The following is a 56,027-nucleotide window of genomic DNA, read 5'->3' on the forward strand; positions in this document are numbered from 1 at the left end:
GTGGAGGTGTGGAGGTGTGGAGGTGTGGAGGTGTGGAGGTGTGGAGGTGTGGAGGTGTGGAGGTGTGGAGGTGTGGAGGTGTGGAGGTGTGGAGGTGTGGAGGTAACAGATCATCATTCAGTTGCCAGCTGTCAACTCGGCGAAGCCTCATTGCAAATGGCGCGCGGTGTGGTGCCAAGGATGCCAAACCAGCATGCCTTGGGCCAGTCGGGCCGCGCGTTGCGATGGGAAGTTCGACCGTCGCGGCGGCCGACCAGGGCAAGCCGACACGGGTCGGGATGGCTGCGCGATTGCGTCCAATTCCGGCATCCCTGGCAAACCGGTAAGGAGTCAGCGATGCAGTGAAGCACTGCCGTCAGCAGTGGGCGGTGAGTCGGGAGCGATCCTTTTGGCCGTCAGGCAAAAAGGCGCCGGGGAAGATGCGGAATCCCGCTCTTCCCGGTAGGAAAAGCGGGATTCCGCTTTTTCGTCGAGGCATTCCGTGTTATGCGGAAATCCGCTTGTTTTGAAGAAAAGAGCGTTTTCCCGCATGAAATCCTCCGTCGCAGAAGATCTGGGCGCGCAGTTGCGCCGCACCCGCAAGGGCCGCGACCTGACCCAGCCGGCACTGGCGGCGCGGCTGGGGCGGGATCGGGCGCGCATTTCGGAACTGGAACGCGACCTCATCCAGGGGCGGCTGGGGCGCGACCGGCTGGCGCTGCTCCTGGAGATCTGCGACGCGCTGGGCCTTGCCCCCGTGCTGGTGCCGGCCGAACGGCTGGCGGCGGTGCAGGCGCTGCTGGTGCCCACAGGCTCGGGAGAGGGCGCGACAAGCCCCGGCGGCACCGCCTTCGACGATGTCTTCGTCGACCTTGCCGACGGAGAGGCGTGATGGCGCGCGCGGCGGTGCTCGGGGTGCATCTCCTCGATGCCGCGGGCATGCCCCGGCGGGTCGGCATCCTGTCGCGCGACGGGGAGGGAGCGACGGCCTTCCTCGTCGACGAGGCCTATCTGCGCGATCCGGCGCGGCCGGTGCTGAGCCTCGGCTGGCAGGTGCCGGGCGACGAGGTGGCGACGCGCGGCCGGCTTGCCGCCCGCGGCGACAAGATCGGCCTCAACGGCCACCTGCCGCCCTGGTTCGCCGGGCTCCTGCCGGAGGGCGCGCTGCGCGATCTCGTGCTCGCCGAGATGGGGCCGGGCCGGCACGACCAGTTCGACCTCCTGATGCGGCTTGGCGGCGACCTGCCGGGCGCCGTGCTGGTGACGCCCGAGACGGCACCGCCCGAGACCGCCGGCCCCCTCCACCTCGAACGGCTCGCCGGGCTCGACCTGCCACAGCCGGAGGGGCTGATAAAATTCTCGCTGGCCGGCGTGCAGCTGAAATTCTCCGCCGCCCCTGCCGGCGCGCGGCTGACCGTGCCGGCGCGGGGCGGGGAGGGGCGGGCGATCCTCAAGGTGCCGGCAGCACGCTATCCCGGCCTGCCGGAGGCCGAGTTCGCCGCCATGACGCTCTGCCGGATGATCGGCGTGGCGACGGCCGATTGCCGGCTCGTGCCGGTGGACCGGATCGACGGCCTGCCGGCGGGCTTCCTTGCGGGCGGCGCGATGGCGCTTGCCGTCGATCGCTTCGACCGGCCGGAGGAGGGCAGGCGCCTGCATATGGAGGATGCCGGCCAGGTGGTCGGCGCCGTCGGCGAGCGCAAGTACACGATGGCAACCTACGAGACGATCCTCAACATGATCCGCCGCTTCAGCACCGACTGGCGCGCCGACGTGCTGGAGGGTATCCGCCGCATCGTCGCCGACGTGCTCGTCGGCAATGGCGACAACCACCTGAAGAACTGGTCCTTCCTGTTTCCGGGGGGCGGGGCGGTGCGCCTGTCGCCGGCCTACGACATCGTGCCGACCGTGCTCTTCGCCCCCGCCGACCAGCTGGCGCTGCGCTTCGTCGGCACCCACGGCTTTTCCGCCGTCACCCTGCGTCGCTTCCGCCGCGTCGCGGATTTTCTCGGGCTCGATCCGGACTGGATCGAGCGGGAGGTGCGCGACACCGTGCTGACGGCGCTCGGTCTCTGGCCCGCAGCGCTCCGCGAGCACCTCGGCGCCGTGCAGGCGGAGCGCCTGACCGCGCGGCTCGAGACGCTGGCGCTGGTGCAGGAGGCGCGGGGCTAGCCCCCGTACGGCGTTTTCAAGCGCTGGTTCCGGCCGTTCATGGGATGTTTCGGAGGCATCGAGGCTGGAGGCGCGCCCCCAGGCCGTTGCCTGCTGTAAATGGATCCTGGAACCCGCCCCGCTCTCCTTCTCCCTGCCGGAAAGACAATCACGGCAGGGAAGGGCATGTTCAGCCGTGGGCGCGCACCTGCGCGGCGGGGAGGCTGGCGGCGATCTCGCGGGCGACGAGGACGGCGTGGTCCGTCACCTGCGGCAGGCCCATCAGCTCGCCGAACGTGCCGCGTGCCAGCGGGCCGGCGACAAGGAGCGTGCCGGACGGCCGCCCGTCGGCGGCGATGGTGCGGCTCTGTTCATCGACCAACAGGCCGAGGCCCGCCGGATCCGCCTGGACATGGCCGGCGGCAGCAAGGCCAGAGAGGAAGGGCTGGCTTTCCAGCACCGTCTCGTGGCCCGGCCCCGTCGTCACCACCACGGCATCGAAACGGCCGTCTTCGAGGCCCCGGCCTTGCCGCAGGCGCAGGCGCACGGCAAGGCCGCCCGTCCCGTCATGCGCCGCCGCGATCGAGGCGGCGCGGAAGGCAAGCGTGCCCTCGGCAAGGCGCTGCTCCAGCACCGCCTCCACCTGCGGGGCGATGCGGAAGCGATGGGCATCCCAATAGGGCCGAAGGAAGCGCAGGAGCCGCCGGCGCTCGACGAGCGACAGCGCGCGCCAGATCGCGCCGCCCTCCGCCCGCACCCGGTCGAGGACCGCATGCCAGCCGATGCCCTGCGCCCCCGCCTCGGCGACCGTCTGGCGGATGCGCCGGAGCAGGGCGCGCGCCGAGCGGGCGGGCGGCGCGGTGAAGCTGCCGAACGGCGCCGGCGCGGCAAGGTCGTGGCCGCGGGCGCGCAGGCCCCGGCGCGAGACGGCGGTGATGAGGCCGCGATGCCCGCGGGCATCGAGCGCGGCGATCACATCGGCCGCCGTGAGACCCGCGCCGACGACGAGGACCCGGTCGAGCGCGCCGATGTGCCTGAGGGCGCCGGGCACGGTGGCATCGGGGATGTAACCGGGATGCCCGGCAAGGGCGCGCTCGAGCACCGCGGGGGCGCGCGGAGCCGGATGGGTCGTGGCGATGACGACGGTGTCGGCGAAGAGCACCGTCCCCTCCGCGGTCGCGATGCGCCAGTCGCCGCCCTCCTGCCGGGTGATCGCGGCAACGCGGCCGCGGTGGTGCTCCACCGCCCCGCTGCGAAGGAGCGGCGCGAGCTCGTTGGCGACATAGCGGCCGAAGGCCGAGCGGCGGGTGAAGACGTGGCCATCCGCCGTCTCCGCCCCCGGATCCGTCGCAAGATAGCCGGTCGCCCGCAGCCAGCGGGCGAAATGCTCGCCGTCGTCGGGCAACAGCGACATGCGCGCGGCCGGCACGTTGATGCGGTTCACCGGCTCGTCCGTGTCATAGGCAAGGCCGCCGCCGAGCCGGGCGCGGGGTTCGAAGACGACGATGCGCGCCGCATGCGCCGGCAGCGACCGTGCCAGGTGATAGGCGACGGCCGCCCCGCTGAAGCCGCCGCCGACGATCGCGACGACCGGAAGGAAGGATGAGGTGCTCATGCGCGCCTTTCAGTGAAGAGCCGCGGGGGACGCCCCGGGAGAAGGGATGCGGGATGGCAGGCGGGACGGCGCGCGGCCCGCGCCGGCCGCCCGCGTCTTCAGGAGATCGAGGAAATCGTAGCCAGCCGTCCACCGGCCAAAGCCGCTGGCGACGTTGATATGTCCGGCATGGCCGATATCGACGAGATCGCTGCCCCAGGCACGCGCCGTCTGGCGCAGCCGCTCGGCCGGCATGTAGGGATCGTTGAGGCTGCCGACGACGAGGGAGGGAAAGGGCAGCGGCCGCGCCGGCATGGCGCCGAACCGGATGATGCAGGGATGCAGCGCCTCGGTCGTCTCCAGGTCGCAGGGCGCCACCAGCAGCGCGCCGCGGATGCGGCCGGCCAGCCGGCTTTCGGCGAAATGCGCCGCCAGCAGGCAACCGAGGCTGTGGCCGACCAGCCAGACGTCGTTGCCCACCATCTCCACCACCCGTTCCAGCCGGACGAGCCAGTCCCCCTGCTCCGGGCAGGACCAGTCGTGCTGCTCGACGACGCGGCTTTCCAGGTTGTCGCGCGCCCAGTGGCGCTGCCAATGCGCATCCGGCGAGCCGTTGAGACCCGGCAGGATGAGCGTATCGACGGGAATATCGAGCGACGGCATGACGGCCTCCAGCATATCGGGATGCCCTGCGGCATCGATACCGGGGAGGATAGCGCGTTTGCCCTGCGAGTATAGAAATTCTATCTTTTATATGGACTAATTTCGGAAAAGCCTTTTCGCATCCCGCCGGGGCCGTGCCCGGCCCGCGCCGGTTCAGGGCGACGGCGCCTTCAGCGGGCCGAGCGCGCTCAGGTGCTTGCGCATCGCCTCGGCGGCCTCGGCATTCCGGCCGTCCAGCACCAGTTCGAGGATGTGCACATGTTCTGCGCAGCGCTGGCGGGCCTGTTCGCGGTCCACCCGCTGCTGATATTCGATGAGCCGGCGCAGCCGGTCGACGCGCCTCAGGCTTTCGATGAAGAAGGCGTTGCGGCTGCATTCGGCGATCGCCTCGTGCATCTCGCTGTTCGTCTCGAACAGGCGCACGGCCGAGATCTCCAGGATCTCCCCCGCCACGAAACGGTGCTGCTGTTCGAGATGCCGCTCCAGCACGGGCCGGTCGAGCGTGAAGCCCGGCTCCAGCAGCGCGGCCGGCTCGATGGCCTGGCGGAAGCTGTAGCTCTGCCGGTAGGTCTCCATCGAGGTCAGCACCGGCAGGAAGCGCCAGCCGTGCCCCGGCAGCCGCTCCGCCCAGCCCTCCTCCGACATGCGCCGGAGCAGGGCCTGCAGGCGCGGGCGGGTGATGCCGTAGCGGCGCAGGAGCTCGTTTTCGCTCATCCGGTCGGGGATCGCGCCGGCCAGCCGGTCGCGGGCGATGGCGAGATAGACCTCCTCGCCGCCGTCAAGCACCGGTGTGCTGGCAGCCAGCGCCTTCGCGGCCAAGGGGTCGGCCACCTTGAAGCCGCCGCGCTCGGCCGCCGCCAGCACGCCGGCGCGCTGCAATTCGCGCAGCGCCGTGCGGATCGGCGAGCGCGAGACGAGGAAGCGTTCCGCAAGCCTGCGCTCGGTCAGGGGCTCGCCGGGCGCCAGCCGCTCGGCGTGCACGAGCCGGGCGATCTCATGGGCAAGCGTGCTGCGTATCGGGGTCATGGGCGCTCCTGCATGGCTTGGGCCTTGTCGCATGTTCCGCAGGCTTCGCCAAGCACCGGTCCTTTGTACTTGCATAATACCAGGATTCAGACTATTGGACTTTTGTCATTTCAAAACACCAGGAGGGCGTGCCGGGGAGAACGGCGGGTCAGATTGATTGCCCCAGGATTGTCGTATATACGCGCTTAATACCATCCAGGGGTCGATCATGAACGAACTTCATCGCTCGCTGGCGGACAAGATCGTCCGCCATATCAGGACATCGGCCATGGAACGGGGACAGCACCTGACGGAAGCCAGCCTCCAGTCCCTGTTCGGCACATCGCGCCAGCCGATCCGCTCGGCGCTCGGCATCCTCGCCGACCAGGGCATTGTCGAGCGGGTGCCGAACAAGGGCTTCTACCTGCGCGATCCCGACCGCATCGCCGCCGATCCGCTGCCGGCAGCCAACGAGACGTCGGACGAGGCGACCTATCTGCGCATCGCCGACGACCGCCTGTCGCGCCGCCTGCCGGACCGGGTCAGCGAGACAGACCTGATGCGGCGCTATGGCGTGTCGCGGCTTGGGCTGCGGCGCATCCTGACGCGCATTTCCGGCGAGGGCTGGATCGAGCGCAACGAGGGGCGGGGCTGGACCTTTGCGGTGCTGATCGATTCCGTCGAGGCCTACCGCGAATGTTACGACCTGCGCCAGGCGATCGAGGTGCACGGCATCCGCTCGCCCGCGTTCCGGGCCGATCCCGTGATCCTCGCGGACCTGCGCCGCCGACAGGAGATCGTCGCCGGCGGCGGCTGGCGGCGGCTGAGCCAGATGGAGCTGTTCGAGGCGAATTCGGCCTTCCACGAGGGGCTCGCCGCGCTCTCCGGCAACCGTTTCCTGGTCAACACGGTGCAGAAGCTCAACCAGCTCCGCCGCCTGATCGAATACCGCCAGACGCTGAATGCCGAGCAGGTGCGCGACCAGAATGCCGAGCACCTCGCCATTCTCGACGCGCTGGATGCCGGCGATACCGGCCGGGCGGCGGACCTGATGCACGACCACCTCGGCAAGGCCAAGCTGCGCAAAGCCCGCGCCGAAATGTTTTCCGGTGGCCCCGCTGGCGGGCCGAGCAAGGGAGGTGACACATGACACGCGTACTTATACCCGCAGGCGCGCTGGGACTGGGCTATGACCGCGCGGCGCTGGAGCGCGGCGTCGCCAACCAGCCCGACATCATCGCCATCGACGGCGGATCGACGGACAGCGGCCCGTCTTATCTCGGGCGCGGCGTCTCGAAATATTCGCGCGCCTCGACCAAGGTGGAGTGGCGCGAATTGATGCAGGCGCGGGCCAAGGCCGGCGTGCCGCTCGTCATCGGCACCGCCGGCACCTGCGGCGCCGATGCGGCGGTGGACTGGCTGTTCGACATCACCCGCGAGATCGCCCTGGAGGAGGGCATGCAGGTCAAGGTCGCCACGCTGAAATCCGGCCAGCCGAAGGAACGGGTGAAGACCGCGCTCGGCGAGGGCCGCCTGCACGCGCTGCCCGCGGCGCCCGACATCAACGAGGCCATCGTCGACGACTGCACCAACATCGTCGCGCTGGCCGGCGTCGAGCAGGTGGCGGCAGCGCTCGCCACCGGGGCGGACATCGTCATCGCCGGCCGCACCACGGACACCGCCATCATCGCGGCCCTGCCAGTCGTGCGCGGCGACCATACCGGTGCCGCCTGGCATGGCGCCAAGGTCGGCGAATGCGGGGCGCTCGCCACCACGCAGCCGAATTCCGGCGTGATCCAGATCGACTTCGACGCCTCGGGCTTCACCATCGAGCCGATGGCGTCGGACGCCGCCGCGACGCCCTACACCGTCTCGGCCCACATGCTCTATGAGAACTCCGACCCCTTCATCCTGCACGAGCCGGGCGGCCATCTCGACGTGACGCGGTCGGAATACGAAGCGCTCGACGGGCGCCGGGTGCGCGTCGAGGGCTCGAAATGGGTGCCGGGGCGCTACACGGTCAAGCTGGAGGGCGCCCGCATCGTCGGCTACCAGACGGTCGGTCTCGCCGTTGTCCGCGAGCGCCGCTATGTCGAGCATGTGCGCGAATGGGCGGCGGATATCGAGGCCAGGGTGCGCGACAAGATCGTCGCCCGCATGGGCCTTGCCCCCGATGCCTTCAGCGTCGAGATCCGGCTGATCGGCATGGATGCGACGCTCGGCGCGCTGGAGAACCGCCACGACATTCCCGTCGAGGTCGGCATTCTCGGCATCCTCACCTGCCCGACCGCCGAGCAGGCGGCCGAGGCCGGCAAGATCCTCAACCCCTATCTCCTGCACCATCCCCTGACCGAGGACGAGCCGATGCCGACCTTCGCCTTTCCCTTCTCGCCCGCCGAAATGCAGCGCGGCGCGCTCTACGAGTTCTGCCTGAACCATGTGATGGAGCTGGACGACCCGCTCGCCGCCTTCGTGCTCGAAACCCACGAGGTGGGACATGCCTGAACTGGGAAGCCTCGTCAGCAAGGTCCGCTCCAAGAATGCCGGGCCGTTCTGGCTGACGGTCGATGTCTTCTGCGACGACCCGGCAACCTATGCCCGGGTGCGCGACGGGCTGAAGGACGCCACGGTGGCGCGGCTCTTCGGCGTCGAGCAGCAATTGCTCAAGCGCTTCGACATTCCCGCGCTCAACGTGGTGAAGTTCTCCGTACCGCGTCCCGTCGTCCAGGGCACCCGCGCCGACCGCGACATGCACGGCGCCGGCTGGGCCTGCCTGCTGGAAGAACTGCAGATCGACTGAGCGGCCTGTTGCGCGCCGTTTCTTTTCAACGCCCTCTGCCCCGGCAGGGGGCGTTTTGTTTGCAGGTCGAGGTTGCCGTTCTTCCCTTCTCCCCTCAACGGGGAGAAGGGGATGGGGCGACCGACCGTTTCCTCATGCGGTTGTCCTGCCTTGCGGGGGAGATCGGAGCGAGCGCCCTTGAGCGCCCTTGTCTCTTCTTCGCTCCATGTCCTCCCGGCAACACGGGTGTTGCGCAATCGATCGCATTGTCGTAAATGTAATATTAAGACAACGGCAAGGAGGTCGGTGTCTGTGTTGCCGGGTCTGGCAGCATCGGGGCTTTCGGCCCGGACTTTTTGGGAGGAAATTATGATCAAAGCAGTTTTTGCCGCAGCATTGGCGTTTTCGCTTTCGGCCGCAGCGCCGGCCCTTGCCGATCCGGCCGTGGTGATGGCGCCGGGCGGTGCCGGCGGCGGCTATGACGCCATGGCGCGCCTGCCGTTCGAGGCCATGTCGAAGGAGGGCATCTTCACCGACGGCGCGACCTTCACCAACAAGGGCGGCGCCGGCGGCACGATCGGCCTTGCGGAGTTCATCGGCGCGAACCGCGGCAACGACAATGCCGTCATGTCGATGGGCGTCATCCTGGTCGGGGGCATCCTGCTCAACTCCTCGCCTGTCACGCTCGACGACGTGACGCCGCTGGTGCGCCTCACCAACGATACGGGCGTCGTCGCTGTCGCGACCGATTCCCCGATCAAGACGGTGGATGACCTCGTCAACGCGATGAAGGAGAACCTCGGTGCCGTGTCGATCGGCGGCGGCTCGGCCGGCGGCGTCGACCATATCGTGATGGCGCTGATCGCCAAGGAGAGCGGCCTGGAGCCGGCCAGGCTGAACTACATCCCCTATGACAGCGGTGCGGAAGCCGTGACCGCGCTCGGCGGCGGTGCCGTGTCGGTCGCCGTCTCGGGCGTCTCGGAATTCAAGCCGATGGCCGATGCCGGCCGCATCCGCATCATCGCCGTCACCTCCGAGGGCCGCGTCGAGGGCATCGACGCGCCGAGCCTGAAGGAAGCGGGCCTCAACGTGGTCGTCGGCAACTGGCGCGGCATCGTCGGCGCGCCCGACATGTCGGCGGAGGGCCGCACCATGTGGCTCGACCGCTTCGCCAAGATGCACGACAGCGCTGCCTGGAAGGACATCCTGGTCAAGCAGGGCTGGGAAGACGCCTACCTCGCCGGGGATGATTTCGTCGCCTTCCTGAACGACGAGAAGACCCGCATCGGCGAAATCCTGAAGGAAGCCGGCCTCACCAAATAAGCCGCCGCGCTTCTCGAAAGGATGTCTGACATGACGGAACGCCCCTATTGGCTTGCGGCGGGAACGGTCGGCTGGGGAGCCATCGTTTTCTGGAAGGCCGCGGAACTGCCCCAGTTCGACCAGTACGCCCATGTCGGCCCGGGCTTCATGCCCTCGGCCGTCGGGCTCGGCCTGGTCGTCCTGGGCCTGCTGCTGGCACTGCAAATCTACCGGGGCGTTCCGTTCGAGGAACAGGGCGCCGAGGACGTGGGCGAGGACCACAAGGTCAACTACATGGCGCTCGGCCTTGCCGCGGCCGCCAGCGCCCTGCCGATGCTGACGATGAAGCCGCTCGGCTTCGTCATCACCTGCACCGGCTGTTTCGTACTGGTTGCGGCGGCCTTCAAGTCGCGCCGCTGGCATCTCGACCTGGTGCTCGGCCTCGGCTTCTCGCTGCTGTGCTGGTGGCTCTTCCGCAGGCTGGGCGTCCAGCTCGGCGGTCTTCTTCCGATGATGGGGGTGTAGGATGGATGCGATCACCGGCCTGATGAACGGTTTTTCCGTCGCCCTGCAGCCGCAGAACCTGTTCTGGGCCTTCGTCGGCACCTTCATGGGCACCGCCATCGGCGTGCTGCCCGGCATCGGCCCGGCGCTGACCATCGCGCTGCTCCTGCCCGTCACCGTCTATATCGAACCGACGGCGGCCTTCATCATGTTCGCCGGCATCCTGTACGGCGCCATGTATGGCGGCTCGACCACCTCGATCCTGCTCAACACGCCCGGCGAGAGCGGCGCGATGATGACCGCGCTGGAAGGCAACAAGATGGCCCGCCAGGGCCGCGGCGCGGCAGCGCTCTGCACGGCCGCGATCGGCTCCTTCGTCGCCGGCACCATCGGCACGCTCGGCATCACCTTCCTCGCCCCGCCCATCGCCGAGCTCGCCTTCATCTTCAAGCCGCAGGACTATTTCGCCCTGATGCTGCTCGCCTTCCTCTCCGTCTCCGTGGTGATGGGGACCTCCAAGGTGCGCGGCTTCATCGCGCTCTTCCTCGGCCTGTCGCTCGGCGTCGTCGGCATCGACAAGCAGACCGGCCTGCAAAGGCTGACCTTCGGCGTGCCGGACCTCATGGACGGCGTCGAGATGACGGTCGTGCTCGTCTCGCTCTTCGCCATCGGCGAGACGCTCTATGTCGCCAGCCGCTTCGGCTTCCAGAAACCCAACCTCAATCCGCTGGCCGGTGGCATCTGGATGACGAAGGAGGACTGGAAACGTTCCTGGAAGCCGTGGCTGCGCGGCACCCTCTTCGGCTTTCCCATCGGCGCGCTGCCGGCCGGCGGCGCGGAAATCCCGACCTTCCTGTCCTACACGGTCGAGCGCAGCCTGACCAAGCATCCGGAGGAGTTCGGCCATGGCGCCATCGAGGGCGTGGCCGGCCCAGAGGCTGCGAACAACGCCGCCGCCGCCGGCATCCTGGTGCCGCTGCTGACGCTCGGCCTGCCGACCTCGGCCACCGCCGCGATCCTGCTCGCCGCCTTCCAGAACTACGGGCTGCAGCCGGGGCCGCTGCTGTTCATCAACTCCGCCGATCTCGTCTGGGGCCTCATCGCCTCGCTCTATGTCGGCAATCTGATGCTGCTCGTCCTCAACCTGCCGCTGGCGGGGCTGTGGGTGCGGCTGCTCTTCATCCCGCGGCCCTATCTCTATGCCGGCATCCTGATCTTCTCGCTGGTCGGCATCTGGGGCGTGTCGAACTCCTGGGTGGACCTTGCCATGATGGCCGGCGTCGGCGTGCTCGGCTACACGATGCGCGTCTACGACTTCCCGATCGCCCCGGTGCTGATCGGCCTCATCCTCGGGCCGATGGCGGAGGTGCAGATGCGCCGCGCGCTCGCCGTGGGGCAGGGGGATCCGATGGTCTTCGTCTCCACCCCGCTCTCGGCCGTGCTGGTCGCCGTCTCCGCCCTGATCCTCATCGTGCCGGCGCTGCTTCAATGGCGGCGCACCCGCAAGATCGACATGCCCGACGAAACCGCCGGCGTCTGACGCCGCCCACCATCCACGCCGATGCCTGACCGGCCGCCTCCCTGCGGCCGGGCGGGCGGACGCAATCCTCCGGGAGCCCAAAATGGCCGAAACGCTTTATTTCCGAGCCGAAGACCTGGCCCGATACGCCAAAGCCCTGTTCCTCTCCGTGGGCATGAGCGAAGCGGACGCGGCGCTGATCGCGGGCGACCTCGTCAAGGCGAACCTGCGCGGCGTCGACAGCCACGGCGTCAGCCGCATCCCGATGTATCTGGAGCGGCTGAAGCGCGGCCTCGTCAATCCGCGTCCCGAGGTGAAGGTGACGAAGGCGGCCGGCGCCGTCGCCGCGGTCGACGGCGACAACGGCATGGGCTTCATCGCCTCGAACATCGCCATGAACGCCGCCTGCGACATTGCCGGCGAGATGGGCATCGGCCTTGCCGGCGTCCGCCGCTCCACGCATTTCGGCATGGGGGCGTGTTATGCGCTGCGCGCCATCGAGCGCGGCTTCATCTCGATGATCTTCACCAATTCCTCGCCCGCCATTCCGATGTGGGGCGGGCGCACCACCTTCCTCGGCGCAAGCCCCATCGCCGCCGGCATCCCCGGCGGCAGGCACCCGCCCTATGTCATGGACATGGCGATGACGGTGATCGCGCGGGGAAAAATCCGCCTTGCCGCCATGAAGGGCGATCCGATAGCCGAGGGCCTGGCGCTCGATGTCGACGGCAACCCCACCACGGACGCCGCCAAGGCCTTCGAGGGCGTCTGCCTGCCTTTCGGCGGCGTCAAGGGCTCGGTGCTGGCGACGCTGATGGACCTGATGTCCGGCGTCCTCACCGGCGCGAATTTCGGCGGCGATGTGAAGAGCCTCTATTTCGACCATTCCGAGCCGCAGAATGTCGGCCACCTGTTCTTCGCCATCAAGCCCGACCTCTTCCTCTCGCTGGACGATTTCGGCGCCCGGATGGATGAATTCTACGAGCGCATCAAGCGGCTGCCGCGCGCCGCCGGCGTCGACGAGATCATGATGCCGGGCGAACCGGAGCAGCGCCGCGAGGACGAGCGCCGCCGTGCCGGCATCCCCGTCACCGGCAATGTCGTCGCGGACCTTGCCGCCGAGGGCGCGGTCGCCGGCATCGCCGTGCCGGAAGGCAGCGCAGCCCCGTTCGAGGCGGCCTGATGAACCGCCTCTCCGCCCATATCGGCTATCTCTACGCAGACCTGCCGCTTGCCGAGCGGCCGGCGGCGGCGGCGCGCGACGGCTTCACCGCCGTCGAGCATCCCGAGCCCTGGGCCGTACCGGCGAAGGAGATGCGCGCCCGCCTTGCCGATCTCGGCCTTGCCTTCTCGCAGGTCACCTCGGGCATGGGCGATGCGGCGAAGGGCGAGAAGGGCCTTGCCGCGCTTGCCGGCCGCGAGGCGGAATTCCGCGCCGGCTTCGACCGCGCGCTCGCCTATGCGCGGGAGGTCGGCTGCCCCTTCGTCCACCCCATGGCGGGCGTGCCGAAGGGCGGCGTCCTGGATGCGGCCGAGACCTACCGGCTGAACCTCTCCTGGGCGCTGAACCGCGTTGAGGGCAGCGGCGTGCGGGTGCTCGTCGAGGCGATCACCATTCCCGGCTACCACATGGGCAGCCTTGCCCTTGCGGCGGACCTGCAGGACCAGTTCCACGGCCGTTTCGCCCTCTTGTTCGACACCTACCACGCCGCCGTGCTGGGCGAGGACCCGCGCCGCTGGATCACGCGGAATGCCGGCCGCATCGGCCATGTCCATATCGCCGACCATCCCGGCCGCCACGAGCCGGGAACCGGCACGCTCGCCTTTGAACCCATCCTCGCCGCCCTCACGGCAGCGGGCTACACCGGCGCCATCGGCTTCGAATACATCCCCTCCGCCGCGACATCCGCCAGCGCCGCCTTCCTGCCCGGCTGGAAGCGGCTCCTTTCCGAAAAGGCTTCGCCATGACCGCCGTCACCTCCGTCAACCCCGCCATCCTGCGCCCGCACGAAATGAAGACCAACGACCGCGGCGGCGGCGCGCGCACCACGCCGCTCGTCACCCGCCGCTGCGGCTCCACCAGCATGATCAACGGCATCACCGCCTTCGATCCCGGCGCCGCCATCGGTCTGCATTTCCACAATTGCGAGGAAAGCGTCATGGTGATCGAGGGCGAAGCGATCGCCGAGATCGACGGTGTCGAGCACCATCTCGCCACCAACGACACGACCTGGATCCCCGCCAACGTGCCGCACCGTTTCATCAACGCGTCGGACAAGCCGATGCGCATCTTCTGGACCTATGCCACGGTCGATGCCACCCGCACCATGGTCGCGACAGGCGAAAGCCGGTCGATCGACGCCGAACACGGCCACGCACCGAAATGACGGAGAAACCCCTGCCGCCGGTCGCCACCCGTTCGGCGGCCGTGGCTCTCTGACGGGCGGGGCATGGTGCGCAGCCTTTTTCTATGGGACGGCATGACCTTGCGGATCGGCCCGCAGCCGCGCCAGCGCTGCGACGATCGCCCGCCCGGCGGCCTCCACGTCCCCGGCTGAAATGTCGAGATGGGTGACCATGCGGATGCGGCTCTCGCCCTCGACATTGACGCGGACCGCCTCGCCGAGCAGCGCCTCGGCCAAGGCGCGCGCGGGGACGCCCGTTCCGGAAAGGTCGAGAAAGAGGATGTTGGTGACGGCGCCCCCCGGCTGCAGGGCAAGGCCGGGCACCGCGCCGAGCAGCGCCGCGAGCCGCCGGGCATTGGCATGGTCCTCCGCCAGGCGCGCGACATTGTGGTCGAGCGCATAGAGCCCCGCGGCGGCGAGGATGCCGGACTGCCGCATCGCCCCGCCGAGCCGGTGCTTCCAGACCAGCGCTTCCTCGATGAAGGCCTCCGGCCCCGCCAGCACAGCGCCGACCGGGCATCCCAGTCCCTTGGAAAGGTCGATCCAGACGCTGTCGCAGGGCGCGGCGAAGCGCGCCGCCGCAAGGCCGGTGGCGACAGCGGCGTTGAGCAGCCGCGCGCCGTCCATGTGCAGCGCAAGCCCCTTCTCCTGCGCCAGCGCCTTCAGCGCGAGGATATCCGCCTCGGGCCAGATGCGCCCGCCGCCGCGGTTGGTGGTCTGCTCGATGGCGATGACCCGGCTGCGCGGCGAACGGTGGCGCGGCGCCCGCAGCCGGCGGGCGACGTCCTCCACGGAAAAGAGGCCCGTCGCCGTCTCGATCGGCCGGAACTGCGCGCCGGAAAGCGCGGCCGCCCCCGCCCCCTCCGAGCCGAAGACATGGGCGTTCTCCGCGCAGACGATCTCGTCCCCCGCCCGGCAATGGACGAGGAAGGCGATCTGGTTCGCCATCGTCCCGGAGGGCAGGAACAGCGCCTTCTCCTGCCCGAGAAGCCCGGCCACCCGCGCCTCCAGCGCCAGCGTCGTCGGGTCCTCGCCCCGCTGCTCGTCGCCCACGGGCGCCGCCGCGATGGCCTGGCGCATGCCCTTGGAGGGGCGCGTCGCGGTGTCGGCGGCAAGATCGATGAGGCGGGGCATTGTCAGCTCGGTCCTTCCGGTGTTGGAAACCGGCCGGGACTATGCAGGGGCCGCCCGGCAAAAGGCAAGCCGGCCCCCCTCAGGCAAGGCGGTAGGGGATCGTCTCGCGGATGTCGGGATCGACCTGCAGGCGGCCGCGGATCGGCGGGACGGCGCGGCTCGGACAGTTGCCACGCTCGCACAGCCGGCAGGAGATGCCGATCGGCTCGAAGCGGGAGCGCTCGCCGATCGCAAGGTCGTCCGCATAGACGAACTGGTCGGCATAGGAGACCTCGCAGCCAAAGGCGAGCACATAGCCCGTGCGCGTGGCGGCAAAGCCGCCGGTGCCCTTGAAGGTCTGCGTCGCCAGACAGAGATAGCGCACCCCGTCGGGCGTTTCGGCGAGCTGGCGGATGATGCCCTGCGGCACCTCGAAGGCCCGGTGGGCGTTCCACAGCGGACAGGCCGCGCCGAAGCGGGCGAATTGCAGCTTCGTCGCGCTGTGCCGCTTGGTGATGTTGCCGGCGCGGTCGATCCTCGCGAAGAAGATCGGCACGCCCTTGTTGCCCGGCCGCTGCAGCGTCGAAAGCCGGTGGCAGACCTGTTCCAGCGAGGCCTCGAAGCGGGCGGAGAGAAGTTCGATATCGTGGCGCAGTTTCTGCGCGGCGGAAAGGAAATCGCTGTAGGGCATGACGAGGGCGCCGGCGAAATAATTGTGCAGGCCGATGCGACAGATGTCCTTCGCCTCGTCCGTGCGGAAGTTCGCCCGCTGCACGATCTCCTCGATCTCCCGCGCCGCATGGAGCTGGGAGATCTGGTGGGCGAGCTGGAAGACCTGCGTCGGGTTCGCCGAGAGCCGGTTGAGGGTCAGGACCTTCCGGTCGCGGTCGTAGTGGCGCAGCGGGCCGTCATTGGTCTCGGCGAAGGAGACCGAGACGCCGAACTGCCCCTTGAGGCGGCCCACGAGGGCCGATTTCCGGTCGAAGCCCGCGCCGTAGAGGCCGGCCGCCAGCGTTTCGGCGAGAATATCGAGCGCGTGCACGTAGTTGTCGACGAAATGGAAGAAGTCGCGCACCTCCTCGTAGGGCGTGGCGCCGAGGCCGGGGGCGTTCTCGCGGTCGTGGTCGAGGCTCGCCAGTTGCTCGCTCTTGCGGCGATAGGCCTGGTGGGCGAGCACCAGCGCATGGGCGAGCGCCGGGGCATTCTGCGAAATCAGCTTGAGTTCCTGGAGGGAAGGGCTGAAACTCTCGAAGATCGGGTCGGCGAGCGCCTCGCTGAGCGCCGAGAGCAGCCGGTCGGTCTCCCCGCGCGAAAGCTCGCTGATGTCGAGGTTGAACTTGTCGGCGAGCTGCAAGAGCACGGCGGCGGAGACGGGACGCTGGTTGTTCTCGATCTGGTTGAGGTAGCTGGTGGAGATGCCGATGCGCTTGGCGAACTGGCTTTGCGTCTGCTGGCTCACCACGCGCAGCTCGCGCACCTTCAGGCCGATGAACAGTTTTCCGAGAGCCATGTTCGCAATTTCGCAAGTTTCAATTCGCGAATTTATAATTCCACATTCGCGCCCGATCAAGACTTCAGCAAACCTGTGCAAACCGGTATGACTACCAGACGACACCAGTGGGAGCCTTCATGCGCGACATCCTTGAACAACTCGAACAACGCCGCAGCGAGGCGAGGCTCGGCGGCGGCCAGAAGCGCATCGACGCCCAGCACGGCAAGGGCAAGCTGACGGCGCGCGAGCGCATCGAGGTGCTGCTCGACGAGGGCTCCTTCGAGGAATACGACATGTACGTCACCCACCGCGCCGTCGATTTCGGCATGGCGGGGCAGACCTTCGCGGGCGACGGCGTCGTCACCGGCTGGGGCACGATCAACGGCCGACAGGTCTATGTCTTCAGCCAGGATTTCACCGTGCTCGGCGGCTCGCTGTCGGAAACCCACGCCCAGAAGATCTGCAAGATCATGGACATGGCGGTGCGCAACGGCGCCCCGGTCATCGGCCTCAACGACAGCGGCGGCGCGCGCATCCAGGAGGGCGTCGCCTCGCTCGCCGGCTATGCCGAGGTGTTCCGCCGCAATGCGGAGGCCTCCGGCGTCATCCCGCAGATCTCCGTCATCATGGGCCCCTGCGCGGGCGGCGCCGTCTATTCGCCGGCCATGACCGATTTCATCTTCATGGTGCGCGATACGTCCTACATGTTCGTGACCGGCCCGGACGTGGTGAAGACCGTCACCAACGAGATCGTCACCGCCGAGGAACTCGGCGGCGCCGGCACCCACACGAGGAAGTCCTCGGTCGCCGACGCGGCCTATGAGAACGACGTCGAGACGCTGGAGAATGTCCGGCTGCTCTTCGATTTCCTGCCGCTCAACAACCGGGAGAAGCCGCCGGTCCGCCCGTTCCACGACGATCCCGCGCGCCTCGAAATGCGCCTCGACAGCCTCGTGCCCGAAAGCTCGACCAAGCCCTACGACATGAAGGAATTGATCCTGGCGCTGGCCGACGAGGGCGATTTCTTCGAATTGCAGGAGGCCTTCGCCCGCAACATCATCACCGGCTTCATCCGGCTGGAGGGCCAGACGGTCGGCGTCGTCGCCAACCAGCCGATGGTGCTGGCCGGCTGCCTCGACATCGATTCCGCCCGCAAGGCCGCGAAATTCGTGCGCTTCTGCGATGCCTTCTCGATCCCGCTGCTGACCCTTGTCGACGTGCCCGGCTTCCTGCCCGGCACCGCGCAGGAATATAACGGCATCATCAAGCACGGCGCCAAGCTGCTCTTCGCCTACAGCCAGGCGACGGTTCCGATGGTGACGCTCATCACCCGCAAGGCCTATGGCGGGGCCTATGACGTCATGGCCTCCAAGCATATCGGCGCCGATGTCAACTATGCCTGGCCGACCGCCGAGATCGCCGTCATGGGCGCCAAGGGCGCGACCGAGATCCTCTATCGCTCGGAACTCGGCGATGCGGAAAAGATCGCCGCCCGCACGAAGGAATACGAGGCGCGCTTCGCCAATCCCTTCGTCGCCGCCGAGCGCGGCTTCATCGACGAGGTGATCATGCCGCATTCCTCGCGCCGGCGCATCGCCCGGGCCTTCGCATCGCTGAAGAACAAACAGGTGGAGACGCGCTGGAAGAAGCACGACACGATACCCCTTTGACGAGGGCGGGGAGGATGCAACGGCCGGAACTGACGCCGGAGGAGGCGCGCAAGGATCACTGGCACATGCTGCGCTTCATGATGCTGCATGCGCTTGTCGGCGGCCTGATCGGCGCGGCGACGGCCGCCGCCGTCATTCTCCTCGATATCGGCGGCATCGGCACGCGCATCGCCCGTGCGGCGGCCCCGGTCATGCCGGTCCTGCTGCTCGTCGTGCCCTTCGCCTCGCTGTTCGGCGGGGCCGCGACGGCCTCGGCCATCCTGCTGATGCCTTATGAAAAGAAATACAAAGACAGACCGGGACCGGAAGACACCTGATGTTCAAGAAAATCCTGATTGCCAATCGCGGCGAAATCGCCTGCCGCGTCATCAAGACCGCCCGCAGGCTCGCCATCCCCACCGTCGCGGTCTATTCCGATGCCGACCGCAACGCGCTGCATGTGTCCATGGCCGACGAGGCCGTGCATATCGGGCCGGCACCGTCGGCGCAGTCCTACATCGTCATCGACCGCATCCTCGACGCCATCCGCAAGACCGGCGCGGACGCCGTGCATCCCGGCTACGGCTTCCTGTCGGAAAACGCCGCCTTCGCCGAGGCGCTGGAGAAGGAGGGCGTCGCCTTCATCGGCCCGCCGGTCGGCGCCATCCAGGCGATGGGCGACAAGATCACCTCGAAGAAGCTGGCGGCGGAGGCGGGCGTCAACACGGTGCCGGGCCATATGGGCCTGATCGAGGATGCCGACGAGGCGGTGGCGATCGCCTCGCGCATCGGCTATCCCGTGATGATCAAGGCGTCCGCCGGCGGCGGCGGCAAGGGCATGCGCATCGCCTGGAACGACGCAGAGGCGCGCGAGGGCTTCCAGTCCTCGAAGAACGAGGCGAAGAGCTCGTTCGGCGACGACCGCATCTTCATCGAGAAGTTCGTCACGCAGCCGCGCCATATCGAGATCCAGGTGCTGGGCGACAAGCACGGCAACACGCTCTATCTCGGCGAGCGCGAATGCTCGATCCAGCGGCGCAACCAGAAGGTCATCGAGGAGGCGCCGTCGCCCTTCCTCGATCCGCAAACGCGCAAGGCCATGGGCGAGCAGGCCGTGGCGCTGGCGAAGGCCGTCGGCTACCATTCCGCCGGCACCGTGGAGTTCATCGTCGACGGGAACCGCAATTTCTACTTCCTCGAAATGAACACGCGCCTGCAGGTCGAGCATCCGGTGACGGAGCTCATCACCGGCATCGACCTCGTCGAGCAGATGATCCGCGTCGCCGCCGGCGAAAAACTGGCCTTCGGGCAGGACGACGTGCGGCTGAACGGCTGGGCGATCGAAAGCCGCCTCTATGCCGAGGACCCCTACCGCAACTTCCTGCCGTCGATCGGCCGCCTCACGCGCTACCGCCCGCCGGCCGAGGGCAAGGCGGCCGACGGCACCGTCGTGCGCAACGATACCGGCGTCTACGAGGGCGGCGAGATCTCGATGTATTACGACCCGATGGTCGCCAAGCTCTGCGCCTTCGCGCCGGGCGAGGGGGCGGCGGCCCGGCTTGCCGCGGTGGATGCCATGGCCCGCGCGCTCGACGCTTTCGAGGTCGAGGGCGTCGGCCATAACCTGCCGTTCCTGTCGGCCGTCATGCAGCAGCCGCGGTTCCGCGAGGGCCGGCTGACGACCGCCTATATCGCGGAGGAGTTCCCGGACGGCTTTCACGGCGTCGAGCCGGACGGAGAGGCCGCGCGGGTGCTTGCCGCCGTCGCCGCCTCGGTCAACCAGGTGATGCAGGCCCGCGCCGTGCAGATTTCCGGCACGATCGGCAACCACCGCCGCGTCCTCGGCAAGGACTGGGTGGTGCGCTTCGGCGAGACCAAGCTTGCCCTGACGCTGGAAACCGGCGTGGAGGGCGCCAGCGTGCGCTTTGCCGACGGCACCGTGCTGCCCGTCGCCGGCAGCTTCGTGCCGGGCTCCACCCATGCCACCTTCACCATTGCCGGCGAGACGGTCGGCATCAAGGTCGATCTCGTCGGCCCGGCCATCCGCCTGCGCTGGCGCGGCATGGACGTCAAGGCCCATGTCCGCTCGGGCCGGGTCGCGGCGCTGGCGCGGCTGATGCCGAAGAAGCAGCCGCCGGACACCTCGAAGATGCTGCTCTGCCCGATGCCGGGCGTCATCACCTCCGTCAGCGTCAAGGCGGGCGATACCGTCGAGGCCGGGCAGGCGCTCGCCGTCGTCGAGGCGATGAAGATGGAGAACATCCTGCGCGCGGAACGGCGCGCGGTCGTCAGGCGCGTCGCCGTCGAGCCGGGCGCGAGCCTTGCGGTTGACGAGCTGATCATGGAGTTCGAATGATGGCAGACGACCTTGACCGCAACCGGCAGGAGGGCGCCCGATGACCGAGAAGACGATCGCCGACTGGGAGGCGCTGGCCGAAAGGGAGCTGAAGGCCTCCCCCGATACGCTGACCTGGCAGACGCCGGAGGGCATCGCCGTCAAGCCGCTCTACACGGCCGCCGACCTTGAAGGCATCGACCACCTCGCCTCGCTGCCCGGCTTTGCGCCCTTCGTGCGCGGGCCGCGCGCGACCATGTATGCGGGGCGGCCGTGGACCATCCGGCAATATGCCGGCTTCTCCACCGCCGAGGCCTCGAACGCCTTCTACCGCAAGAATCTCGCCGCCGGCCAGCAGGGCGTGTCGGTCGCCTTCGACCTTGCCACCCATCGCGGCTATGACAGCGACCATCCGCGCGTCGTCGGCGATGTCGGCAAGGCGGGCGTCGCCATCGACAGCGTCGAGGACATGAAGATCCTGTTCGACGGCATCCCGCTCGAAAAGATCTCCGTGTCGATGACGATGAACGGCGCCGTCATCCCCATCCTCGCCAGCTTCATCGTGGCCGGCGAGGAACAGGGCGTCCCGCGCGAAAAGCTGTCGGGGACCATCCAGAACGACATCCTCAAGGAGTTCATGGTCCGCAACACCTATATCTACCCGCCAGCCCCCTCGATGCGGATCATCGCCGACATCATCGAATATACCGCGCGGCAGATGCCAAAGTTCAATTCCATCTCGATCTCCGGCTACCATATGCAGGAGGCCGGGGCGACGCTGGTGCAGGAACTGGCCTTCACGCTGGCGGACGGGCGCGAATATGTCCGCGCCGCGCTCGCCAAGGGGCTCGACGTCGACGATTTCGCCGGCCGCCTCTCCTTCTTCTTCGCCATCGGCATGAACTTCTTCATGGAGGCCGCCAAGCTGCGCGCGGCGCGCCTGCTGTGGACGCGCATCATGCAGGAATTCGAACCGAAGAAGCCGTCCTCGCTGATGCTGCGCACCCATTGCCAGACCTCCGGCGTCTCCCTGCAGGAGCAGGATCCCTACAACAACGTCATCCGCACCGCCTATGAGGCACTGTCGGCCGCCCTCGGCGGCACCCAGTCGCTGCACACCAATGCGCTGGACGAGGCGATCGCGCTGCCGACGGAGTTTTCCGCCCGCATCGCCCGCAACACCCAGCTCATCCTGCAGAACGAGACGGGCGTGACGAAGGTGGTCGATCCGCTCGCCGGCTCCTATTACGTCGAAAGCCTCACCAACGAGCTGGCGGAAAAGGCCTGGGCGCTGATCGAGGAGGTGGAGGCGATGGGCGGCATGACCAAGGCGGTCGACGCCGGCCTGCCGAAGCGGCTGATCGAGGAGGCGGCAACGCGCCGGCAGGCGGCGGTCGACAAGGGCGAGGAGGTGATCGTCGGCGTCAACAAGTTCCGCCTGGAGGACGAAGCGCCGATCGACACGCTGGAGATCGACAACACCGCCGTCCGCTCGTCGCAGATCAAGCGGCTCGAAGCGATCCGGCGCCGGCGGGATTCCGCCGCCGTTGCCGCCGCGCTCGCGCGCCTCGAGGAGACCGCCCGCACCGGTAAGGGCAATATCCTGGACGCGGCCGTCGACTGTGCCCGCGCCAGGGCCACCGTCGGCGAAATCTCCGATGCCCTGCGCGCGGTCTTCGGCAACCATGTCGCCGAGCCCAAGGTCGTCCGCAACATCTATGGCAAGGCCTATGAGGGCGAGCCGGAACTGTCGGTCCTGACGGAGCGTCTCGACGGCGTCGCCACGAAGCTCGGGCGCAAGCCGCGGGTGATGGTGGCCAAGCTCGGCCAGGACGGTCACGACCGCGGTGCCAAGGTCATCGCCTCGGCCTTCGGCGACCTCGGCTTCGATGTGCTGGCCGGGCCGCTGTTCCAGACGCCGGACGAGGCGGCCGCCATGGCCGCGGCGAAGGGCGTCGACGTCATCGGCGTCTCCTCGCTCGCCGCCGGCCACAAGACGCTGATGCCGCAGCTTGCCGAGGCCCTGAAGACAAAGGGCGGCGAGGACATCATCGTCGTCTGCGGCGGCGTCATCCCGCGGCAGGACTATTCCTATCTGATGGACAACGGCGTGGCCGCCGTCTTCGGCCCGGGCACCAACGTGCTCGATGCCGCCCGGACGGTGCTCGACCTGATCGAAGGCCGCCGCAGGAACCAGTGAGGTCAGCATGCTGAAACGCGTCAACCATATCGCCATCGCCGTCCCGGATCTGGCAGCGGCGGCCAGCCGCTACCGCGACCTCGGCGTTGCGACGACCGAGCCGCAGGACCTGCCGGAACACGGCGTGCGCATCGTCTTCGTGGAGTTCGAGAACACCAAGATCGAGCTTCTGGAGCCGCTGGGGCCGAATTCGCCCATCGCCGCCTTCCTGGAACGCCAGCCGGCGGGCGGCATCCACCACATCTGCTTCGACGTGGACGACATTTCGGCGGCCATCGGCACGGCAACGGAAAACGGCATCCGCCTGCTCGGCGGCGGCGAGCCGAAGATCGGCGCGCACGGCCATCCCGTCGTCTTCGCCCATCCCAAGGATTTCCAGGGCACGCTCGTCGAGTTCGAGGAGAACTGACGAAAGACCGCCCTACGCCACCGCCGCGCCCGCACTGCGCCGGAAGACGGCCGGGGACTTCCCGGTCCATTTGCGGAAGGCGCGGTAGAAGGCGCTCGGCTCGGAAAAGCCGAGGTCGGCGGCAAGCTGCGTGACGTTGGCATGGCCCTCCGCAAGGGCCTCCATGGCGAGCGCGCGGCGCAGGTCGTCCTTGATCTCCCGATAGGTCTGCCCCTCCAGCTTCAGCCGCCGCCGCAGGCTCGGCGCGGGGATGCGCATGCGCCCGGCCAGCTCCTCGAAGCCCGGCCAGGCCTGCGGCGCGAGGCCGCCGAGGCGCTTGCGGATGGCGGCCGACAGGCCCATGTCGTGCCGGTAGCGTACGAGGATGTTGCCCGGCGCGTGGCGGAGGAATTCCTTCAGCGCGCGCTCGTCGCGGATGGTCGGCAGGTTCAGGAACTCGGCATCGAAGACCAGCCGCGTCTCCGGCTGGTCGAAGCGCACCGGCGCGCCGAAGAACAGGCGGTAATCGGTGCCGGCCGGCGGCGCGCTGCAGCGGAAATCGACCCAGCGGATCGGCAGCCGCCGCCCGATCAGCCAGCAATTGACCCCGTGCACGATGATCCAGAAGGTGCGGTAGGCGAAGGCCGAGCGCGGCCCGCCCGCGTCCTTCAGCACGATCTGCGCCAGCCCCTCCTCGACGACCAGCGTGCCGTGCGGATCGTCGAGCACGATCCTCAGGAACCGCAGCGCCCGCCGCAGCGCATGTTCCAGCGTCGCCGTCGAGAGGATGGCCTGGCAGAGCAGCGCGAAGGAGCCGGCGCGCATGGGCCGCGCGCCCTCGCCGAAGAACTCGTCGTCCATGGTGCGGGCCACCGCATGCCAGAAGGCACCGTAGCGCTCGGCCGGGATGGGGCCGGTGATGACCGGCGGGAGGCCCGCTTCGGCGAGAAGCGGCGCGGCCTCCACCCCCTGCCGCCGCAGGCATTCGAGCGTGTCGTCCATGAAGCAGGGCGCGATCATGCGGCGTTCCATGCGGCCTGCCCTCCGTCCCTATGGCAAAAGCGATCACGAAATCTGAAACCTTCGGTCATTGCATACCATATTTCTCCGCCGCATCATCCCCTCTCGAAAGAAGGGGAGCCGGGCGGCATGGAGCCGGGGCGCCGCGCCTTCGCCGCCTGACAGGGCGGCCGGCGGGGCAGGAAGCCCGAACCGCCCGCCGGACACAGTCCGACATCATCACGACCGAATGCCTGGCGGGTGTCTTCACGCGCCGGATGGCGTTCTGCGCCGATCGTGGGCAGCGCAGCAAGGCCTCAACCATCGCCCGCAGCCAAACTGGGAGCGCATCCATGAAGAAAATCCTCTTGTCCTCGGTGGTCCTGACATCCCTGGCCCTGTCCGGCGGCAGTGCCTTCGCCGATATCGTCATCGGCGTCGCCGGCCCCATCACCGGCCCGAACGCCGCCTTCGGCGCGCAGTTCGTCAAGGGCGCGGAGCAGGCGGCCGCCAACATCAACGCGGCCGGCGGCGTGCTCGGCGAACAGGTGAAGATCGTGATCGGCGACGACGTCTCCGACCCCAAGCAGGGCATCTCGGTCGCCAACAAGTTCGTCGCCGACGGCATCCACTATGTCGTCGGCCATTTCAATTCCGGCGTGTCGATCCCCGCCTCGGAGGTCTATGCGGAAAACGGCGTGCTGCAGATGACGCCCGCCTCGACCAACCCGCAGTTCACCGAGCGGGGCCTGTGGAACACATTCCGCACCTGTGGGCGCGACGACCAGCAGGGCAGGGTGGCGGCGGCCTATATCGCGGCCAATTTCAGGGACGCGAAGATCGCCATCGTGCATGACAAGACGCCCTACGGCCAGGGCCTCGTCGACGTGGCCAAGCAGGAGCTGAACGGCGAGGGCATCACCGAGGTCCTCTACGAGGGCATTACCGGCGGCGAGAAGGATTTCTCCGCGCTGATCGCCAAGATGAAGGATGCCGGCGTCACGCTCATCTATTTCGGCGGCCTGCACACCGAGGCCGGGCTGATCATGCGCCAGTCGGCCGACCAGGGGCTGAAGGCGACGCTGTTCTCCGGCGACGGCATGGTCTCCAGCGAGCTGGCGCAGATCGCCGGCGACGCCGTCGTCGGCACGCTGAACACCTTCGCGCCCGACCCGCGCCGCAATCCGGCGGCAAAGGAGGTGGTCGAGGCCTTCCGCGCCGCCGGCTTCGAGCCGGAGGCCTATACGCTCTATTCCTACATCGCCGTGCAGATCGTCGCCGCCGCCATCGAGAAGACGGGCTCGGCCGAGGACGCGCAGAAGGTCGCCGAGACCATCAGGTCCGGCGGTCCCTGGGCGACGGCGCTGGGCGAGATCGGCTACGACGCCAAGGGCGACATCAACCGCCCCGACTATGTCATCTACGAATGGCGCAAGGGCGAGGACGGCAAGCCGACCTATTTCGAGAAATAGGACGCAGGCAGCGTCCGGGAACCGGACCGGCCGCGACGGGGAGACCTGCCGCGGCCATCTGCGTCACAGCGTCGGCAGCACCGCGCGGATATGGTCGGCGAAAGCGATCGTCGCGGGCGACGGGTCGCCGTCGGCGAAGGCGATCAGCATGCCGAGATGCGGCAGGTGCGGCAGCGGCGCGTTGAGGATGTGAAGGTCGGGCGGTACGGCCTCCTGCGTCATGACGCAGATCGCAAGGCCGGAGCGGGCAAGGCCGATGAGGCCGGCAAGGCTGTTGCTGGCATAGGAGATCTTGTAGCGCAGCCCCGCCCGCGCCATCGCCTCGCAGGCCGCGCGATGATCCATCGCATTGGAGGCCGGCAGGGCCAGCGGCACCGTATCGCCGAAATCATGCGCCTCCAGCGTCGGCTTGCTGCCGACCCAGACCAGCGGCTCGGTCCGCACGATATTGTCCACGTCGGCAAGATTGGGCGTCGAGACCAGCGCCAGGTCGACCTTGCGCGACGGCAGGAGGGCGCGCAATTCCGCGGTCGGGGCGGAGACCACCTTGATCTCGACATCCGGATAGCGCGTGCCGAAACTCTTCAGCAATATGGGAAAGAACGACAGGAGGTAGTCCTCCGGGCTGCCGAAGACGATGGAGCCGTGCAGGCCCTTTTCGGAAAACGCGGAAACGGCCTCGTCGTGCATCTTCAGGATGCGCTCGGCATAGGCGAGGAAGCGCTCGCCGCTTCCCGTCAGCCGCACGCCGCTGCCGCTGCGGTGCAAGAGGCTGTGCCCGAGCATCTCCTCCAGCCGCTGCATCTGCATCGTCACGGCCGATTGCGTGCGGCCGACCTGGACCGCCGTGGCGCTCAGCGAGCCGGAATGGGCGGCATTGACGAAGGTGATGAGCAGGCGAAGGTCCAGCGGTCCCAGCATATCAGTTTTCCTTATATCGGAATCCAAATACTATCAATTTTACAGAGACCCTGCCAGCCGGTATCGCTTTTGAAACGGCATCGGAGGCTCACATGTCACGCAATCAGGACCCCGCCTTCTGGGCGGCCGCACGCAAGCATCTCATCCGCTACGGCGGCAGCTTCGACCCTGCCATCATCGAGCGTGCCGAGGGCTGCTTCGTCTTCGATGCGGACGAGCGCCCCATCCTCGATTTCACCTCCGGCCAGATGAGCGCGCTCGTCGGCCATTCCCATCCGCACATCGTCGCCACCGTCCAGCGCCAGATGGGCGCGGTGGCGCACCTCTTCAGCGGCATGCTGTCTCGGCCCGTCGTGGACCTTGCCGCGCGGCTGGCGGCGCTGGCGCCGGGGCTCGACCGGGTCATGCTGCTGTCGACCGGCGCGGAATCCAACGAGGCAGCCATCCGCATGGCCAAGCTCGTCACCGGCAGGCACGAGATCGTCGCCTTCTCCAAGAGCTGGCACGGCATGACAGGCGCGGCGAGCTCGGCGACCTACAGCGCCGGCCGCAAGGGCTACGGCCCCGCCATGGTCGGCTCGCTCACCATCCCCGCGCCCAACACCTTCCGACCGCGCTTCCGCCATGCTGATGGCAGCCTCGACTGGAAGACCGAGCTCGACGACGCCTTCGGGCTGATCGACAGCCAGTCGGTCGGCAGCCTTGCCGCCTTCATCGCCGAGCCGATCCTGTCGAGCGGCGGCATGCTGGAACTGCCGCCCGGCTATCTGGCGGCGCTGAAGGAAAAGTGCCGCGAGCGCGGCATGCTGCTCATCCTCGACGAGGCCCAGACCGGCATCGGCCGCACGGGCACCATGTTCGCCTTCCAGCGCGACGGCTTGACGCCGGACATCCTGACGCTCTCCAAGACGATCGGCGCCGGCCTGCCTCTGGCGGCCGTCATGACGACGGCGGAGATCGAGGACATCGCCCATGAGAAGGGCTACCTCTTCTACACGACCCATGTCTCCGATCCGCTGCCGGCGGCCGTGGGCCTTGCCGTGCTCGACATCGTGGAGGAGGAACGGCTGGTCGCGCGCGCCGGCCGGCTCGGCAGCCGGCTGTTCGAGGGCCTGTCGCAGCTCAAGCAGCGCTTCGACTGCGTCGGCGACGTGCGCGGCCGCGGGCTGATGCTCGGCGTCGAGATCGTCAATCCGGACCGCAGCGCCGACCACGAGCTCGGCAGCCGCATCGCCGCCGAAGCCTTCCGCCGCGGGCTCAGCATGAACATCGTCAAGCTGCCCGGCATGGGCGGCGTGTTCCGCATCGCGCCGCCGCTGACGATTTCCGAGGAGGAGATCGACATGGGCCTTCGCATCATCGCCCAGTCCATCGAGGCGGCATCCGTCTCCGGTGCCCGCGCGCCGGGCATCGCGGCTGAATAGGGAGAACGAGCGGATGCACGACGCGAACCCTGCCGGCGAAAGCCTTTCCACCGGGCCGGCCGACGCCCCCGACACCATCCGCGTCCTCGTCGCCAAGCTCGGCCTCGACGGCCATGACCGGGGCGCCAAGGTGGTGGCGCGCATCCTGCGCGATGCGGGCATGGAGGTCGTCTATACCGGCCTCTACAAGACGCCGAAGGATGTCGTGCAGGCGGCGATCCAGGAGGACGTCGACGTCATCGGCGTCAGCCTGCTCTCCGGCTCGCATGTCCCGCTGTTCCGGGAGCTCGGCCGCTGTCTGCGCGAGGAGGGGGCGGGGCATATCCTCGTCGTCGCCGGCGGGGTCATTCCCGAGCAGGACTACCCCGCGCTGCTGGAGGGCGGCGTCGATGCCATCGTTCCCCAGGAGGCCCGTTCCGACCTGATCGTCACGACGATCACCGATCTCGTCACGGCGCGTGGCCGGATATGACGGTCGTCACCCATTCCGCAAGTCCGCGACGGGCGGCCTATGTCCCCTCGGCCGACCTGGTGAAGGACGTGCTGGCGGGCCGGGCCATCGCCATCGCGCGGATGATCTCGCGCGCGGAGGAGGGGTATCCGGAGGCCGCCGCGGCGCTGGCGGAACTCTACAGGCTCGGCGGCAAGGCCCATGTCATCGGCATTACCGGCGTTCCGGGAGCGGGCAAGTCGACCCTCGTTTCGGCGCTGATCAAGGCCTATGCCGCCGGCGGCCACAAGGTCGGCGTCATCGCCGTCGATCCGAGCAGCCCCTATTCCGGCGGGGCGATCCTCGGCGACCGCGTGCGCATGAGCGAGACGGCAGCGGCCGGCGGCGCCTTCGTGCGCAGCATGGCGACGCGCGGCCATCTCGGCGGGCTGACGCGGGCCACGCTCCAGGCGGTCGACGTGCTGGATGCGGCGGGCTACGACCCCGTCATCATCGAGACCGTGGGCGTCGGGCAGGACGAGGTGGAGGTGGTGACGGCCGCGCATACCGTCGTCGTGCTCTCGGCGCCGGGCCTTGGCGACGACATCCAGGCGATCAAGGCCGGCATTCTGGAAATCGCCGACATCCACGCCGTCAGCAAGTGCGACAAGCCGGAGGCCGCCGCGACGGTCTCGGCGCTGCGCGGCATGCTGGCGCTCGGCGGAGAGCGGCCCGGTTCCCGCCGGGCGCCGCCGGTCCTGCCGGTCAGCGCCGTCTCCGGCGAGCGCATCGGCGAACTGAAGGACGCCATCGGCGCGCATTGGGCGCATCTCAACGAGAGCGGCGAACGGGCCGAGCGCCAGCGCGCCATGGGCCGCACCCGCATCCTCGGAACGGCCCGGCATCTCTTTCAGCAGAAATTCCAGGAAGCACCCGAAACGCTCGAAAGGCAGATCCGGGCGGTGGCGGAACGGCGGATGGATCCCGCCGTCGCCGCGCGCGCCCTTCTGGGTTGGGAGGAAACACCATGAGCAACGCCCATCTCTTCTCCGCTTCCGCCATCGACGCCATCCGCGAAAGCCAGACGGAATGGGAGGAGGGCGCGCTTGCCGCCTTCCTGAAAAACCGGCCGGAGGAAAAGGACGTCTACGAGACGGAGAGCGGCATCCCGCTGAAGCGGATCTACACGGCCGCCGACGTCGCCGACATTCCAGCCGAGGAACTCGGCTTTCCCGGTGCCTATCCCTTCACCCGCGGCGTCTACCCGACGATGTATCGCGGCCGCCCCTGGACGATCCGCCAGGTCGCCGGCTTCGGCAATCCCGAGGCGACGAACCAGCGCTACAAATACATGATCCAGACCGGCCAGACCGGCCTTTCGACCGACTTCGACCTGCCGACCCTGCTGGGGCTCGATTCCGACGATCCGATGGCCTTCGGCGAAGTCGGCCGCGTCGGCGTCGCCATCGACACGATGGACGACATCGACCGCCTGTTCGACGGCATCGACCTGGAAAAGATCTCCGTCTCGCTGACGATCAACCCCTCGGCCTGGGTGGTCTATGCGATGTTCGTCGCCGTGGCGGAGCAGCGCGGTTGCGACCTTGCCAAGCTGACCGGCACCTTGCAGGCCGATCCGCTGAAGGAATATGTCGCCCAGAAGGAGTGGATCTATCCGGTCCGCCCGGCCGTGCGGCTGCTGCGCGACCTCATCATGTACAGCGCGAAGGCGACGCCGAAGATCAATCCCGTCAGCCTCAGCGGCTACCATCTCTCCGATGTCGGCGGCAATGCGCTGCAGGAGATCGCCTTCACCATGGCCTTCACCATCGCCTATTGCGAGGAGGTGACGAAGGCCGGCATGGATATCGACGATTTCGCCCCGCGCCTGTCCTTCTTCTTCATCAGCCACCAGGATTTCTTCGAGCAGATCTGCAAGTTCCGCGCCGCGCGCCGCGTCTATGCGAAGATCATGGCGGAACGCTTCAAGGCCGGGAAGCCGGAATCCATGCGCCTGCGCGTCCATGTGCAGACGGCGGCGATGAGCCTCACCAAGGTCGAGCACCACAACAACCTGATGCGCACCGCCATCCAGGCGCTCGGCGCGGTGCTCGGCGGCTGCCAGAGCATGCACACCAACGGCCTCGACGAGGCCTTCGCCATCCCCACCGAGGAGGCGATGAAGCTTGCCATCCGCACCCAGCAGATCATCCGCGAGGAGATCAACGTCACCTCGGTGATCGATCCGCTCGGCGGCTCCTATTTCATCGAGCGGCTGACCAGGGACATGGAGACCGAGATCTGGAAGATGCTCGACGAGGTGGAGGAACGCGGCGGCGCGGTCAAGCTGGTGGAAGAAGGCTGGTTCCAGCAGAAGCTCGCCGATTCCGCCTATGCCACCTTCAAGAAGATCGATTCCGGCGAGAAGATCTCGGTCGGCGTCAACAGGTTCGCCGACGAGGCGAGCAGCACCGCCGAAGTGCATATCCACCCCTATGACGAAGCATGTACGCAATTGCAGATCGACCGGCTCCAGGCGGTGCGGGCGAACCGGGACGATGCGCGCATCCGCACCCTCTTGGCCGAGCTTGCCGAGGAGGCACGCTCCGACGACACGAACCTCCTGCCCAAGACCATCGAACTGGTCAAGGCAAGGGCGACGCTCGGGGAGATCTGCGGCGCGCTGCGCGGCGTCTGGGGCGCCTATGCCGAACCGATGATCGTGTGAGGCGGGGCGATGAACGAGACTGTCCTTTCCACCCTCGAAGGGCCGATCGCCTGGATCACGCTCAACCGGCCGGAGCGGCTGAACGCCATGAACCGGCCGCTCGTCGACGGGCTGATCGCGGCGCTTTCAGCCGCCGAGGCGAACGACGACATCCGCGCCATCATCCTCCATGGCGCCGGCCGGGCCTTCTGCTCGGGCGACGACCTCAAGGACCTCGACGCGCAGACCGCATCCGAAGCCGAGACGCAGGACTGGGTGGAGGCCATCCAGGCCGTCACGCGCCACATCATGCGGTCGCGCAAGATCGTGATCGCCGCCGTGCATGGCTGGTGCGTCGGCGGCGCGCTGGAATGGGCGATCAACTGCGATTTCCGGCTCTTTGCCGAGAACACCCGCTGGTTCTTCCCCGAGGTCGGCTACGGCCTGTTCGTGACGGGCGGCGTGACCGCGCTCCTGACCAAGCAGGTCGGCCCGCAGGTCACCAAGGAACTGCTCATCCTCGGCGAACGCCACGATGCGCAAAAGGCGCTGGAGACCGGCATCGCCTGGAAGGTCGTGCCCGACGACACCTTGCTCGATGCGGCCCGGCAGTTCGCCCTTGCGATCGCCAGCCGTCCGGCGGGCGCGGTGGCGGATGTCAAGCGCGCCATCAATGACGGCTTTCACTCCTCCCTCGAAGACGCGATGGCGCAGGAGACGGCGGCAACGGTCCGCGGCTTCCTCTCTCCCGAGGCGCAGGCAAAGGCAAAAGGGTTCTGACCGTGTCCATCATTCCCGCCTTCTCGTCCCTTTCGCCCGTCCCGGGCCTTCACGACGACGAGATCGAAGAGCGTGTCCTGCCGAAGATCCTCGTCAGGCAGGCCGAGCGCTTCGGCTCCCGCCCCTTCCTCGACATCTGCGGCCGCACGGCGAGCTTCGAGGAGATGCTGGACCTCACCTGCCGGCTCTCCGGCGGCCTTCGCCGGCTGGGCGTCGGCCGCGCCGACCGGGTGGCGATGCTGCTGCCCAACTGCCTCGAACTGATCGTCACCTGGTTCGCCGTCTCCAGCCTCGGGGCGATCGAGGTGCCGAACAATCCGGGGCTGAAGGGCGAGCTGCTCTGCCACAATCTCAACAATTGCGGGGCGGAGGTGCTGGTCGCCGATGCGAATGCCCTGCCGGAACTCGCCATCGTGCAGGACCGGCTGCCGGCGCTCCGCACGCTCATCCTCGTCGGCGCCGATCCCGTAGAGGCGCGCGCGGCGGGGATCCGGATCGGCCGCATCCTGCGTTTCGAGGAATGCCTCGCATCGCCCGCCAGCCTCGACCTTTCGGCCGTGCACTACAGCGACCCGATGGCGATCCTCTACACGTCGGGCACGACGGGCCCGGCTAAGGGCGCGCTGATGTCGCACCACCATTGTTACGCCTGGGCGGCGGCGATGGCGGCCAATCTCGGCTACCGCACGGATGACAGCTACTTCTCCGCCCTGCCGCTGTTCCACACCGATGCGCAGATGTTCGGCGTCTACCTGCCGCTGATCTACGGCACCAGGGCAACGCTCGTCGACGGGTTCAGCGCCTCGCGCTTCTGGGCGCAGGTGCGCGACAGCGGCGCGACGGCGACGAACCTTCTCGGCGCCATGGCCGTCATCCTCCTGCGTGCGCCGCCGGAGGCCCGCGACGGCGACAATCCCGTGCGGGTCTGCCAGTGCATTCCCATGGTGCCGGACAAGGCGGCGTTCGAGAAACGCTTCGGCATGCGCCTCGTCACCGGCTACGGCCAGACGGAGACCAGCTTCGTGACGCTCGACACCGTCGACGACGCAAGGCCCGGCTCCTGCGGCAGGGCGCATCCCGACTGGGAGGTGGCCGTCGTCGACGACAGGGACCGGCCGCTGCCGCCCGGCAGCATCGGCGAGATCGTCTCGCGGCCCAGGAAGAGCTGGAGCATGTTCTCCGGCTATTACCGCGCCGAGGCCAAGACGGTCGAGACGCTGCGCAATCTCTGGTATCATTCGGGCGATGCCGGCGTGATGGACGCGGACGGCTGGCTCTACTTCAAGCACCGGCTGAACGAGGCGATCCGCCGCCGCGGCGAAAACATCTCCGCCTACGAGGTGGAGACGCTGGCCGAGCAGCACCCCGACATCGTCGAAAGCGCCGCCTTCGGCATCGCCTCCGAGTTCACCGAGGAGGACATCATGGTGGTGGCCTTCCGCCGCCCCGGATCGGCGCTCGATGCGGCCGGCCTGCTTGCGCATTTCAGGGCGAACGCACCGCGCCACATGGTGCCGCGCTATATCGAGATCACCGATGCGCCGCTGCCGCGCACGCCGACGGAAAAGGTGGCGCGCAGCGTGCTGCGCCAGCGCGGCCTCGGCCCGGCGACCTTCGACCGGGGATCGCGCTAGGCTGCGCGGCCCGGCGGGGCCGTGGAGACGCGGCGCCCCGCACACATTCGCTTGAAGAAGGGGGAACAAATTGCAGTCGTTTGCGTTCCAGCGTACACTACAGACGGGAGATTCGACACTCCCGGCTGACGACAGCAGGAGAGTTCCATGGGAACCGCCGGCAGCGACGTTTTCGATCTATTTTCAAAGGCTTACGCGAGCACTGCGCAAGAAGAGCTGAGCCTTCAGGAATACCTGTTGGCCTGCCGCGACGACAAGAGCATGTATGCCACCGCGCCCGAGCGCATGGTGGCGGCGATCGGCGCGCCGACGCTGATCGACACCAGCGCGGACGAGCGTCTCGGCCGCGTCTTCGCCAACCGCACCATCAAGATCTATCCCGCCTTCGCCGATTTCTTCGGCATGGAAGACACGATCGAACGCATCGTCGGCTACTTCCGCTACGCCGCCCAGGGACTGGAGGAGCGCAAGCAGATTCTCTACCTGCTCGGCCCCGTCGGGGGCGGCAAGTCCTCGCTCGCCGAACGCCTCAAGAAGCTGATGGAAGAGCAGCCGATCTATACGCTCGCCATCGACGGCAAGATCAGCCCGGTCTTCGAATCGCCGCTCGGCCTCTTTTCCCGCGACCGCATGGGCGAGCTGCTGGAGGACAAGTACGGCATCGCCCAGCGCCGGCTCACCGGCCTCATCTCGCCCTGGGCGACCAAGCGGCTGGACGAGATCGGCGGCGACATCTCCAGGTTCAGCGTCGTCAAGCTGATGCCCTCGCGCCTGCGCCAGATCGCCATCGCCAAGACGGAACCGGGCGACGAGACCAACCAGGACGTGTCCGCCCTCGTCGGCAAGGTGGATATCCGGCAGCTCGAAAATTTCAGCCAGGCCGATCCCGACGCCTATTCCTACAGCGGCGGCCTCAACCGCACGACGCAAGGGTTGCTCGAATTCGTCGAGATGTTCAAGGCGCCGATCAAGGTGCTGCATCCGCTTTTGACCGCCACCCAGGAAGGCAGCTACAACGGCACGGAGAATTTCGGCGCCTTCCCCTACCAGGGCATCGTGCTCGCCCATTCCAACGAATCCGAATGGCTGCAGTTCAAGCACAACAAGAACAACGAGGCCTTCCTCGACCGCATCCTCGTCGTCAAGGTGCCCTATTGCCTGCGCGTCACCGAGGAGCGGCAGATCTACGAAAAACTGCTGCGCGAGAGCGAGCTGGCCGACAGCCCCTGCGCGCCGGAAGTGCTGGAGAACCTCAGCCGCTTCACCGTCGCCACCCGCCTTTCCCCGCACGAGAACTCGCCGACCTACACGAAGATGCGGGTCTATGACGGCGAGAACCTGAAGGACACCGACCCCAAGGCGAAGTCCCTGCAGGAATACCGCGATGCCGCCGGCATCGACGAGGGCATGACGGGCGTCAGCACGCGCTTCGCCTTCAAGGTGCTGTCGGAGACCTTCAACTACGACACCAAGGAGGTCGCGGCCGATCCGGTCCACCTCATGTACATCCTGGAACAGGCGATCCGGCGCGAGCAGTTTCCGAAGGAGGTCGAGGCGAACTATATCGACTTCATCCGCTCCGAGCTTGCCGCCCGCTATGCCGAGTTCATCGGCCACGAGATCCAGAAGGCCTATCTGGAATCCTACAGCGAATACGGCCAGAACCTCTTCGACCGCTACATCGCCTATGCCGATGCCTGGCTCGAAGACCAGGACTTCAAGGACCCCGACACGGGCCAGATCCTCAACCGCGAGATCCTCGACAGCGAGCTGTCGCAGATCGAAAAGCCCGCCGGCATCGCCAATCCCAAGGACTTCCGCAACGAGGTGGTGAAGTTCACCCTGCGCGCCCGCGCCCGCAACAACGGGCGCAACCCCGCCTGGACGAGCTACGAGAAGCTGCGGGAAGTCATCGAGAAGCGAATGTTCGGCCAGGTCGAGGATCTTCTGCCCGTCATCAGCTTCGGCTCGAAGAAGGACAGCACGACCGAGAAGCAGCACGCCGAATTCGTCCAGCGCATGACGGCGCGCGGTTATACGGGCCGCCAGGTCCGCCGGCTCGTCGACTGGTACATGCGCGTCAACAAGGCCGGCTGACCATGCCGAAGCGGGGGACTGGCGCATGCCGAATTTCATCGATCGCCGGCTCAATCCCAAGGACCGGAGCCTCGGCAACCGCCAGCGTTTCCTCAAGCGCGTGCATGACGAGCTGAAGCGCACGATCCGCGACCAGGTGAAATCCGACAAGATCGCCGACGTGGACGCCGCCCATGGCGTACCGATCCCGCGTCGCGGCGCGGACGAGCCGAGCTTCCGCCATTCCGGCGCCAGCGGCGAGCGGCACCATGTGCTGCCCGGCAACCAGACCTTCTCGCCCGGCGACCGGATCCGCAAGCCCGAGACGGGCGCCGGCGGCGGGGGCAACGGACGCGGCCCCGGACGCGGCGAGGCGACGGACGACTTCCTCTTCATCCTGTCGCGGGAGGAGGTGCTGGACCTCTTCTTCGAGGACCTGGAGCTTCCCGACCTCGTGAAGCTCAACCTGCGGGAGACCGTCACCTACAAGCCGCATCGCGCCGGGCTGACGACGTCCGGCACCCCCACCAACATCAATGTCGGGCGCACCATGCGCAACAGCTTCGGGCGCCGCATGGCGCTGCGCCGCCCGAGCGAGCGGGAATGCCGGGTGCTTGCCGACGAGATCGCCGCGCTGGAAGGAGAGGAGCGGCTGTCGCTGTCGCAGCGCAACCGGCTCACGCAGTTGCGCCAGGAGCTGGAGGTGCTGGAACGCCGGCGCCGGCGCATCGCCTATGTCGATCCCGTCGACGTGCGGTTCAACCGCTTCGAGCGCCAGCCGCTGCCCAATGCGAGCGCGGTGATGTTCTGCCTGATGGACGTTTCCGCCTCGATGGGCGAACGCGAGAAGGACCTGGCAAAACGTTTCTTCGTGCTCCTGCACCTCTTCCTCAAGCGCCGCTACGAGCGCATCGACATCGTCTTCATCCGCCACACGGACGAGGCGCACGAGGTGGACGAGGAGACCTTCTTCTTCAGCAAGCAGAGCGGGGGAACGATCGTCTCGACCGCGCTGGAGGAGATGCAGCGCATCATCATGGACCGCTATCCCTCCAATCTCTGGAACATCTACGCCGCACAGGCCTCGGACGGCGACAATGCCAATGGCGATTCCGAGCGCTGCGCCTCGCTGCTGCGTGACGAGCTGATGAAACTCTGCCAGTACTATGCCTATGTGGAGATCATCGACGAGCGCGAAAGCGAGATCTTCGGCACCACCGACAACGGCACCTCGCTCTGGCGCGCCTATCGCACGGTCGACGGGGCGGTGCCGAACTTCCAGATGACGCGCATTTCCCGGCCCGCCGACATCTATCCCGTCTTCCGCAAGCTCTTCGCCCGGCACCAACCCCGCTCCGTGCGCGGCTGAGGGGGCAAGCGGATGGCGAAACGACCGGCCTCCTCCCTGCTGTTCGAAGGCTCCGAATGGAATTTCGCGACCCTGTCGCGGGCCTATGACGCGATCGAGGCCATCGCGATCGGCGAGATGGGGCTCGACGTCTACCCCAACCAGATCGAGGTCATCTCCTCCGAGCAGATGCTGGATGCCTATTCCTCCGTCGGCATGCCGCTGATGTACCAGCACTGGTCCTTCGGCAAGCGCTTCGTCTTCGAAAGCCATCTCTACCGCAAGGGCTATCGCGGCCTCGCCTATGAGCTCGTCATCAATTCCAATCCCTGCATCACCTATCTCATGGAAGAGAACACCATGCCGATGCAGGCGCTCGTTACCGCCCATGCCGCCTTCGGCCACAACCATTTCTTCAAGAACAACTACCTGTTCCGCCAGTGGACGGATGCCAGCGCCATCCTCGGCTACATGGATTTCGCCAAGAAATACGTCGCCAAATGCGAGGAGCGGCATGGCCCGGCGGCAGTGGAGGAGATCCTCGACGCCGCCCACGCCCTCATGGATCAGGGCGTCTTCCACTATCGCCGCCCGCCGCGGCTGTCCTCGGAAAAGGTGACGGAGCGGGCGCGCGAGCGGCTGGAATACGAGGAGCAGACCTATAGCGACCTGTGGCGCACCCTGCCGACGGCGGGCGGCAATGCCGGCATCGAGGCGGCCGAGCAGGAGGCGCTGGAGCGCAAGCAGGCGCTGAACCTGCCGGAAGAGAACCTGCTCTACTTCCTGGAGAAGCACAGCCTGATCCTGGAGCCCTGGCAGCGCGAGATCCTGCGCATCGTGCGCGTCATCGCCCAGTATTTCTATCCGCAGGGCCAGACCAAGGTGATGAACGAGGGCTGCGCCACCTTCGTGCACTATTTCATCATCAACCGGCTGTTCGACCAGGGCCGGATGAGCGAGGGCGCCATGCTGGAGCTTCTGGCGAGCCATGCCAACGTGGTCTTCCAGCCGGATTTCGACGATCCGCGCTTTTCGGGCCTCAATCCCTATGCGCTCGGTTTCGCGATGATGCAGGACATCGAGCGCATCTGCACCCGGCCGACGAGCGAGGACCGGGACTGGTTTCCCACCATCGCCGGCAATGGCGACTGGCGGGGAACGCTGCTCGACGCCTGGGAGAACCACCGCGACGAATCCTTCATCCTGCAATATCTGAGCCCGACGCTGATGCGCCGCTTCCGCCTGTTCCACCTCACCGACCGTGCCGACGAACGGTTCTGCGAGGTCGCCTCCATCCATGACGAGCGGGGCTATTCCGCGGTGCGCGCCGCGCTTGCCCGGAACTACGATCCCGGCGTCAACCGGCCGGATATCCAGGTGGTCGACGTCGATCTCCTCGGCGACCGGCAGCTTCGGCTGCGCCACAGCGTCAAGCACGGCATCCTCCTGAACGAGAGCGACCGCGACGCGACCCTCGCCCATGTCCGCCGGCTGTGGGGCTACAATGTCAGCCTGTCCGGCGTGGATGCCCAGACGGGGGCTTCGCTCTACGAGTGCTCGGCGACGGAGGCGTGATTGGCGTGAGGGCAGGCAATTGCATATGGACGGTGGAGATTGCCGCCCCACCCCCCTCTGCCCTGCCGGGCATCTCCCCCTCACGGGGGGAGATCGGCAAGAGGCGAAAGCCTCGCTTAATCAGCAGCGCTGGAAACGGGCGAAACGGCTCTCCATCCAATCTCCCCCCTTGAGGGGGAGATGCCCGGCAGGGCAGAGGGGGGTGGGGCGGCAATCTCCACCGTCCATATGCGATAATCCTGCCGCCTTGCGGGAAGAGTGTCATGCCCCCCGCGATTGCCCTGCTTGCGCGCGCACGTCGTTCCCCCTGACGCGCACCGTCGGGACCGAATCGGTGCAGTACTGGTCGTAGAGGCTGCGATATTTCTCCGCCGCGCCGAAATCGCTGTAGCGGGGGAGCGCCGCCATGTCCGTCTTGTTGAGCACGACGCCGACGATCTTCGCCTCGATGCGGCTTTCGGCCGAAAGCAGGTCGCGCACCAGCGGCGAGGGGGTCTTGCCCCATTCGACCACGAAGAGGAAGCCGTCCGCCAGCGGCTCGAAGGTCTTCACGTCGACGACCGGAGCGAGCGGCGCGAGATCGACGACGATGTAGTCGAAGGTCTGGCGCAGCTCATCGAAGAGGCGTTTCATGGCGGCCGACGCCATCAGCTCGTTGGGATGGTGTATCTCGCCCGCGCCCGTCCGGCCGCCGGCCGGCAGCACGGCGAGCTTGCTGCGGCGGTCGACCTTGATCGCCTGGTTCCAGGCGGCCTGCCCGAGCAGCACCTCCACAAGGCCGGCCTGCGGGGCGGGCTTCAGCATGGCGGTGAGGCTCGGCCGGCGCAGGTCCGCGTCGATCAGCAGCGTGCGCTTGCCGCTGGCGGCGAGCAGCGCGGCAAAGTTGATCGCGACGGTGGACTTGCCCTCCTGCGGCAGGGCGGAGACGATGCCGATCACGCGGCTCTCGCGCCCGTGCAGCATCATGTCGCTGGCGAGCCGGGCATGGCGCAGCGTCTCGGCGAAGGCCGAGCCCGGCGCGTCGAGCACGATGCGCGTCATGCGCTCGAAGGGAATGACGTCGCCTTCCTCCGTGCCGCCGTCCTCGGGCCGGGCGGGCTGCGCGCGCTCCTTGCGGGCGCCGACCAGTGGCAGGTAACCGAGCGGGCGCAGCCCCAGCACGGCGCGGATGTCGTTGCCGACGCGGAAGGCGCGCTCGCGCATTTCCTGCAGGACGGTCAGCGCGCCGCCGCCCATCAGGCCGAGCACCAGCGACAGACCTATCGTCAGCGTCCTGCTCGGGCTGGAGGCGGCCGTCGGCACGCCGGCATCGGAAATCACCCGCGCCTTGGCGATGGGGAAGGACTGCTGCTGCGTCGCCTGCTCGTAGCGGGCGAGATAGGCGTCCGACAGCGTCTTCAGCGCCGCCGCCTGCTGCTCCAGCGTGCGAAGCTGCACCGAGGAGCGGTTCGCCTCGGCATTGCTGCCGGCGACCTTCTCGATATTCTCGCGCAGCGAGACCTCCCGCGATCGGGCGACGTCGTAGTCGTTGCGGTAGCTTGCCGTCAGCTGCTGCAGTTCCTGGTAGATCTGCCGGGCGAGGTCTTCCTTCTCGGTCCTGAGCGCCGCCGCCTGCGGATGGTCGGCGCTGAAGGCGCGGGTGATCTCCTCCTCGCGCTTGACGACGGCGTTGTAGCGGCCGCGCAGCTCCTGCATGATGGCATTGTCGCCCTGCCGCGCCGGGATGGTCGCATTGGCAACCGCCTTTTCCGGCCCCTGCTCGACAATCGCGCGGAACTGGTTGTAGCGGGCGGAGGCGCTTGCCGCGTCGGCCTGCGCCACGATGAGCTGGCTGTTGAGATCGGCAAGCTGCTGTTCCGACATGAGCTCGCCGCGCGCGGCGGTCAGGCCGTTCTCGTTGCGGTAGCGCTCGACCGCAAGCGCTGCGGCCTGCGAGCGCTGCTGGATATCGGCAAGCCGCTCCTGCAGCCAGATGCTGGCCTGCTCGCTGGCATGGACATTGGCATCGAGCTGCTCGGCGAAGAAGGCCTCGGCATAGGCCTTGGCGATGGTCGCCGAAAGCTGCGGGTCGGGCGAGCGGAAGGAGACCGCGACGACGGAGCTGCGCGCGACGCGCTCGACGCCGAGGGCCTGCTGCAGCATCGCCGCCGCCTTCTGCCGCCGGCCCTCCGCTTCCGCCTCCGCCGAGGGGGCAGGACCGCCGGAGCCGAGGGAGGCGAGCGACTTGACCCAGCCCTTGGCGAGGGAGACGGGCGATTGCGGCGGGTTGAGGATCGTTTCGTTTTCGGAGAGTTCAAGGGCATCGACCACGCGCAGCGCCAGCCGGCCCGATTTCAGGATCTCGATGGCGCTGGCAAGGCGCGTGTCCGCCTGCTGGCTGGTCTGCGGCGTGGTCTCGGCCTCCTCGGCATAACGCGACAGGTCCTCGTCGAGCAGGATCTGGGTCATGGCCGTGTAGAGCGGCGTGGCGAAGACGAGATAGAGGACGCCGAGCGCCAACGCCACGACGACGGAGAGCGCGATCAGCCGCGCCCGCCGCATGAGGATCGTCACCAGACGGTTGAGATCGATGAAGCTGTCGGACGCATCCGGCTCCCTGCGGAAAAGGCTGCCGTACGGCACGGTGCGGTGATGCATGGGGCTCCGTTCTGCCTTTCGGCTCATTGGTCGCTGCCTATGCGGATCCCGGGCCGGTGGTCCGGGATCCGCATGTGTCAGGCGGCGCGTGCGCCGCCGCCATGGGCCATCACGAGATCGCGGAGCGGCTCGAAGAGCGCACCGCCGAGGTCCGGGCGGGCCAGCGCGAAGGCGACATTCGCCTCGATGAAGCCCTGCTTCGAGCCGCAGTCATAGGTTCGCCCCTCGTAGACATGGGCATGGAAGGGCTGCGTGGCGGAGAGCTTCAGCATGCTGTCGGTCAACTGGATCTCGTTGCCGGCGCCGCGCTGCTGGCGGGCGAGATGGCCGAACACCTCCGGCTGGAGGATGTAGCGCCCGTTGAGGAAGAAGTTGGAGGGCGCTTCGCCCGGTGCCGGCTTTTCCACCATGTGGGTGACGGTAAAGCCGTGCCGCACGGCCACGCCCTTGCCGACGATGCCGTATTGCGAGGCCTCCTCGGGCGCGCATTGCTCGACGCCCACCACATTGCCGCCGACCTCGCCATAGAGGTCCATCAGCCCGGACAGGCAGCCGCGCGGGCCGAAGGACACCATGTCCGGCAGGAGCAGCGCGAAGGGCTCGTCGCCGATGAGATCGCGCGCGCACCAGACCGCATGGCCAAGGCCGAGGGGGGCCTGCTGGCGGGTGAAGCTCACCGCGCCCGCCGCCGGCAGCAGCCGGCCGAGCTCGCTGACCGCGGCCTCCTTGCCGGAGCGCTCCAGCGAGGAGATCAGCTCCGGCGTGTCGTCGAAATGGTCCTCGATGACCTGCTTGTTGCGGCTGGTGACGAAGACGACATGCTCGATGCCGGCCTCGCGCGCCTCGTCGAGGGCATATTGCACGACCGGGCGATCGACGATGGTCAGCATTTCCTTCGGCATGGCCTTGGTGGCCGGCAGGAAGCGGGTGCCGTTGCCGGCAACCGGGATGACGGCCTTGCGGACGGTCTTGGTTCGCTCCATGGCATTATCCTTTGTTCTTGAGCGGCAGGTCTTCCGCTGTCGTTGGGGAAAGGGCCGCGCGCGCCGTCAGGCGGCGCCACCGGGTGGCGATCGGCATCGAAAGATGCCGGAGCGCGACGGGATCGCCGAGCGCCACCTTGAGGGCGGGCCCGAGCGAACGGTTCTTCAGATGCTGGACGAGCGCGAGGAAGGACCGGGTCTCTTCGAGGTTGCGCGTGCGCCGGCGCTGGGCCGCGGCGGCCGCGCCCTGAAGCGGGAAGCGGGCGAGAAAGCGTCGGTCGCCGGCCAGCATCGCATCGACATGGTGAAGGTGCAGCACGCGCGAGATCGACCCCTCGCGGATGTGGTAGACATAGCCCGCCTCGGGCACGATGGCAGAGGTCCCGCCCGCGGCGAGCACCGAGGCGAGCAGGAGATAGTCCTCACCGATGCGCAGCGCCTCGTCGAAGGCAAGGTCCTTCTCTTCAAGGAAGGACCGGCGGAAGACCGGCTTCATGTAGCCGAAAGTGTGCGTGGCGCGGAAAATCCGGTTGGCGTCGATGAAGACGGGCAGCGTCAGGGCCGGCATGGCGGCGAGTTGCGCCGCATCGAACATCCGCTCGTTGCGGCCGTCGGCATGCAGCACGTCGAGATTGTCGACGACGACGGCGGCGCCCTTCGCCTCGGCCGCAGCGATCATGCGGCAAAGGCGATCCGGCTGCATCGTGTCGTCGGCGTCGAGCACCGCGATCCAGCGGCCCCGCGCGGCGGCAAAGCCCGCATTGCGCGCCCCGCCTGGTCCGCGGTTGCGATCGAGCGGCAGGAGTGTCAGCCCGGGCGTGCCGAGCGCGACGACGGTCGCGCGTGTCGCGTCCGCCGAACAATCGTCGACGACGACGATCTCCACGGTCACGCCCTCCTGCGCGGCGGCGCTGCGAATGGCGTCGCCGATCGTATCGGCCGCGTTGTAGGCGGCGATCACGACGGAGACATCGGGCGGGAGCGTGCGGGTCATCGCGTCGCGGCCTCCGGCTGTCCGTAGGGTTCGATGGCGCGGGCGCCGAAAAGGCCGCCGATCACGCCGGCATGCAGCAGGCCGCGCAGGAGGAAGCGGTTGCGCTGCACCGGCAGGAGGACGAAGGCCGTTGCCGCCGCAAGGCAGAAGCCGGCCTTCGCGGCGGCGAGCCCCGCCGCGCCGGTCCGGCCCGTGCCGCGCCCGGCAAGAAGCCGGCCATGGGTCTGGCCCATGCGCAGGCGACGCTGCGCCAGCCAGGAAAACCGGGCGCGCGCGGGCGGAACCGGCTCGTTGACCCAGGCCTCGCCGGCAAAGGCGATGCGCCCACCGGCGGCGTGCACCTCGCCGAAGAAGGCGGTGTCCTCGCCACCGCTGCGGCCGAGCGCATGGTCGAACCGGCGGCCGGCGATGGCCGGCGCGGCAAGGCGCAGCAGCACGTTGCAGGTATAGCCGGTGCGGATCTCGCCGCTCACCCAGACGGGGCGGGTGGAATGGAAGTCGCCGCGCCGCATCCAGCCGGGGGCGTCCAGCCCGTACTGTGCCCTGACCGGGCCGAGGACCACGGCGGCGGCGCCCGTCGTCGCCGTGGCGAGCAGGTTTTCGAGCCATTGCGGCTCCACCGTCTCGTCGTCGTCGACGAAGGCGAGGAAGTCGGCATCGGCCGCCTCCAGGCAGGCATTGCGGGCGAGCGAGATGTTGCCGGCCGGGCAATGCACATAGGCAAGCGCCATCGGCAGGTTTTTGCGCGCGGCCTCGGCGCAAGGACGGGCGCTCGGCTCCACGTCGTTGTCGGCGACGATGACGCGCAGGGTAACGCCCGGCGGCACCGTCAGCGCGGCGAGCGAGGCCAGTGTCTCGCCCAGCGCCGCCATCCGCCGGAAGGTGCAGACAGCGATATCGATGCGGAGCGGAGCGGGGGCCATCATGCCGCGACCCTTCGCTGGCGGATGTCGAGAAGCTCGCGCCAGAAGCCGGCGGACCAGGCGAAATGCATGATCATGGCCGAGACGGCGGCGAGCGGGCCATAGGGGTTGCGCTGGCCGAGCGCCATCCAGGCGCCATAGCCGAGGCAGGCCGCCGCCCACAGCACGAAGGGCACGGCGGCGATCCAGGTGATGGCCGCCAGGAACGCCCCGACCGCCACCGGCGCCACCATCAGCGGCAGAAGCTGGCGCAGGCTCGGGCGCGCGCGGTGCTTGAGGAAGTTGCGTGCCCGCCCGCGGCCATAGCGGAAATACTGCTTGAACAGCGGCCCGGCGCTGGCGCGCGGATAGTAGATCATCGCGGTGCGCGCGGTCATCCAGATCCGGTAGCCGGCCGCCTGCAGGCGATAGTCGTATTCCGCGTCCTCGTTGGCGGTGAAGGTCTCGTCGTAGCCGCCGACCGTGCGGAAGGCGGAGATGCGCATCAGCGCGTGGTGGCCGTGGTCGGTCCAATGGCTTTGCGCCCCGGCGCGATGCTTTGCGCCGCCGTTGCCGAGCACGGAATTCTGCGCGACGGCGGTGGCCTTCTGGAAGGTGCCGAAGCCGACGGTCTGCATGGCGACGACGACGGAATCGGCCCCGGTCGAGAGGGCTTCCTCGACGAGCACGCGGCAATAGTCCGCGGGATAGGTGCCGTGCGCGTCGATGCGGATGAGATAGTCGTGGTCCATGCCGAAGGTCTCGACGGCAAGGTTCACGGCCGCGCTCTGGATGCGCTTGGGATTGTCGAGGAGGTGCAGGTTCGGCACGCTTGCCGCAAGCTCGGCGGCGATGGCGCGCGTGCCGTCCGTGCTGCCGCCGTCGGCAATGACGAGCGTGGCGTTGAGCCCGGCCAGTGCCGGTTCCAGCTGCCGCACCAGCGGCTCCAGGTAGCGCGCCTCGTTGAGGCACGGGATCACGATCAGGCACCGCACGGATGTCACGGGGTCAATGGTCATGGCAATCCACCTTGCTTGCGAGAAGGGAGGGAGCGGGCGCGGGCTCCGCCGCCGGCGCGCGGAGCGCGGCAAGGCGCTGGACGAATGCGGCGCAATCGGCCCGGTCATGGATCCAGGGTTTCGGCCCGAGCCCGGCGAGCGCGGCGTGGAGCGCCCGGTAGCTGTCGTCGTCGAAGGCGGAAAAACGCGTCACCAGCGTTTCAAGGCGGGCATCCCGCAGCGCAATGCCGATGCCGCGCTGACCGGCAAGCCGCGCCGTCTCCGTTCCGCCCAGAACGATGGGCAGCGCGCCGTGGCGGCATCCCTCGTAGAGCCGGTTGGGCAGCAGCCACGCGGAGTTCAGCCCCTCCTCGAAGAAGTCGATCGCCCAGGCGAGATCGACGTCGCGGTAGATGGCGGCGAGATCCTCCGGATTGCGGTAGGGGCCTTCGAAGCGGATGAAGGGCTCGCGCGCCACGAGGCCGTCGAAATCGTCGAATTCCGACCGGGCGGGGCGGCCGCGCAGGATCACCTCGAAGCGGCCCTCCATGCGCCGCGTGAAGGCGGCGAGGAGATCGAGCGACTTGCGGCAACGGATCGCGCCGAACCAGCCGATGCGCCAGGGCTCGCCCGCCGGCTTTTTTGCCCGCGGGGGCAGGTCGTCCGTCGGGCCGTCCAGCGCCAGCACACGGTTTTCCACGAGATGGACCGGCGCCTTGACGCCAGAAAGCGGCCTGAAATAGTGCTCCACGAAGGCCGGCGAGCTGGTGACGAGGAGGCCGGCCTTGCGGGCGAAATGGCGCTCGGCCGCGCGCAGGCCGCGGCTCGCCACGCCCTTGCCGGTCAACAGTCGGTGGATGTCGAGGCATTCATAGGCGACCGGCACAGCGCCGCCGAAGATCGCCTGCGCCCGGCCGGCCAGCGCCAGCATTTCGAGATTGCGCGCGAGGATGACATCCGGCCGCGCCATGCCGGCCAGCCGCGGGCGAAGCGTGGCGCCGGCGCGGGCGACGGCCGCAAGGCGCTGGGCGAAGCGGGCGTCCCGTGTCGCGCCGAGCTCCACGGGAGCGACGCCCTCCACCGCCGCGAGCCGGTTCTCGCCGCGCCGGAAGCCGGCGAGCGTCACCTCCGCCCCGCCCGCGCGCAGCATCAGCACGCGGCGGCGCACGGCGGGATCGGAAAGATCGTGAACGAGATAGAGCACCCGGAGCATCGGCCGCGTCCCAGTCAGTTCAGCAGGCAGGCGACGGAGCCGGCGAAGGGGCAGGCATCACCCTCGGCGGTGAAGGCGACGCGCTCCACCTCCAGCCGCGTCGGGCCGGCAAAGGCGAAGCGGCCCATCCAGCCGGTCAGCGTGTCGCTGCCCCACAGCGAGAGGAACACCTTCTGGGCGTTCACTGGCAGCGCCGCCGGATCGGTCACCTCGTGCACGAGGGCGCCGTTCACATAGTAGCGAAGCCGGTCCTTCTGCCAGACGAAGGCATAGTCGTTGAAGCCGGCATCCGCCGGGCCGGGAAGCGGCACCAGCTTCTCGTTGCCGCCCTTGCCGGCGACATACTGGTTGAGCTGGACGCGCGACGTGTCCTTGCCGAGCACCTCGAAATCGATCTCGTCGTGCTGTTTCTTGTCGGCCGGGCCGATATAGGTGAAGAAGGCCGAGTTGAGGCCGGAGCCGGTCGCCGTCTTCATGCGCACCTCATAGGTGCCGTAGCCGTAGCGTTTGCGCGTCTGCACCTCGCCGCAGGCATAGTCGCGCTCGCCGGCTGGCGCCGCATCGAAGGAGAGCAGCAGCTTGCCGTCCCTGACCGCGACCTGGTCCTTCGACCAGGTGCAGTTCTGGTGCGCGCCGTTGTTCCAGCCGTCCGAGACGTACCAGAAGCCCGTATCGAGCGTATCGAACTCCTCGACGAAGGAGGTGCCGCTTGCGCCCTCCTGGGCGGCAAGGGGACCGGCTGCGGCGAGCGCCGCAAGAAGGGCGCCGGCCCGAAGGGCGTTTTTCAAGGAAGCGGTCATTCCGGTTACCTCCGTTGGGCGATGGAACCGCTCGGCTCCATCGGCGGATGCTGGCGCTGGCCCATGGGCGCCCGCGGGCTGCCCAGCCGGCGGCCGGTGAGGAGGGCGTGCAGCGACGGCGTGAAGCGCCGCGCGGCGGCATGGCTCACGACGAGGATGGCGAGCGCGAGCAGAGGGCTTGCGACATAGAAGAGCGGGTAGGCGTCCGCGCCGCCGATGCGGTTCCAGACCATCCAGAACAGGACGAGCAGCGGATAGTGCGCGCAGAAGATCCAGAAGCTGAGGCCGCCGAGCTTCGCCAGCGCCGCGCCCGGCGCCGTGCGCACCAGAAGCGCGGAAAGCGCCCAGGCGCCGAAGATGCCGAAGATCGCCGTCAGGCTGCGCAGCATGTCCAGCCAGGCGGGGAATTCCGGGCCGAAGGCAAAGAGGGCGAGCGACAGCGCCACCGCCATGGCGAGCACGGCGAGGACGAGCGGCACGGCGAAGCGGTCGAGGCGGCGGATGTCGAAACGGTGCAGCGCGGCGCAGACGCCGAAGCTGAAGCCGAACAGGATGGATTTCTTCAGGAAGATACCGTTCGGCAGCGGCAGCACCGCATAGGCGAGCATCAGCGTCAGCACGGTGCGCGGATAGCGCAGCACGGCGATGGCGATGAGCGGCGAGAGGACAAGGCAGAGCAGCAGATCGCGCAGGAAATAGAGCGGGATGTTGACGGGCCAGGTCTCGATCGCGAAGGCGAGGTTCATCCATTCGCGCGGCGTGGCGTTCAGAACGTCCGGCAGGTAGCCGAAGCCGATGCCGCGCGACTGGGCCGCCAGCACGAGGAGGAGGAAGGCGGTGTTCCACAGGAGGAACGGCACGAGGATCGTCGAGGCCTTGGTGCGGAGCGTCCGGCGATAATCGAACCCCGCAAACCCGCGCTGGAAGAGCAGGTAGCCGGAAATCGCGCTGAGGCAGGGAACGCCGATCCTGAACAGGCTGTCGCCGAGGAAGACGCGCAGCCAGTCGAAGCCGCCGAACTGCCCGGCATAGGGACTGGTCGCCGGATCATAGGGCACATGCACGAGGATGATGCCGCTGATCAGCACGATGCGCATCAGGTTGATGCGCTGTGAAACGGTCGCGTCGATATCCACGGTGTCCGTCACCCCTCTGGTGTGCCGCTCCCCCAAGCGGCCGTTCAAACAAGAGCAGACTCGAGCCTACGAAGCGGAGTCTGGGTGACGGGACGGAAAAAAATATGGCGGCGCAACAAATTCGCGTGATGGGAAGGTTGCATTGCAGCATAATGACAGGTGCGGCGCCGCTCGCGGAAGGGGAATTCCGCCCGCCGTCCGGCAAGACCAAGCGCCGCGGCATCAATTCTTTGCAGTCTATTCGAATATACTGATCTGCCTGCAATTATGGGATGCAGGAGCCTGTAAAGTTTTTTTCGATGACTGGCCGCGATCGGCCCGGCTGGGGGCCGATTGCGGCAAGGCGGGGCCGAAATGCGGCAGGCTCAGGGCAAAGCGGGCGATGTCTTGGGCCGGCGCGCGAGATCGAGGAGCTTGCGCAGCAGCGGGCGCTCCGTCAGGAGGACCAGCACGCCGTAGAGGACGCCGCCGAGCGCGATGCCGGCGGCAAGCTGCAGGGCGGCCGGCAGTCGCGGGGCGAGGACGTGGTCGAGGGCGTAGCGCACGGCGAGCGCCATCAGCACGGCCGTCAGCATCGGGCGCACCGCGCGCACGAAGCCGGAGAGGAACGGCGTGCCGTCGGCGCTGAACACCAGCCTGGAATAACCGACCAGCACGAGCGCGTTGACGATGCAGAGCGCCGTCATCGCCGCGACCAGCGTGCCCTCATAGGCGCCATAGGCGACGGCGGCGGTGGTGACGACGGCGCGGCCGACCGCCCAGCGGAAGAGCGCGCCGCCATGGCCGGCGCCCTTCAGATAGGGGATGAAGGTGCTGCAGGGCGTCAGGATGCCCTTCGAGAGCGCGAGCAGGCCGAGCACCGGCCAGGCGGCCGCCCATTGCGGGCCGAACAGCAGGAGCATGGCGGGTTCGGCGAGCGCCCACAGGCCGAACATCATCGGCGCGAGCAGCAGGGTCGTCAGCTGCGTGCTGAGCATCAGCGCCTGCGAACGGCGTTCGCGGTCGTGCATCATCGCGCTGAAGGCGGGAAAGAGCACGCCCATGACGGCGGACAGCACCACCTGGTTGGGAATGCTGGAAAAGCGGTTGGCCGCAGAATAGGCCCCGGCCTCCGCCAGCCCCAGGAAGCGCGAGATGACGACCATCGGCGACTGGAAGGTGACGAAATTGGCGATCTCCGAGCCCATCAGCCCGAGGCTGAAGCGCGCGAGCCGCGTCACCTCCCCAAGGCGGAAGCTAAGGCGCGGCAGGTAGCGCGAGACGAAGAACAGGCCGGCAAGCCGCACGACGCCCGCCACGAAGAGCTGGACGACCAGCGCGACGACGCCGAAGCCGGCGAGCGCCAGCGCGACCGCGGCGATCGCCGCCAGCGATTCGGACACCATGCTCCACAGCGCATCCTTGCTGAACTGCATGCGCCGGGCGACGAGGGCATAGGCGACGTCGCCGGCAAGCTGCAGCGGGACGAGCAGGCTCATCAGGCGCAGGAGCGGGGCGGCATCGGCCGCGCCGAGCCAGCCGGCCAGCGGCTCGGCCCAGAAAAACAGCCCCGCCGCCATCAGGAAGGCGAGCGCCAGATTGGCCCAGAACACGGAGTGGATCGTCTCCTCGTCCTCCCGCGGTTCGAGGATGAGGGCTGAGGCGAGGCCCGCCCCGCCGATCATCGCCAGGAACTGCACGAGGGCGAGCGCGACGGCCACCGCGCCGAACTCCTCGGGCGAAAGCAGCCGGGCGAGAATGGGCACCGTGACAAATTTAAGCCCGAATGTGCTTGTCTTGGATAGGACGCTCCAGCCGACGTTTCGCGTCACCGACTTCGCGTTCACCTGCTGGGACATGGCGGATACCTGCTCGAAAAAGGAGCCCTGGCGACGACGAAATGCCTGCGCCGGAAACGGCCGCGCCCCCGTGGGAGGAGACCATGCGAAACTCTTTCTAGAGAAACCACAGGGACGAAAAGATGGCGAAGCTGACAGTTATCATCCCCTTCTACCAGAAGGAGCCGGGCATCCTGGAGCGTGCGCTCAGGTCTGTTTTTGCCCAGAATTTCAACGACTTCGATGTCATCGTCGTCGACGACGAATCGCCGTATCCGGCCGATGGCGACATCATCGCCCTTTCGCCGGAAGACCAGGCGCGCGTGCGCATCCTGCGGCAGGAAAATGCCGGGCCGGGCGGCGCGCGCAACACCGGGCTCGACCATGTCGCGCCGGAAACCGAGCTCGTCGCCTTCCTTGATTCGGACGACACCTTCGCCCCCGGGCACCTTTCCCGCGCCCATGCGGCGATGACCCAGTTCGGGGCCGATTGCTACTTCGCCTCCATCACCGGGGGCGATGCCTTCTACTATCATTTCGGCGTCGCCGATCTTGCGGAAAGCGAGACCGTCGTGCGGCTCGTGGAGGATCCGCTCCTCATCGAAATCCCCGGCCTGACGCAGGTCATGCTGAAGAACTGGAGCTTCCTGCACCTCTCCGCGATGGTCATCGGCCGGCCGCTGATCGAGCAGGTGCGCTTCGATGCGGCGCTGCGGCTTGCCGCCGAAGACGTGCTGTTCTTCTGCGATTGCGTGCTGGCGGCCAGACGCGTCGTGCTCGGCGCGGAGGCGGGGGCCATGCGCGGGGAGGGGGTCAACATCTTCCACGGCGTCGACAACGATTCCCCGCAATTCCTGCGCCAGCAGTTCAACACCTGGCTGGCGCTCGACCGGCTGGAGACGCGCTTCACCGAGCGGCCGGCGGAGGTCGCCTCGCTGCGCGCCTACAAGCAGACCGCCAGGCGCCAGGCGCTTTGGGGCCAGGCGCGGCGCGTCAAGCGGCGCAAGCTGCCCCAGTTCGACATGCTCGCCCGCTGGGCACTGCGCGATCCGCGGCTGATCGCCAGCGCCTTCGCGCTCGCCGTCGGCAAGGTGTCCCGCTGATTCTCTTTCGCGCCGGGCGGGAACGCCCGGTCCCTTGCGCCCCGCTCTTCCAAGGAGGTGGACATGAAGCCCTATTACTGGGAATCGCAGCACGGCAATTTCGGCGACGACCTCAATCTCTGGCTCTGGGATTTCCTGCTGCCGGGCTTTCGCAGCGTCCATCCCGACGTGCTGCTCGTCGGCGTCGGCACGGTGCTGAACAAGGCGCTGCTGCCCGAGGCGGGGCGCAAGCTCGTCATCGGCAGCGGCTTCGGCTACGGCGTGCTACCGGACATGCGGGATGAAAGCCTCTGGGACATCCGCTCAGTGCGCGGGCCGCTGACGGCGGCAAAGGTCGGCGTGCCGGAGACGCTGGGCATCGTCGACCCGGCGGTGCTGGTGGCCGACATGCCGGAATTCTCGAACCTGCCGAAGCGCCATGGCTGCAGCTTCGTGCCCCATTGGGAATCGGCGGTGGCGGGCCTGTGGCCGGCCGTCTGCGCCACGGCGGGCCTCAACTATATCGATCCGCGCGGCGAGGCGAAGGCCGTGATCCGGGCGATCGCGCAGTCCGAGCGGATCGTCGCGGAATCCATGCACGGCGCGATCCTCGCCGATGCCTTCCGCGTGCCCTGGACGGCGGTCAGCACGTCGGACAGCATCAACAGCTTCAAATGGCGCGACTGGGCCGCGACGGTCGGCGTCGAACACCGGCCGCGCCGCGTGCCGCTGTCGAGCCGGGCGGAAGCCATCGTCAAGGGCGCCCGCTTCTGGGGCGTCGACTATGAGGGATACAGCGCCGCGCGGCCGGAGCGCGGCGCGGCGGGAGACGTCGCCGTTGCGCCCGCTGCCAGCAAGCCGTCGGGCACGGGCCTTCGCCTTGCCGCCAAGCAGGTTCTCGCCGCGCCCTCGACACTGGCGCTCTGGCAGGCGAGCCGCGCCGAACCGCAGCTCAGCGCCGATACCCGCCTCGCCGCGCGCAAGGCGCAGCTCTACGACGTGCTGGAAGGCGTGCGGCGCGACTACCTGTAAATCCCGCGATGCCGGCCGGTCCCGTCAGACCGGCTCGGCAGGGGAGGCGGGCAGCAGGTAGCGCAGGCCCGCCTCGGCCGGTGCCTCTCGGCGAAAGCGCCGGTAGGCGGCCTCCGCCTTGTCGCGCAGGATGCCACCGGCAATGGCCGGCAGGGCGGCGGGATGGCCGAAGGCGTAGGAGAGGGCCGCACCGGCGCCGCGCTCCCGCTTGCTGTCGAGGAAGCGGCGCAGGGCATGCCGGTTGCCGATCTGGCGGCAGTGCCGGCGCATGACGCCGAGCGCCTCGGGGGGAATGCCGCCCGTCGCCAGGATGGAGCGTTCGGCGGCATGCAGCGCCGCCAGGTCTTCCGTGCGGTGCCGGCCGCTGAGCGAGTTCTCGCGCACCAGCGCGCCGTAGCCGCAGCTCTCGATCACCGTATAGCGCGCGCCGTTCGCCAGCGCCCGCACATAGAGCTCGTAGTCCTCGCCAAGCCGCATCTCCTCGCGGTAGCGCAGCCCGTGCGCGTCGAGAAAGGCGCGGCGCATGACCGGTTTCAGGAAGCCCAGTTCGCCGCGCGGCGCGCCGCGGCGGGAGATGTTGCCCTGCACGAAGGCCTTGAGATCGAGGCGGCGCGGGCGCGGCGCGAACTGCGCCGGCTGGTGAAGCGGCTCGGCCTCCGCCATGAAGGCGATGTTGTCGGCGATGAAATCCCAGTCCGGGCAGGCGAGCATCTGGCGGAAGCGGCCGGGAAAGAAGACGTCGTCCGCATCGAGGATGGCGATCAGCGGCGCGCGGGACACGGCGATCGCCCGGTTGCGGGCCGCCGAGGGCCCGCGGTTCTGGGTGAAGCCGAGGATTTCCAGCCGGCCGCTCGCATCGTTCGCGGCGGCGGCCGCCGCCATCGTGCGGTCGTCCGATCCGTCGTCCACCACCACGACCTCGGCCACTTCCGGCTGCGCAAGGGCCGAGCGGACGGCCCGCCCGATCGTCTCCTCGGCATTCTTCGCGGCAATGATGACACAGACCGTTTCTTCCTGGGCCATGGGCATACCCCCGTCACGCGTTGAACCATGGCGCGGGGCACCCGCGCTGCAATGCAGCATGAAAGGGGAAAAGGGCACAAAAACGGCCCGCCGCCCGAGGCGGCGCGATCAGGGCTTGGAGTGACCGGGCTCGTTCATCGAAACGGGAACCTTGCTCTTCGCCGCATCCCGGCTCGTGTCGATATCCGGCGTGCCGCGCGCGCCGGCATCGATGCCCCGGCGACGTTGCCGGGCCTCGCGCCAGACGAGGAAGAGCGTCGTGAGGAAATAGCCGACCTGGATGAGCACGGCGCAGAGGAAGGTCTGGAGGGCGGTGGTGGCGAGCGAACCGGTGGAAAGATAGGTCACCACGGCAAAGGCGACGAGCGCGATTGCCATGCTCAGGAAGAAGCGCGGCGCATAGGCCATGCTGTCCCGCCACTTTTTGTCCGGCACGCGTGTCATGATTGGATTCGCCTTCTCCTCACAGGCTACCCGGCACTATAGTGTGCCGCGTCAACAGGTGCAATCAAGGGTAAAACCCGTGGGCCGTCGCACCGGTTCCACCCTAGCCCGGCGACCTTGCGCTTCCGTTAAAATGCTCCCGCAACCGATTCGCTGCCTTGTTTTTGCCAAGTTTGGGACGCGGTTCGCGCCGAATGCGGGTTGTCGCGCGGCCAGCCTATCCGAGAGGTTGCGCCCGCCGCGTCTCCAGATCAAATTTTATTACGGCCTCTGCGGTTTTTCCGCGGAAACTGTGCACTGCAAAAACAATATTGCGATGCAAAATTATGCGCCTTCTCCATGTATATTCCGGTGTTTTCGTATCTTCTCCCCAGAGAAAGCCGATGACGGCTTCGTAATTCCGCAGCGCACGTTTTTTCAAAAGAAGTGAGATCGCAGTTTCCATGCGTGATCACGCAGAATCGGAAGGCGCGTTTCCATGGGGAAATGCTTCCAGATTGGACAGAGCAGGCGAACAAAGACTTCAATTTAGTACATAAACAATTGCTTAAATTACAGTGCTCCACCCTTTCCCGCCGCTTCACATTTCAAAAAACAAACTGTGACCACACAGTCCGCATTGGATGGCAGAGCGCGTCCGAGGGGACCGACCCTATCGCAAATCCAAGTGGAGCCATCTCTATGAAGTCCGCGACACGATCGGCCAGTTCGCCGTATTTCAGTTCGTTTGCAACCGGTGCACCGCCGGTGGGGGGAATATCGAAACGAAGCTTCGACATCCTGGTGGCGCTTGCCGCCATCATCCTCATCAGCCCCATCTTCCTGATGATCATGGCACTGGTGAAATTCTCCGACGGCGGCAGCGTCTTCTACGGCCATCGCCGCATCGGTTATAACGGCACGACCTTCCGCTGCCTGAAATTCCGCACCATGGCGGAAAATGGCGATGCCATCCTGCAGCAGTATCTGAAGGACAACCCGGCCGCCTATGAGGAATGGCGCACCGCGCGCAAGCTGCAGTTCGATCCGCGGGTGACCGTCGTCGGCACCGTGCTGCGCAAGCTCAGCCTCGACGAGCTGCCGCAGCTCTTCAACATCCTGCGCGGAGAGATGAGCCTCGTCGGGCCGCGCCCGGTGGTGGAGGACGAGCTGGAACTCTACGAGGCCTCCGCCATCTACTATCTCCAGACCCGCCCCGGCCTCACCGGCCTCTGGCAGGTCAGCGGGCGCAACGACGTGTCCTATGCGGCGCGCGTCGCCTTCGACACGCACTATGTCTGCAACTGGTCGCTGGTGAGCGATCTCATGATCGTCGCCCGCACCATCCCGGCCGTCTGCCTTTCGCGCGGCAGCTATTGATCCGGAAGAAGCGCCCGCGGCCCCGGCTGCGGGACGCCCGGAAGACAGGGGTTTCCATGAAGACGACATCGAACGCGGCTTTCGCCGCGGCCGCTTTTCCCATGAAGGCGCGCACGGCGCTCTGCCTTGCCTTTCTTGTCATTGCCGGTCCGGCAGGTGCCGAGGTCGGCGAATACCGGCTCGGGGTGATGGACAAGCTGCGCATCCGCGTGGCGGAATGGCAGACCGCCGAGGGCGCGATCCGCGACTGGAGCGCCGTCAGCGGCGACTACAGCGTCGGGGCGGACGGGGCGGTTTCCGTGCCCTTCCTCGGCCCGCTGCCGGCGGACGGCCGCACGACCGGCGAGCTCGCCGAGGAGATCGGCCAGAAGATGCAGGTCCTCTTCGGCCTGCGCGACCGCCCGTCCGCCTCGGTGGAGATCGCCGAATACCGGCCGGTCTATCTTGCCGGCGAGGTGCAGACGCCCGGCGCCTATCCCTATGCGCCGGGCCTGACGGTGCTCAAAGCCGTCAGCTTCGGCGGCGGCCTGCGCCGCGCCGATGCCGGCCAGCGCTTCACGCGGGATTTCCTGCGCTCCGAAGGCGAGGCGGCCGTCTTCCTTGCCGAGCGCAACCGCCTGCTGGTCCGCCGCGCCCGCATCCACGCGGAGATGAACAACGCCAAGGGCATCGCCATGCCGAAGGAGCTCGGCGATACCGAGGAGGCGCGCGCGCTGATGGAGAGCGAGAAGGCGCTGATGGTCTCGCGGGAGAAGCGCCTGCGCCTGCAATTGACGGCGCTCGCCGATCTGAAATCCCTGCTCGGCACCGAGATCGACGCCCTCGCCAAGAAATCGCAGACCCAGACGCGGCAGCTCGAACTCGTCCAGGCCGATCTCGACAAGGTCGACACGCTCGCCGAAAAGGGCCTGGCGATCAGCTCCCGGCGGCTGGCGCTGGAACAGCGCACCGCCGACCTGCAGGCCGCCCTGCTCGACATCGACACCGCCTCGCTGAAGGCCAAGCAGGACATCAACAAGGCCACGCAGGACGAGACCACCCTCACGAACGACTGGGACGCGCAGCTTGCCCAGGAATTGCAGAACACCGAACAGGAGCTCGACACGCTGGCCCTGAAGCTCGGCACGAGCCGCAGCCTGATGTCGGAGGCGCTGATGCAATCG

The 56,027-nt window shown here is 67.8% G+C and carries 51 protein-coding genes (1 of these 51 cut by a window edge); 31 read left to right on the plus strand and 20 right to left on the minus strand.

Annotated elements, in window-relative coordinates; genetic code table 11:
* Positions 1–330: 330 nt before the first annotated feature.
* A complete protein-coding gene (locus EV665_RS14485) occupies positions 331–531 on the minus strand; it encodes a hypothetical protein (protein WP_133034608.1) in 201 nt (66 codons plus the stop codon).
* On the opposite strand from EV665_RS14485, the gene EV665_RS14490 reads away from it, so the two are divergent.
* Complete coding sequence (locus EV665_RS14490; protein ID WP_133034609.1) at positions 530–871, plus strand: helix-turn-helix domain-containing protein; 342 nt, start codon at positions 530–532, stop codon at positions 869–871. The genes EV665_RS14485 and EV665_RS14490 overlap by 2 nt on opposite strands.
* Positions 871–2,151 (plus strand): type II toxin-antitoxin system HipA family toxin, encoded by a 1,281-nt coding sequence (locus tag EV665_RS14495; protein WP_133034610.1) that lies wholly within the window; start codon positions 871–873, stop codon positions 2,149–2,151. The genes EV665_RS14490 and EV665_RS14495 overlap by 1 nt, the downstream gene beginning before the upstream one ends.
* Before the next feature lie 169 nt (positions 2,152–2,320).
* Here EV665_RS14495 and EV665_RS14500 read toward each other — a convergent pair whose 3' ends face one another.
* The 3 genes from EV665_RS14500 to EV665_RS14510 all read right to left on the minus strand — a co-directional run bounded on the left by EV665_RS14500 (position 2,321) and on the right by EV665_RS14510 (position 5,413).
* On the minus strand, positions 2,321–3,745 hold the full coding sequence (locus EV665_RS14500; protein ID WP_133034611.1) for an FAD/NAD(P)-binding protein: 1,425 nt from the start codon (positions 3,743–3,745) through the stop codon (positions 2,321–2,323).
* 9 nt (positions 3,746–3,754) lie between these two features.
* A complete protein-coding gene (locus EV665_RS14505; protein ID WP_084438576.1) occupies positions 3,755–4,387 on the minus strand; it encodes an RBBP9/YdeN family alpha/beta hydrolase in 633 nt (210 codons plus the stop codon).
* Between the two features lie 153 nt (positions 4,388–4,540).
* The gene (locus EV665_RS14510; protein ID WP_133034612.1) at positions 4,541–5,413 is read right to left on the minus strand and encodes a GntR family transcriptional regulator; all 873 of its coding nucleotides are present in this window, start codon (positions 5,411–5,413) and stop codon (positions 4,541–4,543) included.
* 208 nt (positions 5,414–5,621) lie between these two features.
* On the opposite strand from EV665_RS14510, the gene EV665_RS14515 reads away from it, so the two are divergent.
* From EV665_RS14515 to EV665_RS14555, 9 genes are all read left to right on the plus strand, one after another.
* Entirely contained in the window at positions 5,622–6,542 is a 921-nt protein-coding gene (locus tag EV665_RS14515) for a GntR family transcriptional regulator (protein ID WP_133034613.1), read from the plus strand.
* Positions 6,539–7,897 (plus strand): acyclic terpene utilization AtuA family protein, encoded by a 1,359-nt coding sequence (locus tag EV665_RS14520; RefSeq protein ID WP_133034614.1) that lies wholly within the window; start codon positions 6,539–6,541, stop codon positions 7,895–7,897. Before EV665_RS14515 ends, EV665_RS14520 begins: the two co-directional genes overlap by 4 nt.
* Positions 7,890–8,192, plus strand: a complete 303-nt coding sequence (locus EV665_RS14525) for a DUF4387 family protein (RefSeq protein WP_064333581.1) — start codon at positions 7,890–7,892, stop codon at positions 8,190–8,192. The genes EV665_RS14520 and EV665_RS14525 overlap by 8 nt, the downstream gene beginning before the upstream one ends.
* Positions 8,193–8,540: 348 nt before the next feature.
* Positions 8,541–9,494 (plus strand): tripartite tricarboxylate transporter substrate binding protein, encoded by a 954-nt coding sequence (locus EV665_RS14530; protein WP_133034615.1) that lies wholly within the window; start codon positions 8,541–8,543, stop codon positions 9,492–9,494.
* Between the two features lie 30 nt (positions 9,495–9,524).
* Entirely contained in the window at positions 9,525–9,998 is a 474-nt protein-coding gene (locus tag EV665_RS14535) for a tripartite tricarboxylate transporter TctB family protein (RefSeq protein ID WP_210234636.1), read from the plus strand.
* Position 9,999: 1 nt separating this feature from the next.
* Positions 10,000–11,517, plus strand: a complete 1,518-nt coding sequence (locus EV665_RS14540) for a tripartite tricarboxylate transporter permease (protein ID WP_064333579.1) — start codon at positions 10,000–10,002, stop codon at positions 11,515–11,517.
* Between the two features lie 82 nt (positions 11,518–11,599).
* Entirely contained in the window at positions 11,600–12,679 is a 1,080-nt protein-coding gene (locus tag EV665_RS14545) for an Ldh family oxidoreductase (RefSeq protein ID WP_133034616.1), read from the plus strand.
* A complete protein-coding gene (locus tag EV665_RS14550) occupies positions 12,679–13,464 on the plus strand; it encodes a hydroxypyruvate isomerase family protein (protein WP_133034617.1) in 786 nt (261 codons plus the stop codon). The genes EV665_RS14545 and EV665_RS14550 overlap by 1 nt, the downstream gene beginning before the upstream one ends.
* Positions 13,461–13,883: a cupin domain-containing protein gene (locus tag EV665_RS14555; protein ID WP_133034618.1), complete on the plus strand. Its 423-nt coding sequence runs from the start codon at positions 13,461–13,463 to the stop codon at positions 13,881–13,883. Before EV665_RS14550 ends, EV665_RS14555 begins: the two co-directional genes overlap by 4 nt.
* Before the next feature lie 81 nt (positions 13,884–13,964).
* On the opposite strand, the gene EV665_RS14560 is transcribed toward EV665_RS14555, so the two are convergent.
* Positions 13,965–15,035 (minus strand): threonine aldolase family protein, encoded by a 1,071-nt coding sequence (locus tag EV665_RS14560; protein ID WP_133034619.1) that lies wholly within the window; start codon positions 15,033–15,035, stop codon positions 13,965–13,967.
* A gap of 79 nt (positions 15,036–15,114) precedes the next feature.
* Positions 15,115–16,524, minus strand: coding sequence for a helix-turn-helix domain-containing protein (locus tag EV665_RS14565; RefSeq protein WP_133034620.1), 1,410 nt, complete (start codon positions 16,522–16,524; stop codon positions 15,115–15,117).
* Positions 16,525–16,643: 119 nt separating this feature from the next.
* On the opposite strand from EV665_RS14565, the gene EV665_RS14570 reads away from it, so the two are divergent.
* From EV665_RS14570 to mce, 5 genes are read left to right on the plus strand one after another with little or no spacing between them, the layout of a single operon-like run.
* Complete coding sequence (locus EV665_RS14570; RefSeq protein ID WP_133034621.1) at positions 16,644–18,176, plus strand: acyl-CoA carboxylase subunit beta; 1,533 nt, start codon at positions 16,644–16,646, stop codon at positions 18,174–18,176.
* Between the two features lie 14 nt (positions 18,177–18,190).
* Positions 18,191–18,493 carry a hypothetical protein gene (locus EV665_RS14575; protein WP_245507719.1) on the plus strand — a complete coding sequence of 101 codons (303 nt, stop codon included), beginning with the start codon at positions 18,191–18,193 and terminating at the stop codon, positions 18,491–18,493.
* Complete coding sequence (locus EV665_RS14580; protein ID WP_133034622.1) at positions 18,493–20,511, plus strand: acetyl-CoA carboxylase biotin carboxylase subunit; 2,019 nt, start codon at positions 18,493–18,495, stop codon at positions 20,509–20,511. The genes EV665_RS14575 and EV665_RS14580 overlap by 1 nt, the downstream gene beginning before the upstream one ends.
* A gap of 40 nt (positions 20,512–20,551) precedes the next feature.
* On the plus strand, positions 20,552–22,690 hold the full coding sequence (gene scpA, locus EV665_RS14585; RefSeq protein WP_133034623.1) for a methylmalonyl-CoA mutase: 2,139 nt from the start codon (positions 20,552–20,554) through the stop codon (positions 22,688–22,690).
* Between the two features lie 7 nt (positions 22,691–22,697).
* Entirely contained in the window at positions 22,698–23,099 is a 402-nt protein-coding gene (gene mce, locus EV665_RS14590; protein ID WP_064333571.1) for a methylmalonyl-CoA epimerase, read from the plus strand.
* A gap of 12 nt (positions 23,100–23,111) precedes the next feature.
* Here mce and EV665_RS14595 read toward each other — a convergent pair whose 3' ends face one another.
* Entirely contained in the window at positions 23,112–24,110 is a 999-nt protein-coding gene (locus EV665_RS14595) for an AraC family transcriptional regulator (RefSeq protein WP_133034624.1), read from the minus strand.
* Positions 24,111–24,430: 320 nt separating this feature from the next.
* Here EV665_RS14595 and EV665_RS14600 point away from each other — a divergent pair, with 320 nt between their 5' ends.
* Positions 24,431–25,549, plus strand: coding sequence for a branched-chain amino acid ABC transporter substrate-binding protein (locus EV665_RS14600; RefSeq protein ID WP_133034625.1), 1,119 nt, complete (start codon positions 24,431–24,433; stop codon positions 25,547–25,549).
* A 63-nt stretch (positions 25,550–25,612) separates the two neighbouring features.
* On the opposite strand, the gene EV665_RS14605 is transcribed toward EV665_RS14600, so the two are convergent.
* On the minus strand, positions 25,613–26,470 hold the full coding sequence (locus tag EV665_RS14605; RefSeq protein ID WP_133034626.1) for a LysR family transcriptional regulator: 858 nt from the start codon (positions 26,468–26,470) through the stop codon (positions 25,613–25,615).
* 92 nt (positions 26,471–26,562) lie between these two features.
* Here EV665_RS14605 and EV665_RS14610 point away from each other — a divergent pair, with 92 nt between their 5' ends.
* The 9 genes from EV665_RS14610 to EV665_RS14650 all read left to right on the plus strand — a co-directional run bounded on the left by EV665_RS14610 (position 26,563) and on the right by EV665_RS14650 (position 38,444).
* Positions 26,563–27,894: an aspartate aminotransferase family protein gene (locus tag EV665_RS14610; RefSeq protein ID WP_133034627.1), complete on the plus strand. Its 1,332-nt coding sequence runs from the start codon at positions 26,563–26,565 to the stop codon at positions 27,892–27,894.
* 13 nt (positions 27,895–27,907) lie between these two features.
* The gene (locus tag EV665_RS14615) at positions 27,908–28,366 is read left to right on the plus strand and encodes a cobalamin B12-binding domain-containing protein (protein ID WP_133034628.1); all 459 of its coding nucleotides are present in this window, start codon (positions 27,908–27,910) and stop codon (positions 28,364–28,366) included.
* Positions 28,363–29,355 carry a methylmalonyl Co-A mutase-associated GTPase MeaB gene (gene meaB / locus EV665_RS14620; RefSeq protein ID WP_133034629.1) on the plus strand — a complete coding sequence of 331 codons (993 nt, stop codon included), beginning with the start codon at positions 28,363–28,365 and terminating at the stop codon, positions 29,353–29,355. The genes EV665_RS14615 and meaB overlap by 4 nt, the downstream gene beginning before the upstream one ends.
* Complete coding sequence (locus EV665_RS14625; RefSeq protein ID WP_162853062.1) at positions 29,352–31,052, plus strand: methylmalonyl-CoA mutase family protein; 1,701 nt, start codon at positions 29,352–29,354, stop codon at positions 31,050–31,052. Before meaB ends, EV665_RS14625 begins: the two co-directional genes overlap by 4 nt.
* A gap of 9 nt (positions 31,053–31,061) precedes the next feature.
* Positions 31,062–31,811, plus strand: a complete 750-nt coding sequence (locus EV665_RS14630; protein ID WP_133034630.1) for an enoyl-CoA hydratase/isomerase family protein — start codon at positions 31,062–31,064, stop codon at positions 31,809–31,811.
* A 2-nt stretch (positions 31,812–31,813) separates the two neighbouring features.
* Positions 31,814–33,445: an AMP-binding protein gene (locus EV665_RS14635; protein ID WP_245507720.1), complete on the plus strand. Its 1,632-nt coding sequence runs from the start codon at positions 31,814–31,816 to the stop codon at positions 33,443–33,445.
* 147 nt (positions 33,446–33,592) lie between these two features.
* Entirely contained in the window at positions 33,593–35,542 is a 1,950-nt protein-coding gene (locus EV665_RS14640) for a PrkA family serine protein kinase (protein WP_064333562.1), read from the plus strand.
* A gap of 25 nt (positions 35,543–35,567) precedes the next feature.
* On the plus strand, positions 35,568–36,890 hold the full coding sequence (locus tag EV665_RS14645) for a YeaH/YhbH family protein (RefSeq protein ID WP_133034631.1): 1,323 nt from the start codon (positions 35,568–35,570) through the stop codon (positions 36,888–36,890).
* A 12-nt stretch (positions 36,891–36,902) separates the two neighbouring features.
* Positions 36,903–38,444, plus strand: a complete 1,542-nt coding sequence (locus tag EV665_RS14650) for a SpoVR family protein (protein WP_064333560.1) — start codon at positions 36,903–36,905, stop codon at positions 38,442–38,444.
* A 261-nt stretch (positions 38,445–38,705) separates the two neighbouring features.
* On the opposite strand, the gene EV665_RS14660 is transcribed toward EV665_RS14650, so the two are convergent.
* The 8 genes from EV665_RS14660 to EV665_RS14695 are packed head-to-tail and all read right to left on the minus strand — an operon-like array spanning position 38,706 to position 48,119.
* Entirely contained in the window at positions 38,706–41,108 is a 2,403-nt protein-coding gene (locus EV665_RS14660; protein WP_133034632.1) for a polysaccharide biosynthesis tyrosine autokinase, read from the minus strand.
* Positions 41,109–41,158: 50 nt separating this feature from the next.
* Positions 41,159–42,064, minus strand: coding sequence for a UTP--glucose-1-phosphate uridylyltransferase (locus EV665_RS14665; protein ID WP_064333558.1), 906 nt, complete (start codon positions 42,062–42,064; stop codon positions 41,159–41,161).
* Positions 42,065–42,068: 4 nt separating this feature from the next.
* The gene (locus EV665_RS14670; RefSeq protein WP_133034633.1) at positions 42,069–43,058 is read right to left on the minus strand and encodes a glycosyltransferase family 2 protein; all 990 of its coding nucleotides are present in this window, start codon (positions 43,056–43,058) and stop codon (positions 42,069–42,071) included.
* Entirely contained in the window at positions 43,055–43,984 is a 930-nt protein-coding gene (locus tag EV665_RS14675; RefSeq protein ID WP_380685573.1) for a glycosyltransferase family 2 protein, read from the minus strand. Before EV665_RS14675 ends, EV665_RS14670 begins: the two co-directional genes overlap by 4 nt.
* A complete protein-coding gene (locus tag EV665_RS14680; protein WP_133034634.1) occupies positions 43,981–44,979 on the minus strand; it encodes a glycosyltransferase family 2 protein in 999 nt (332 codons plus the stop codon). Before EV665_RS14680 ends, EV665_RS14675 begins: the two co-directional genes overlap by 4 nt.
* Entirely contained in the window at positions 44,969–46,171 is a 1,203-nt protein-coding gene (locus tag EV665_RS14685; protein ID WP_162853063.1) for a glycosyltransferase family 4 protein, read from the minus strand. Before EV665_RS14685 ends, EV665_RS14680 begins: the two co-directional genes overlap by 11 nt.
* Before the next feature lie 14 nt (positions 46,172–46,185).
* The gene (gene exoK, locus EV665_RS14690) at positions 46,186–46,971 is read right to left on the minus strand and encodes an endo-1,3-1,4-beta-glycanase ExoK (RefSeq protein ID WP_133034635.1); all 786 of its coding nucleotides are present in this window, start codon (positions 46,969–46,971) and stop codon (positions 46,186–46,188) included.
* A 5-nt stretch (positions 46,972–46,976) separates the two neighbouring features.
* Positions 46,977–48,119, minus strand: coding sequence for an acyltransferase family protein (locus tag EV665_RS14695; protein WP_281048239.1), 1,143 nt, complete (start codon positions 48,117–48,119; stop codon positions 46,977–46,979).
* Between the two features lie 92 nt (positions 48,120–48,211).
* On the opposite strand from EV665_RS14695, the gene EV665_RS32330 reads away from it, so the two are divergent.
* Entirely contained in the window at positions 48,212–48,361 is a 150-nt protein-coding gene (locus EV665_RS32330; RefSeq protein WP_162853064.1) for a hypothetical protein, read from the plus strand.
* Between the two features lie 111 nt (positions 48,362–48,472).
* Here EV665_RS32330 and EV665_RS14700 read toward each other — a convergent pair whose 3' ends face one another.
* Complete coding sequence (locus EV665_RS14700) at positions 48,473–49,945, minus strand: lipopolysaccharide biosynthesis protein (RefSeq protein WP_133034636.1); 1,473 nt, start codon at positions 49,943–49,945, stop codon at positions 48,473–48,475.
* Positions 49,946–50,067: 122 nt separating this feature from the next.
* Between EV665_RS14700 and EV665_RS14705 the strand changes: the two genes are divergently transcribed.
* Positions 50,068–51,027, plus strand: coding sequence for a glycosyltransferase family 2 protein (locus tag EV665_RS14705; RefSeq protein WP_133034637.1), 960 nt, complete (start codon positions 50,068–50,070; stop codon positions 51,025–51,027).
* 63 nt (positions 51,028–51,090) lie between these two features.
* The gene (locus tag EV665_RS14710) at positions 51,091–52,038 is read left to right on the plus strand and encodes a polysaccharide pyruvyl transferase family protein (RefSeq protein WP_133034638.1); all 948 of its coding nucleotides are present in this window, start codon (positions 51,091–51,093) and stop codon (positions 52,036–52,038) included.
* A gap of 24 nt (positions 52,039–52,062) precedes the next feature.
* On the opposite strand, the gene EV665_RS14715 is transcribed toward EV665_RS14710, so the two are convergent.
* The 3 genes from EV665_RS14715 to EV665_RS14725 form a co-directional block, all read right to left on the minus strand.
* Positions 52,063–53,061: a glycosyltransferase family 2 protein gene (locus tag EV665_RS14715; RefSeq protein WP_133034639.1), complete on the minus strand. Its 999-nt coding sequence runs from the start codon at positions 53,059–53,061 to the stop codon at positions 52,063–52,065.
* Positions 53,062–53,169: 108 nt separating this feature from the next.
* Positions 53,170–53,505 carry an exopolysaccharide production repressor protein gene (locus tag EV665_RS33100; RefSeq protein ID WP_281048240.1) on the minus strand — a complete coding sequence of 112 codons (336 nt, stop codon included), beginning with the start codon at positions 53,503–53,505 and terminating at the stop codon, positions 53,170–53,172.
* Positions 53,506–53,722: 217 nt separating this feature from the next.
* Positions 53,723–53,950 carry a hypothetical protein gene (locus tag EV665_RS14725; RefSeq protein WP_133034640.1) on the minus strand — a complete coding sequence of 76 codons (228 nt, stop codon included), beginning with the start codon at positions 53,948–53,950 and terminating at the stop codon, positions 53,723–53,725.
* A 236-nt stretch (positions 53,951–54,186) separates the two neighbouring features.
* On the opposite strand from EV665_RS14725, the gene EV665_RS14730 reads away from it, so the two are divergent.
* A complete protein-coding gene (locus tag EV665_RS14730; RefSeq protein ID WP_064333547.1) occupies positions 54,187–54,864 on the plus strand; it encodes a sugar transferase in 678 nt (225 codons plus the stop codon).
* A gap of 101 nt (positions 54,865–54,965) precedes the next feature.
* A protein-coding gene (locus EV665_RS14735) for a polysaccharide biosynthesis/export family protein (RefSeq protein WP_380685739.1) crosses the window boundary here: on the plus strand, positions 54,966–56,027 show its 5' portion. The gene runs 162 nt beyond the window's last position; 1,062 of the gene's 1,224 nt are visible here — the first part of the coding sequence; it begins with the start codon at positions 54,966–54,968; its stop codon lies off the right edge, out of view.

The organism is Shinella granuli, assembly GCF_004341885.1.
Lineage (GTDB): Bacteria > Pseudomonadota > Alphaproteobacteria > Rhizobiales > Rhizobiaceae > Shinella > Shinella granuli.

What these genes read in the sequence shown, in the direction of transcription:
- EV665_RS14645 (WP_133034631.1), top strand. Translation starts at nt 35,568, where the DNA reads ATGCCGAATTTCATCGATCGCCGGCTCAATCCCAAGGACCGGAGCCTC.
- EV665_RS14525 (WP_064333581.1), top strand. Translation starts at nt 7,890, where the DNA reads ATGCCTGAACTGGGAAGCCTCGTCAGCAAGGTCCGCTCCAAGAATGCC.
- EV665_RS14570 (WP_133034621.1), top strand. Translation starts at nt 16,644, where the DNA reads ATGCGCGACATCCTTGAACAACTCGAACAACGCCGCAGCGAGGCGAGG.
- EV665_RS14630 (WP_133034630.1), top strand. Translation starts at nt 31,062, where the DNA reads ATGAACGAGACTGTCCTTTCCACCCTCGAAGGGCCGATCGCCTGGATC.
- EV665_RS14600 (WP_133034625.1), top strand. Translation starts at nt 24,431, where the DNA reads ATGAAGAAAATCCTCTTGTCCTCGGTGGTCCTGACATCCCTGGCCCTG.
- EV665_RS14665 (WP_064333558.1), bottom strand. Translation starts at nt 42,064, where the DNA reads ATGGAGCGAACCAAGACCGTCCGCAAGGCCGTCATCCCGGTTGCCGGC.
- EV665_RS14555 (WP_133034618.1), top strand. Translation starts at nt 13,461, where the DNA reads ATGACCGCCGTCACCTCCGTCAACCCCGCCATCCTGCGCCCGCACGAA.
- EV665_RS14545 (WP_133034616.1), top strand. Translation starts at nt 11,600, where the DNA reads ATGGCCGAAACGCTTTATTTCCGAGCCGAAGACCTGGCCCGATACGCC.
- mce (WP_064333571.1), top strand. Translation starts at nt 22,698, where the DNA reads ATGCTGAAACGCGTCAACCATATCGCCATCGCCGTCCCGGATCTGGCA.
- EV665_RS14490 (WP_133034609.1), top strand. Translation starts at nt 530, where the DNA reads ATGAAATCCTCCGTCGCAGAAGATCTGGGCGCGCAGTTGCGCCGCACC.
- EV665_RS14520 (WP_133034614.1), top strand. Translation starts at nt 6,539, where the DNA reads ATGACACGCGTACTTATACCCGCAGGCGCGCTGGGACTGGGCTATGAC.
- EV665_RS14625 (WP_162853062.1), top strand. Translation starts at nt 29,352, where the DNA reads ATGAGCAACGCCCATCTCTTCTCCGCTTCCGCCATCGACGCCATCCGC.
- EV665_RS14650 (WP_064333560.1), top strand. Translation starts at nt 36,903, where the DNA reads ATGGCGAAACGACCGGCCTCCTCCCTGCTGTTCGAAGGCTCCGAATGG.
- EV665_RS14675 (WP_380685573.1), bottom strand. Translation starts at nt 43,984, where the DNA reads ATGATGGCCCCCGCTCCGCTCCGCATCGATATCGCTGTCTGCACCTTC.
- EV665_RS14560 (WP_133034619.1), bottom strand. Translation starts at nt 15,035, where the DNA reads ATGCCCCGCCTCATCGATCTTGCCGCCGACACCGCGACGCGCCCCTCC.
- EV665_RS14700 (WP_133034636.1), bottom strand. Translation starts at nt 49,945, where the DNA reads ATGTCCCAGCAGGTGAACGCGAAGTCGGTGACGCGAAACGTCGGCTGG.
- EV665_RS14670 (WP_133034633.1), bottom strand. Translation starts at nt 43,058, where the DNA reads ATGACCCGCACGCTCCCGCCCGATGTCTCCGTCGTGATCGCCGCCTAC.
- EV665_RS14725 (WP_133034640.1), bottom strand. Translation starts at nt 53,950, where the DNA reads ATGGAAACTGCGATCTCACTTCTTTTGAAAAAACGTGCGCTGCGGAAT.
- EV665_RS14640 (WP_064333562.1), top strand. Translation starts at nt 33,593, where the DNA reads ATGGGAACCGCCGGCAGCGACGTTTTCGATCTATTTTCAAAGGCTTAC.
- EV665_RS14595 (WP_133034624.1), bottom strand. Translation starts at nt 24,110, where the DNA reads ATGGAACGCCGCATGATCGCGCCCTGCTTCATGGACGACACGCTCGAA.
- EV665_RS14715 (WP_133034639.1), bottom strand. Translation starts at nt 53,061, where the DNA reads ATGGCCCAGGAAGAAACGGTCTGTGTCATCATTGCCGCGAAGAATGCC.
- EV665_RS14680 (WP_133034634.1), bottom strand. Translation starts at nt 44,979, where the DNA reads ATGACCATTGACCCCGTGACATCCGTGCGGTGCCTGATCGTGATCCCG.
- EV665_RS14685 (WP_162853063.1), bottom strand. Translation starts at nt 46,171, where the DNA reads ATGCTCCGGGTGCTCTATCTCGTTCACGATCTTTCCGATCCCGCCGTG.
- EV665_RS14535 (WP_210234636.1), top strand. Translation starts at nt 9,525, where the DNA reads ATGACGGAACGCCCCTATTGGCTTGCGGCGGGAACGGTCGGCTGGGGA.
- EV665_RS14580 (WP_133034622.1), top strand. Translation starts at nt 18,493, where the DNA reads ATGTTCAAGAAAATCCTGATTGCCAATCGCGGCGAAATCGCCTGCCGC.
- EV665_RS32330 (WP_162853064.1), top strand. Translation starts at nt 48,212, where the DNA reads ATGGCGGCGCAACAAATTCGCGTGATGGGAAGGTTGCATTGCAGCATA.
- EV665_RS33100 (WP_281048240.1), bottom strand. Translation starts at nt 53,505, where the DNA reads ATGACACGCGTGCCGGACAAAAAGTGGCGGGACAGCATGGCCTATGCG.
- EV665_RS14705 (WP_133034637.1), top strand. Translation starts at nt 50,068, where the DNA reads ATGGCGAAGCTGACAGTTATCATCCCCTTCTACCAGAAGGAGCCGGGC.
- EV665_RS14505 (WP_084438576.1), bottom strand. Translation starts at nt 4,387, where the DNA reads ATGCCGTCGCTCGATATTCCCGTCGATACGCTCATCCTGCCGGGTCTC.
- EV665_RS14615 (WP_133034628.1), top strand. Translation starts at nt 27,908, where the DNA reads ATGCACGACGCGAACCCTGCCGGCGAAAGCCTTTCCACCGGGCCGGCC.
- scpA (WP_133034623.1), top strand. Translation starts at nt 20,552, where the DNA reads ATGACCGAGAAGACGATCGCCGACTGGGAGGCGCTGGCCGAAAGGGAG.
- EV665_RS14730 (WP_064333547.1), top strand. Translation starts at nt 54,187, where the DNA reads ATGAAGTCCGCGACACGATCGGCCAGTTCGCCGTATTTCAGTTCGTTT.
- EV665_RS14610 (WP_133034627.1), top strand. Translation starts at nt 26,563, where the DNA reads ATGTCACGCAATCAGGACCCCGCCTTCTGGGCGGCCGCACGCAAGCAT.
- EV665_RS14540 (WP_064333579.1), top strand. Translation starts at nt 10,000, where the DNA reads ATGGATGCGATCACCGGCCTGATGAACGGTTTTTCCGTCGCCCTGCAG.
- EV665_RS14530 (WP_133034615.1), top strand. Translation starts at nt 8,541, where the DNA reads ATGATCAAAGCAGTTTTTGCCGCAGCATTGGCGTTTTCGCTTTCGGCC.
- EV665_RS14660 (WP_133034632.1), bottom strand. Translation starts at nt 41,108, where the DNA reads ATGAGCCGAAAGGCAGAACGGAGCCCCATGCATCACCGCACCGTGCCG.
- EV665_RS14565 (WP_133034620.1), bottom strand. Translation starts at nt 16,524, where the DNA reads ATGGCTCTCGGAAAACTGTTCATCGGCCTGAAGGTGCGCGAGCTGCGC.
- meaB (WP_133034629.1), top strand. Translation starts at nt 28,363, where the DNA reads ATGACGGTCGTCACCCATTCCGCAAGTCCGCGACGGGCGGCCTATGTC.
- EV665_RS14485 (WP_133034608.1), bottom strand. Translation starts at nt 531, where the DNA reads ATGCGGGAAAACGCTCTTTTCTTCAAAACAAGCGGATTTCCGCATAAC.
- EV665_RS14500 (WP_133034611.1), bottom strand. Translation starts at nt 3,745, where the DNA reads ATGAGCACCTCATCCTTCCTTCCGGTCGTCGCGATCGTCGGCGGCGGC.
- EV665_RS14510 (WP_133034612.1), bottom strand. Translation starts at nt 5,413, where the DNA reads ATGACCCCGATACGCAGCACGCTTGCCCATGAGATCGCCCGGCTCGTG.
- exoK (WP_133034635.1), bottom strand. Translation starts at nt 46,971, where the DNA reads ATGACCGCTTCCTTGAAAAACGCCCTTCGGGCCGGCGCCCTTCTTGCG.
- EV665_RS14515 (WP_133034613.1), top strand. Translation starts at nt 5,622, where the DNA reads ATGAACGAACTTCATCGCTCGCTGGCGGACAAGATCGTCCGCCATATC.
- EV665_RS14575 (WP_245507719.1), top strand. Translation starts at nt 18,191, where the DNA reads ATGCAACGGCCGGAACTGACGCCGGAGGAGGCGCGCAAGGATCACTGG.
- EV665_RS14710 (WP_133034638.1), top strand. Translation starts at nt 51,091, where the DNA reads ATGAAGCCCTATTACTGGGAATCGCAGCACGGCAATTTCGGCGACGAC.
- EV665_RS14605 (WP_133034626.1), bottom strand. Translation starts at nt 26,470, where the DNA reads ATGCTGGGACCGCTGGACCTTCGCCTGCTCATCACCTTCGTCAATGCC.
- EV665_RS14495 (WP_133034610.1), top strand. Translation starts at nt 871, where the DNA reads ATGGCGCGCGCGGCGGTGCTCGGGGTGCATCTCCTCGATGCCGCGGGC.
- EV665_RS14550 (WP_133034617.1), top strand. Translation starts at nt 12,679, where the DNA reads ATGAACCGCCTCTCCGCCCATATCGGCTATCTCTACGCAGACCTGCCG.